This window comes from Burkholderia sp. Bmkn7, assembly GCF_041103175.1.
GTDB classification, from domain to species: domain Bacteria; phylum Pseudomonadota; class Gammaproteobacteria; order Burkholderiales; family Burkholderiaceae; genus Burkholderia; species Burkholderia cepacia.
In genome coordinates, this window is sequence record NZ_JBGCUH010000003.1 from 226,989 (window position 1) to 282,435 (window position 55,447).

Sequence of the window (55,447 nt, forward strand, 5' to 3'; positions counted from 1 at the left end):
CGGCGCAGCGTGAGCACCGTTTCGCCGCAGCGGAATTCGCGCGTGCCGAACGCATAGACGAGATCGCCGCACACGAGCTGCGTCGTGCCGACGCCGGCCTGCCGGCGGATCAGCGCGCGAATCCGCGCGACCAGCTCGCGCGATTCGAACGGCTTCACGACGTAGTCGTCGGCGCCCGCGCCGAAGCAGTCGACCTTGTCGTCGACCGAGCCGTGCGCGGTCAGCATCAGCACCGGCACGTTGTCGTTGCGGCGCCGCAGCCGCGCGAGCACTTCCTTGCCGCTGATGCCGGGCAGGCGCATGTCGAGCAGCACCGCGTCGTAGCGTTCGGTCTTCAGCACCGTGTCGGCGCGCTCGCCGTCGCCGACGGAATCGACCGCGAAGTCCTCGCCGCGCAGCAGGTTCACGATCCAGTGCGCGAGTTCGGCGTTGTCTTCGACCAGCAGGAGTTTCATGACGGCTTTCTCTTCAATCGTAGGCGGGCAGCCGTACGGTCACGACGATACCGCGATTGCCGGCCCCCGGCGCGAGCGACGCGCTGCCGCCGTGCGCCTGCGCGATTTCACGGACGATCGCGAGCCCGAGGCCCGAGCCTTCGGTGTCGGCCGACACGCGGTAGAACCGCTTGAACACGTGCGGGCGCGCTTCGGCCGGGATGCCGGGGCCGTTGTCGATCACGTCGAGCACGATCGCGTCGCCGTCGCGGCGTGCGGCCACCGTCACGCAGCCGCCGGGCTGCGTGTAGCGCACCGCGTTGTCGACGAGGTTCATCACCAGCGCGGTCAGCAGGCTGTCGCTGCCCGCGACGTCGAGCCGCTCGCCGAGATCGGCGCCGAGATCGATATCGCGCCGCTGCGCGAGCACGATCGTTTCCTCGAGCACGCTCGATACCACGGCCGCGAGATCGACGCGCTGGGTCAGCAGCGTCGACGGCGTGGCCTCCGCGTGCGCGAGCAGCAGCAGCTTGTCGGTCACGTCGGCCATCTTGCGACTGCTGCGCTGCATGCTGTCGAGCACCGCCGCGAGCTCCGGATCGTCGTGCCCGCGCCGCTGCGCGTACTGGATCTGCGTGTCGAGCACCGCGATCGGCGTGCGCAACTGGTGCGCGGCATCCGCGATGAAGCGGCGCTGCGTGGCCGTGTGCATGTTCAGGCGCGCGATGCACTGGTTGATCGCATCGACGATCGGCCGCAGCTCGTTCTGCAGCCGCTCGGGGCGGATCGGCTCCAGCTCCATCGGCCCGCGGTCGGCCACGTCGTCCTTCAGCTTCATCAGCGGGCGCATCTCGAAGGTGAGGCCGAGGTACACGAGCCCCATCGCGAGCATCAGCATCAGCGACAGGCGCACGAGCTGCGGCCGCCAGATCGTGGCGACCATCGCGCGATGCGAGCGCGTCGTCTTCGCGACGACCACCGTGACCGTCTCGACCTGCCCTTCGTCGTACAGCTGCCGATCGTAGGTCACCGCGCGCAGCGGCACGCCGTCGAGCGACGTGTCGTACAGCGTCGGCTCGACGCCGTGCCGCGCGGGCACGTCGAGCGCCGGCGTGCCGGCGAGCAGGCGGTCGTGCCCGTCGATCACCTTGTAGAACACCGAATCGCCAGACGGCGACTCGAAGATCTCCAGCGCGGCCGGCGGCACGTCGGCGACCGGCAGCCCGTTGCGCCATTCGACGTCCTCGCCGATCGTGCGTGCGGACGCGACGAGCGCGCTGTCCTGCACGAGCGCGGCCGTGGTCCGCGCGGTGTCGTACGACATCGCGCCCGCGATCAGCACGAACACCGCGAGCGGCAGCAGCAGCCACCACAGCAATCGCCCGCGCAGGCTGTGCGCCATCCTGTTGCGCTCCTTCTCCGGAATGCCGAACCGCGCCGGGAGCGCCGGCGCGGTCGGAAGTGTCATGTCAGGCGTGCGCCGCCGGCGTTCAGAACGCCGCGGGCCGCCACTTCAGCAGCCGCTTCTCGAGCCAGGTCAGCAGGTAGTCGGCGGCCAGCGCGACCACGGCCAGCACGATCATCGCCGCGAACACGCCGCTCGCGTTGAACGCGCCCTGGGCGGTGGAGATTAGCAAACCGATGCCCTGCTTGGAACCCAGGAATTCGCCGACGACCGCGCCGACCAGCGCGAAACCGAAGCTCACGTGCAGGCTCGCGAGAATCCACGAGAGCGCGGACGGGATCACGACCGACGTCGTGATCTGCCGGCGCGACGCGCCGAGGATCTGCGCGTTCGCGATCAGGTAGCGGTCGGCCTCGCGCACGCCCTGGAACGCGTTGCCGAACACGACGAAGAACACCATCACGACGGCCAGCGCGATCTTCGACGCCATCCCGAGGCCGAGCGCGATCACGAAGATCGAGCCGAGCACGACGCGCGGGATCGAGTTCGCGATCTGGATGTACAGGCCGAACACGTCGGCCATCAGCTTGTTGCGGCCGAGCACGATCCCGCAGATCACGCCGGCCACCGAGCCGATCAGGAAGCCGATCGTGGTTTCCTCGAGCGTCACCCACACCTGCGTGAGCAGCGGCCCTTGCGACGTGCCGTTGACGAACCAGTCCTGGATCTGCGCGAAGATCAGCGTCGGCTGCGAGAAGAAGAACGGATCGATCCACTTCAGCCGCGCGGCGAGTTCCCAGCCGCCCAGCACGATGACGAGCACGGCGATCCGCAGGCCGATGATCAGTTGCCGGCGGCGGCGCAGCCGGGTTTGCGCGGCGCGCGACTCGTCGTCGAGCGACTTCGCCGGAATGGCGGTGGGGGGAAGCGTCATGTCGGTCATGCTCCTGTCCTTGCTGTCCTTGCCGTGCGGCGTATGCGTCAGCCGATCTGCACTTCTTCGCGCAGGTCGTGCCAGATGTCCTTGGAAATTTCGATGAAGCGCGTGTCGTAGCGGATCTCCGACGTGACGCGCGGGCGCGGCAGGTCGATCTCGTACACGCGCTTGAGCGTCGCGGGGCGCGCGGTCAGCACGAACACGCGGTCGGCGAGCGCGATCGCCTCCTCGAGATCGTGCGTGACGAACACGACCGAGCCCTTGTTCGCGGACCAGAGCTGCAGCAGCTCGTCCTGCATCAGCGTGCGCGTCTGCATGTCGAGCGCGGAGAACGGCTCGTCCATCAGCAGGATTTCCGGCTGGTTGATGAAGGTCTGCGCGAGCGCGACGCGCTTCCTCATCCCGCCGGAGAGCTGGTGCGGGTAGTGCTTCGTGAACTTGTCGAGGCCGACCTTGCGGATCCATTCCTCGGCCTGCGCATACGCGACGTCCTTCGAGCGGCCGCGAAACAGCGGGCCCGCCGCGACGTTGTCGATCACGTTGCGCCACGGGAACACCGCGTCGGCCTGGAACACGAAGCCGATGCGCGGGTCGATCCCGTCGACCGGGCGGCCCATCACGCGCACTTCGCCCGACGCGGGCTTGAGCAGCCCGGTGATCAGGTTCAGCGTCGTCGACTTGCCGCAGCCGGTCGGCCCGACGATCGCGATGAACTCGCCGCGCGCGACGCTCATGCTGAAGTCGCGCAGCGCGACGGTGGCCTTGCCTTCCGGCGAAATGAAGCGGCACGACACGTTGCGAAACTCGATCGCCGGTGTGCTCGGGGAGACTGCCTGGTTCATCGCATTCGTCCTGCGGGTGAGGAGGGCGTCGCATCGTGACGCAACGCCGGGCCGGTCAAACGGGCCGGAACGGGGAACGCACGGCGGCGGGATCGCCGCCGCCGGCGCCGCTGCTTATTTCGCGTTCACGAAATCGTTCGTGTAGGTACGCGCCAGGTCGATGTGCTTGCCCTTCACCGACGGGTTGAATGCCGACAGCACCTTCAGCACGGTCGCCGGGCCGTCGGCCGGCATCTTCGCGTCGGCGGTGAACATCGGCAGCGACGCCTTCAGCGCGCTCACGTACAGCGCCTTGTCCTTCTGGTAGTCGGCCGGCATCTTCGCGGCGATTTCGTCGGCGCTGTGCGTGTGGATGAACTGCATCGTCTTCGCGAACGCGTGCGCGAGCTTGGTCGCTTCAGCCTTGTGCGAATCGGCCCACGCCGACTGCACGTACAGGCTCGCGGCCGGGTAGGTGCCGCCGAGCGCCGCGCGCGTGCCTTCCAGCGTGCGCAGGTCGACCAGCACCTTCGCGTCGCCCATCTTCTCGAGCGCGGACACCGTCGGTTCAGTCGTCATCCCGGCGTCGATGCGCCCCTGCTTGATCGCGGCGATGAAGCTCGCGTCGGCGCCGACCGGCAGCATCGTGTACTGCGTCGACGGCACGCCGTGCGCGAGCGCGAGGTATTGGGTGAGGAAGCTGGTCGACGAGCCGAGGCCCGTCACGCCGAGCGTCTTGCCTTTCGCGTCGGCCATCGACTTGAACGTCGGCGCGGCCTTGGTCGACACCATCTCGACTTCGCCCGGCACCTGGCCGAACACGGCGATCGCCTTCACGTCCTTGCCCTTGCTCTGCAGGTCGATCGTGTGGTCGTAGAAGCCGACGACGCCCTGCACGGCGCCCGCGAGCAGCTCGTTCTCGGCGTCGACGCCGGCCGGCTGCGACAGCAGCTCGACGTCGAGGCCTTCGGCCTTGAAGTAGCCGAGCTCCTGCGTGAGCCGCGCGGGCAGGTAGATGAGCTTCGCGATCCCGCCGACCATGATCGTGATCTTGCCGCCGTCGTCGGCGAAGGCGGGGTGAGCGGCGAGCGCGCAGCTCAGGCTGGCTGCCACGGCGAGGGTGCGCAGGATGGGTCGCATCGGGTCGTCTCCGTTCGTTGTATTCGTCTGGCGCGATGCTTGCTGCATCGTCACGACGAGTATAGGGAGGCGAAACCTTCCGCTACCTTTCGCGGGCCGGCGATTCCTTTAGGGGTTTTCCAGCAACGGGGGGCCGGAACGGGGGGCGCGGCACGCGACCGCCTCGCGTCTCGCCCGGCCGCGTGCGCTCCACGGCGAACCCGTGCAGTTGCGGACTGGCAATCGATTTATCCAATTTGAATTAGGACGAGTTCGATAAACGCGATAAACATGAGTGGACAGGATCGTTATCGGCTTGTTCAGGTGGTATTCCGTTGCGATATGCGCATAAGATCCTTAATTTCGGAATAATCAATCAATAATAAATGCACTTTCATTAAATAATCACGAGCATTAAAGTCTGGCGTGGCGCACGCTTGGGTTCCGTGAGTGCCTTCCGTGAGTGCCGTTTGATGCAGTCAGGCCGTATCGACAGGCGTCGTCATGTTTATTGAAAAACGCAATGCGAGATATGAAAACAATAACCGTCGCCGTGGCCGACGACCATCCGGTAGTCCTGGAGTCGCTTGATCGACTGTTGCAACGGCATCCGCCTTTTCGCGTCGTGCATACCTGCCGCAGCGGCACGGAACTGATTGCCGCGCTGACGCAGTCTCCTGTCGATATTGCCGTCGTCGATTATTCGATGAGCCGCGGCGAGCGGCCGCTCGACGGCCTCCCGCTGCTGCGCAAGCTGCGCGATATCGCGCCCCGCACGCGCTGCGTGATGTTCACCGCGCATTCGAATCCGAGCGTGCTTGCGGCCGCGCTGAAGCTCGGGGTCGCCGCGATCGTCAGCAAGGACGACCCGCTCGCCGAGATCGTCGGCGCGTGCCGGCGGGTCGGTACGGCCCGCGCGTGTTACCTGTCGCCGACGGCGCGGGCGGCCGTCGAGCGCGGCGAGGCGGGCACGCTCGGCGGGCACCCGGCGCTCACGGCGCGGGAGCTCGAAGTCGTACGGTTATTCGCATCCGGGCATACGCTGCAGGACATCGCGAAGCAGCTCGGCCGCTCGGTCAGCACCGTGTCGACGCAGAAATACACGGCGATGCGCAAGCTGCAGGCCGATTCGAACACCCACCTGATTCGTTACGCGTACGAAAACGGGCTGATCTGACGGCGCGGTCATTTGTACGTGACCGTGAAGGTAGCCGAGCTGTTCGCGATGCCCGGCTTCGCCGTTGCACCGGTCTGGTAGTAGCGGGCCGACAGCGGCACCGAGAAGGTCGCGGACGCCGACGGCGAGTCGCTGACCTTCCACGGCGTGCCGAGCTCGACGGGCGTGTCGTCGCCCTTGAGCAACTGGATGCCGACACCGGAGGCGTCGCTCGACGACGACAGCGCCAGCACGCCTTTCGATGCATCGACTGCCTTGCCGTCCAGCGTCAGGTTGACTTCGAACGCGCCCGCCACGCCGGTATCGCAGCGCAGGCCGATCGCGAAGCCCTTCGATTTCGACGTCGAGCCGGCGCCCGAGCCGATGCCGGACGACGCGTTCAACGCATGGGCCCCGAGGTCGACCGACACCGACGGGGTGGTCGTCGTGCAGGTCGTCGGCTGGAACGAGATGTTGTCGAAGCCGTACATCAGGTAGCGGGTTGCGTCGGCGGTCGAGTTGTCCGGACCGCCAATCAGCGCCGTCAGGACCGACAGCACCGGAAACGGCTTCGCGACCGACGGTGTCGCGCCGCTCTTGACCAGCTCGACGTCCACTTTCGCGGTAACGGCAGTCTTCCCGATCGACTTGATCGTCGTGCCCATCGGCAGCGACGACGTGCCGTGCCCGCGGTTGCCGTCATAGGTCACGTAAAGCGTGAGCCCGTTGGCCGTCAGATCCGGGTCGTCCGCCCATCGATACAGCGTGGCCTCGACGGCCCTGCTTCCGGGTACCTTCATCCAGCAACTCGCGGCGATCTCGATGCCTTCCTTGCTCCACAGCACGGTGCCGATCGGGGCGTCCGCCGCGATCTTGAAGCCGGACGGCAGCTCGCCGAGCTTCGACGACGACGTGTTGATGCAGGTGGCCGTGGACGCGTGCGCATGGCCGACGCCGGCCGCGCCCAGCACCAGCGCGGTGAGCGCCATTCGAAGGCCCGCGCCGCGATTCCCGTCGCGAGCGCACGGGCGCGGGTTCAGGCTTCGATTCATTCTGCGGTGTTCCATCACGATTCTCCTGCCGGGGCGCGCCGGACCTCGGGCGCGTCAGCGGATGGGTTGTCCAGTTTGCAGGGCGCCTCGATGCGCTCGATGCCGATCGGCGCCGCGCGTTGCTCCAGCGGCGGCAGCGCGACCCGGATCGTGCACCGCCACGCGTCGGCGTGCCCCCATTTCACGGTCAGCGTGTCGTTCGGCTCCGATAGCCGGGCGTAGACCTGGCCGCCCTGCGACACGATTCCGACGTTGTTGCCGCGTCCGTCGAACACCGGCGCGCCGAACGGTAGTTCCGTGCCCGCCGGCGCCGCCGCATGGATCAGAAGCGGGCGGCCCGTCACCGTCGGATAACGCAGCATCACGATCGCCCCCTGGCGCGGCGCGACCTGCTGGCTCGTCGTCTGCAGCTCGACGTCGGCCGGCAGGCCGCGCGGATCGATCTCGACCTGGTTCACGCGATACGGGCTCAGGTACGGGACGACCGCGTAGCCGCGCCGGTCGAGACGGATGCCGCTGTAGCCGGCCACGGTTGCGCCGCCGGCGGCCGGCGCCGCGACGACGGCCATTGTGTCGGCGGTATACGGGACCGCCGTCACGCCGCCCGGATGGGCGACGACAGTGCCGCTGACGCCCAGCGACGCCGAGCCGTAGTCGTTGCCCTTGCCGAGCATCCCCTGCAGTGCGGCGACCGGCGTCCGGTACTGACCCGAGACCGTGCCCGCGTAGGTCGCGTCGGCATTGCGTGCCGCGGAAACCGAGTAATTGCCCTCGTACGCCGCGCCGACGGAACCGGTTGCGGTGGCCGTCGACGTGAAGCCGTTCAGGCTGTCGCGCGCGGCATAGACGCTCAGTCGCGGCGATCGCGCGCTCGCGCCGAGCGGGACCGACACGCTCAGCATCGCCTGCGTATCGGCGTTGCCGCCGGACGCGAGCGAGCGGTTCACGGATACCGTGTAGTCGAACTGGCGGTAGCGGTTGCTGTAGCTGATCTGGAATTGCGTGTCGGTGCCGCTGCGTGTCCAGTAGTTCTGCGTGTAGCCGCTCACATACAGCTGGCCCCAGCGCTCGCCGAACGGCTGCGCGGCGGTGACCGACACGCGGTTGCGCGCGCGCCACGCGGGTCGCGCGGCCGCGCCGGTCAGGTTGCGTTTCGCGTTGTCGACGAACGCGAGCGCATTGCCGAAGTCGAGATACCCCGACGACGAGAAGCGATAGGCGGCCACGGACAGGTTGCTGTTCGTCGCGTCGATCGTCTTGCTGTACGTGACGCGCACGCTCGACCCGCGCGTCCGCTGCCCGTATGCCGACGTGAACGCGCCGGACACGTCGAGCGCCAGCGCGCCCAGCGGCGTGTTGAACGCACCTCCGGCGAGCACGTTCCGGTAGTGCTCGTTCGCGAGCACGCCGCCGTACAGCGTCAGCAGGTTGTTCACGCCGCGGCTGTAGGTCGCCTGCACCACGCGTGGCGTGTACGACAGGTCGACGTTGCGCACGGTGCCCGCGACGAAGCCGAACCGGCTGCGCCCCGGCCGCAGCGACTGCGCGACCGCCGCGTACGGCACGCTGAAGGTGCGCTCGCTGCCATCCGCCTCGGTGACGGTGACGACGAGGTTGCCGCCATAACCGGTCGGGAACAGGTCGTCGATCACGAACGGGCCCGGTGGCACCGCCGTGTCGTAGATCACCGCGCCGTTCTGGCGGATCTTCACGCGCGCGCTGGTGTTGGCGATCCCGCGCACGACAGGCGCGTAGCCGCGCTGCGAATCGGGCCACATCCGGTCGTCGGTCGCGAGCTGCACGCCGCGGAACGCGAACGTATCGAACAGCTCCCCGGACGTGTTCGCGTCGCCGATCCGGACGCGCGCCGTCAGTGCCGACAGGTCGCGCTGTACGTAGGTATTCGCTACGCTGTAGTGGCGGCCGCCGTGCTGCTGCCAGTTCAACGCGCCGTCGTGGCGAAAATACCAGCCACCGATGTTGATGCCCGCATTCAGGCCGACGTACGCGGTGGTCGAGCCCTGGCCGTGCGTGACGTTGCGGTACAGGTTCGTGTTGTAGCCGACCCAGCCGGCCGTCACGCCGTCGTCCCACCGTGACGGATCGACGTAGCCGCGCGCCGCGCGCCGAGCGCCGCAGCAGCGCCTGCGGGATCTGCACGTCGAGGCGCGCCGCGCCTGCATCGAACGACGCGGTTGCGCCGGGCAGCAGCGCTTCGAGCGGCTGGCACGCGTCGGCCGCATCGAGCAGCACGAGCGCGTCGGGTGCGAACCGTCGCGGGTCCGCATTGAACTTGTCCAGCAGCGGTCGGCCGATGCATACCTGCGCGACGTCCGGGCGCACCTCGCGCACCGTCACGTCGTCGCGGCCGAGCATGACGCCGTTCAGGTAGATGTCCGAACGATACTGGCCGGGCCAGACCGGATTGCCCCGTTCGTAGCGCGACAGGTCGAGCCCGCCGGGCGGCGATGCGACGAGATCGGGGTTGAAGCGCACGGCGCCGGCCCCCGTCCCGGCCTCGCCGATCCTCGGCGGCCGGTCGTCGGCGGGTTCGGGTTCGTGCTCGCTTGCGGCGGCGCCGAGCGGCAACGCCTAACACGCGAGCAACGCCATTGCGTACGATCGGCGCGGGACGGGCACGGCCAGGCGGGCGCACCACCTCGTTGCACGGTCAGCGCGTTCCATGAAATTCGCTCCAGATACTCGAATTGAACGTGTCGCGCACGGGGCGGCGCCCCGGCGCTGAAGGTGTCGGCTTCGCGGTGCGGACGGCGCAGCTAGCGGGTGTCGTCGAGCACCGCCCGCCACTCGACGCCGGTGCCGAAGTCGTTGATGGTTGCGTAGTCGAACGTCGTGCCGGGCGGCAACGCCGGCAGTGCCGCATCGAGCGGAAAAACATGCGATGCCTGCGGCGCGATCATTGCCCCGTCGCTGAGCGAGAAGGTGCGGCCGCCATGCACGACGCGCGCCGACAGCACGACGACGTTATAAGGCGTCGGATTCGTCGCGCGCAGTGCATGGCCTTTGCCGTCCGGCGCGGGCGCGAGCGACCACTTCAGTTGCCTCGCGGCGGCAATGGCGCCGTTCGCATTCAGTCCGACCGGCCGGAAGAACAGCTTGATCCGCGAACGGAACGCGAGTTGCAGAACGGTGGTCGACTGCGTTTCGTCGACGCCGGGCGGCACGTCCAGTACGTTCAGCCAGAACACCGATTCGCGGTCCTGCGGCAGCGCGTCGCCGGTGTAGACGATCCGCACGGTCTGCCCTCGGCCGGGGTCGATCCGGAACACGGGCGGCATCAGCACGAACGGCACCTTCGTGGTGCCCGGTCGTGCGCGTGGGTCGCCGTCGTCGAGCCACGTCTGCACGAGCGCGGGTTGCGCGCCGTTGTTGTCGAGCTTGACGGTCACTTCACGGTCGCCTGCCGGGTAGATCACGCGGGTGCCGGACACGATGACGCTCGCCGCGGCCTGCTGCGCGAAGCACACGAGCGCGGCGCAGATGCACAGCGAGAACGGGCGCAAAAGGGACGGGAGAATCGGAATCATCATATGTAGCGCGATGGGCAGGGAACGCCGGCGGCCGGCGCACCCGTGCGGCACGGTCATGCCGGCGACACCCGCGGTGCCGCCGGCCGATATCGCCGCGACGGGCGCGCACGCCACGCGTGCTGCCCGTCGCGGCAGCCTGGGGATCAGAGGTAGTCGATCGAGTAGGTGACCGACGTGTTCACGTCACCGGCAGTCGCCGCGCCCTGCGCGTAGTACTGCGCGCCGTAGACCATCGTGGCGCCGTTGTTGACGATCGGCACCGAGGTCTTGCTCGGGTTGCGCTGGCTGGCGTCACCCGCCTTCAGCGCATAGCCGTCGATGTCGAGCAACTGCACGGAAACGTTGGTGGCCGCGTTGCTGACCGCCCGGTTGGTCAGTGTGCCGTCCGCGGTGTTCACGTTCGGGCCGGCTTCGAAGAAGGTGCGCACCGACTTGCCGGTCGCGTTCGTGCAATTGCTGAGCGCGATCGTGAAATTGGTCGCGCCGGTGGTTGCGCCCTTCGACGACAGCGTGCTCGCGCTCACGCCCGGCAGCCCGACCGTGCCGTTGTTGCTGCCGTTGTTGATCTTGACGTCGCAGGTCGCGCCGCTCAGCGTGCCCGTGATGGTCACGGTGCCGTCGTACGCATGCGCGGTGAGCGGCGCGAGCGCCATCGCGGCAGTGATCGCCGACGCCAGGGTAAGTTGCTTGATCATGTTCTGCTTCCTCTGTGATTTGCTCGAAAAAACTCCGCCGGCCGTTCCACGATCCGGGCGGATAAATTTAGCTTTCCAGTAAAGGGCGCCACAATCGCAAACGATCCAGAAATGCCGCGTTTTCCATTGAATCAGCATTCCTGAATATTGAGACAGCGTGGCGCCCGCTCTGGCAGCGCGCTGGCTATCGCACTGCGCGCCCCAGTACCGCCAGCGAGACGGCGATTGCCGTCACGCCCACCGCGACGGCAATCTTGCCGAGCGTCCCGACCGCCTCCGTCCCGCTGTTGTCCGACGGGAACGGATTGACCCACGGCTCGCGCGGCTCGCGTGGCGCGAACAGGTTGTTGAGCCAGCCGACAAGATCGCTGGACGACAGACCGCCGGATACGGCCGCACATTCCGCATGGTGCATTTCACGCATGATGTTTGCCCTCTGGAAAAAACTGGAATGGATAAACGGGCCCGCCGCGCCTCACTTCGGTGCCGGCAGGTTCGGGTCGAACAGGCCTTCCATCACGCGATTGAAGATCCTGAGCGTCTGCGCCACGCCATTGACGAGGCCGTATGCGTTGCCGCCGATCACGCCGAGCGCCGCGCCCGCGATCAGGCCGACACCCGCGCTGAGGATGCCGAAGCCCAGGATCCCGCCCTGGCTGCCGCCCGTCGCCGCACCCTTGAAGCCGCCGGCGACCAGGCCGGCCGTGGCGCCGAGCAGCGCTGCACCGACGGTGCCGAAAAAGCCGCCGCCGCTCACTTCGTGGCATTCCATCGTGGTCAACTCACGCATTTGCGTTTCTCCTTGTTACTGCAGGGTGCCGATCGCGCAAGGCCGGATCGGCATCGGCCGTTTCGCCGCCCGTCGGGCGGCCGAATGCTTCGCGACGCCGCGGCGCTACGCCGGCTCGGGCGCGACGCGCGCGCCGACGGGTAGCTCATGGGCTGCGCCGCCCGCGATCTCGATCACGCGATCCGCGCTGCGGATCGTTTCCGGACGGTGCGCGATGATGATCCGCGTGACGTTCATCGCCCGCACCGCATCGTTGATCAGGCGTTCACGCGCGAGATCGAGATGGCTCGTCGCTTCGTCGAGCACCAGGATCGCCGGCTGGCGGTAGAACGCGCGGGCGAGCAGCACGCGCTGGCATTGCCCGCCCGACAGCGACGACCCCATGTCGCCGACGAGGCTCCGATAGCCCATCGGCATCGCGACGATGTCGTCGTGGATCTGCGCGAGTCGTGCGGCATGCTCGACGCGCGCGTCGTCGGGCTGCGGGTCGAAGAAGCCGATGTTGTCGGCGATCGAGCCCGCGAACAGGATGTCGTCCTGCATCACGCAGCCGATCCTGTCGCGATACGGATGCAGGCCGAGCTTGCGGATGTCGATGCCGTCGACCTGCACGCTGCCGTGCTCCGGCGCGAGCAGGCCGAGCAGCAGCTTCGCCATCGTCGTCTTGCCCTGGCCCGACGGGCCAACCAGCGCGACCGATTCGCCGGGCGCGATCGAGAACGAGCAGCCGTCGAGCACCCACGGCTCGGTTTCCGCGTAGCGGAAGCGCACGTCGCGCACGTCGATCGCGGGTGGCGTTGCATGGCCCGCCTGCGGCGGCCGCACGACCTTCGCCTCCATGTCGGCTTCGACGTCGGTCAGCACGATGTCGGCGAGACGCTCGCCATGCAGGCGCAGCATCCGGAAATCGATCAGCGTGCCGATCAGCCCGGCGCCGCGCGCCATGAACTGGTCGGCAAAGCTGACGAACGCGACCAGCATCCCGGCCGAGAACTGCCCGTCGAGAACCTGCTTCGCCGCCAGCCACACGAGCACCACGCGGCCCGCACCCGAAATCACGCCCTGCAGCGTCGAGAAGCCGATCGACAGCCGCTCGATCGCGACGTGCTTGTTGGTGGTTTCGACGACTGCGTTCGCATAGGTGGCGACACGCGCTTCCTGCTTGTTCGCGAGCTTGATCGCCTGCACGCCGCGGATCGATTCGAGCAGGTTCGACTGCGCGCGCGCCGCGTAGACGATCTGTTCCTCGTTCGCCTGCCGGAACGGCCGGTACGCGATCCAGCGGATCGCGCCGTACGCGGCGAACAGGCCGAGTACGAGCCACGTGAGCGAAGGGCTGTAGACGAACAGCATCGCGAGCGTCGCGACCGCCATCACGCCGTCGAGCAGCGCGCCGATGAACTGCGTGGTCAGCGTGGCCTGGATCGTATTGATCGCGCCGAACCGCGACACCACATCGCCGATGTGGCGCTGCTCGAAATACGCCATCGGCAGCCTGAGCAGGTGCGCGCAGACGTTGGCGGTCCACTGCACGCCGAGCAGGCTCGAGAACCACGTCACCACCCACGAGCGCAGGGCCGATACCGCGTTCTGGAACAGCACGACGAGCAGGAAGCCGATGCCGAGCAGCGTCAGCAGGTCCGCGTCGGCCGATACCAGCACCTGGTCCATCACCCACTGCATGTAGAACGGCGTGGCGATACCGAACACTTCCAGCGCCGCCGACAGCAGCAGCACCTGCGCGAACGTCGTTCGGAGGCCCGTGACGCCGCCGACGAGCTTCGTCATCGAGATCGCCTCGCGTGCCTGCGTGCGTTCGAACGACGGCGACGGCATCAGCTCCAGCGCGACGCCGGTGAAGTGCTCGGACACTTCGGCGAGCGGCACGTCGCGACGCCCGCGCGCCGGATCGTGGATCGTGATCCGGCCGCGCGACACCGACTTCAGTACGACGAAGTGGTTCATGTCCCAGTGCAGGATGCACGGGCGGCGCAGCTTGCCCAGTTCGTCGAGTTCGAGCCGCAGCGCACGCGACGCGAGGCCGAGCCGGTACGCGATCAGCATCACGTCGTTGAGGGTGGCCCCCTTCAGCGACGGGCTGAAGCGCCGGCGCAGGCTGACGAGGTCGAGGTCGTGGCCATAGTGGCTCGCGACCATCCCGACGCACGCGAGCCCGCATTCGGCCGCCTGCGTCTGCAGGATCACCGGCAGGCGGCGGCGCCAGCCGAATTGCAGCGCATCGATCCATTTCATGGTTGAACGGGCTCCGTGACGAATGCGTTGGGGGCGCGCATCAGGCCGACACGCGGCGGCCGAGTGCATACAGAGGCTCGAGCACCCACTCGACCAGCCGGCGCCGGTCGATCAGCACGTCGGCCTCGAGCGCCATCCCGGGCCGCAGCGCCTCGTGCTTGCCGTACGCGACGATGTCCTGGCGATCGAGCGCGACGACGACGCGGTAGAGCTGCTCCGGCACGTTGGCGCGCCCGGTCAGGTTCGCGACTTCCTGCGGCGACAGCGCGGTACGCGACACCTCGGTCACGTGCCCGAACTGCTGGCCGAATTTCTGGAACGGGTACGCCTCGTAGCGCAGCACGACGCGCGCGCCGGTGCGCACGAAGCCGATCGCGCGGCTCGGCACCATCAGTTGCGCTTCGAGCGGCGCGCCTTGCGGCAACAGCGACACGGCCGACTGGCCCGCGTTGACGATCTGCCCGGGCTTCGCGAGCAGCGCGGCCACGACGCTCGCCTGCGGTGCGCGCAGGATGACCGTGCGACGCGCTTCGTTCTCGGCGATCGACTGCTCGACGTCCGCGAGCTTGCGCTCGATGTCGTTCTGCTGGTTGCGGGTGGTGAGCGGCAGCTCGCGCAGCTGCTGGCGGGTCTGGTCGAGTTGCTGGCCGACTTCGAGCCGCTGGCGGGCGAGTTCCTGCAGCCGCGCCTGCGCGTCGAGCAGCACGCCTTCCTGCTGCTCGACCTGGCTGTTCGACGCATAACCCTGCGCGCGCATCGACTGCAGCTTGTCGAGCTGGTGTTGCGCGAGCTCGGCCTGGCGCAGCCGCTGCGCGTGCTGCCGCGCGATCTGCGTGAGCTGGTCGTCCAGCGCCGCCTCGCGCGTGCGCAGGCCGCGCTGCGCTTCTCTGCTCAGTTGCGATTGGCTGGTCAGATCGGTCTCCAGGCGCGAACGCTGGAACTTCAGTTGCCGCGCCACCGTCTCGCGCGTGCCGCCGAGCTCGGTCGCCACTTCGGCCGAGATCGCCAGCAATTCCGCCCCGGCCGCGACCGTCTGGCCTTCGCGCACGCGCAGGCCGGTCACCGTGCCGGTCAGCGGCGGCGCCACCGTCAGCAGCCCTTGCGCCGGTAACAGCTGGCCGGCCACGCGCTCACGCTTCGTGTAGCTGCCGAACACGAAGAACGCAACGACCACCAGCGTCAGCGCGGTCGCGACGCCGATCGTCAGCCAGCGCCAGGGCGGCGAATACAGGCTGACGGTACCCATCAGCTTGTGCCGGGTCGCGTCGAGCGCTTCCTGGCGGAACAGGGAATCGGTCATGAGCGGACTCTCCCGGCCGGCGCCGGGCCGTCAGCGCGGCAGCCGATTGCGGCCACGTCGTCGTCGCCGAGCGTGCCGAGCGCGGCGGACAGTTGCAGCCGCGCACGCAGGTAGCGATAGCGGGCGTCGGCGAGATCGCGGATCGCTTCGAAATAGCGCTGCTGCGCATTCAGTTCGTCGATCTGTGTGCGCAGCCCGACTTCGCGCCCGAGGCGGGTCGACTTCACCTTGCTGTCGGCCGACGCGAGCGCGCGCTCCTGCGCGCGGATCAGCGCGATGCCGTTGGTGATGCCGAGATACGCGGCACGGGCGTGTTCGCGGGCCTTGCGGCGCGCATCCTCGAGCGCATCGCGCGCCTGGTCGCGCCGGCGGTACGCTTCGCGGCTCGCCGACAGCGGGCCGCCGCCGGCGAACAGCGGGATCGTGACGGTCACGCCGATCATCGACGAGCGGGTTTTCGACGTTGTGCCAAACACGGCGTCGAGCCCGTTCTCGTTGGCGCCGCGGCTCCAGTTCGTGCCGTAGCTCGCCTGCAGGTTCACGACCGGCAGGTGCGCGCCCGTCGCGGCGACGATGTCGGCCTGCGACTGGTCGAGCAGCTTGCCGGCGATCAGTACGTCGACGTTGTCGCGGGCCGCGTCTTCCATCGCGGTCGCGAGATCGACCGGCGCGGCCTGCGGCGCGCATTGCCACGAGATCGGCGCCAGCTCGGTCGCCGTCAGCCCGGTGATTCTCTGCAGCGTGCCGTTCGCGATCGCCAGATCCGTTTGCGCGCTCACCCTACGCGCCAGCGCTTCGTCGAGATTCGCGCGCGCCTCGTCGACGTCGGTCCGCGTGCCGTCGCCGATCCGCAGCGCGGCCTGCGCCTGATCGAGTTGCTTGTGAAATGCCTGCTGCGCGGCTTCGGCGGCCTGCAGCACTTCGCGTCCGAACAGGACGTCGAAATAGGCGCCGGCGACATCGGTGATCAGGGTTTGCGACGCTTTCTCGTACTCGATGTCGGCTTGGTCGGCGAGCGTGCCGCCGCGCTTGAAATCGGCGACGCGGGACACGTCGAACAGCGGCTGCGTGACGGTTGCGGACACGCTGTGACGGCGGACCGCCGCTGCGTACGCGGCGGTGGGCTGGTCCTGCTTCGTGTAGCTGCCGTTGAGCTCCGCACGCGGCAGCAGCCCCGCAAGACCTTGCCAGCGTTTCTCGCGGCCGGCGAGCTGCGCGTTGCGTGCCGCGCCGATGCCCGCATCGAAGCGCCGCGCCGCGTTCACCGCGTCGAGCAGGTCGGCCGCGGGCGCCGGCCATGCGGCGCCGAGCCAGCCGAGAACGGCCACCAGCCGGAAGGATCGTGTCGAAATCATCTGCCTGTACGCGCCGCTGCCTGACGGTCGCGAGAACCGCGGCGATGTCGCGCCGCAAAGCGGAGATTATTCAGTGGCGGGGAGCGGCACGATATCGTCGTTCGTCCAATTTCGGACAGGTGCAGGCAGGCTTGCGGACAGTGCGACGCGGCGGAGCGCCGAGCGGAAATAGTGGCAGGCCGTGCAAGGCACCGGCGTGCGCGTTGCTGCACAGGAGCGCACCGAGGACGTCCGGCCGGCACGAAACACAACCACCAGCAAACACATCGACAGTCTGACAAGGCCGCACAGTTGCAACCGCGGCACCAGCGCTCCGCCGTTGGCGGCGATCAACGCTTGGCCATGCTGCTCGCAACACGCTGGCGAGTATCGTCATCCGTCGATCGAGTCCTTTCCGGATCGATCGGCAGAATCGCCGCCATTGGCCGGGCGAATGCGCGCTGAATCGATACGAGATCGCGATGAATTGGCCGAGGCGGCACCCCGATCTCGTGACGAATCACCGACGCATCACCGCCAGCCGATCAGCACCCGCCCCATCGCGTCGACCCCCATGTCGAACAGGTGCGACACGAACGGCACGAGGTTCGGCACCATCAGCTGCACGAGCAACAGCCCGACGAGCATCGTGACGGGAAAGCCGATCTGGAACACGCCGATCTGCGGCGCCGCGCGGTTCAGGATGCCGAGCGCGAGATTCGTGATCAGCAGCGCCGCGACCACCGGCAGCGAGAGCAGCAGCCCCATCCCGAACACCGTCGTGCCGAACGCGGCGAGCGTGCGCCAGCCGGGCGCGTGCAGCAGGTCGGCCGACACCGGCAGCGACTGGAACGACGCGGTGAGCGCGGCGAACACCTGCAGGTGGCCGTCCACCGCGAGGAACGCGAGCATCGCGACCGCGTTCAGGAAGCGGCCCATCACGGGCGTCGCGCCGCTCGTGTGCGGATCGAAGAAGGTGGCGAAGCCGAGCCCCATCGACAACCCGATGAAGTCGCCGGCCGCCTCGACGGCCGCGAACACGATCTGCATCGTGAAGCCCATCGCGGCGCCGATCAGGAACTGCGTGACGAGGATCCAGATGCCCTGCGCGGAAAACACGGTGACGTCCGGCATCGCGCCGAGCGTCGGCGCGACGACCAGCGCCATGAACGCGGCCAGGCCGATCTTCACGCGCGCGGGCACCGATGCGTGGCCCACGACGGGCGCGGTCGCGACGAGCGCGAGCATCCGCACGAACGGCCACAGGAACGCCGTGAGCCAGCCGTTGAGCTGCGCGTAGGTAACCGAGAACATCGCCGCCGGATCGTGCGCGCGCGGCTCAGCCGACGCCGAGCGTCGCGACGTGCAGCAGCGTCTGCCGCAGGTAGTCGAGCATCGTCGTCATCATCCACGGGCCGGCGATCACGAGCGTCGCGGCCACCGCGAGCAGCTTCGGGATGAACGACAGCGTCGCTTCGTTGATCTGCGTCGCGGCCTGGAACAGGCTCACGACGAGGCCGACCGCGAGCGCGACCAGCAGCAGCGGGGCGGAGAGCAGCAGGCCGACCATCATGGCCTGGTGCGCGAGGGTCATCACCTGTTCGGGCGTCATCGTGCGTTTCCTCCGCGGCTTACGTGAAGCTCTGCGCGAGCGAGCCGATCAGCAGCTGCCAGCCGTCGACCAGCACGAACAGCATCAGCTTGAACGGCAGCGACACGGTGGACGGCGACACCATCATCATCCCCATCGACATCAGCACGCTCGCGACGACCATGTCGATGATCAGGAACGGGATGAAGACCGTGAAGCCGATCTGGAAGCCGGTCTTCAGCTCGCTCGTGACGAACGCCGGCACCAGCAGCGACAGCGGCACGTCCTCGGGGCCCTGCATCGGCGCGGCCTTCGAGATCTTCGCGAACAGCGCGAGATCGGTCTCGCGGGTCTGCTTCAGCATGAAGGTCTTGAACGGCGCGACGCCGCGCTGCACGGCCTGCTCCATCGGCATCGAGCCGTCGGAAAACGGCTTGTAGCCGTCGTTGTAGGCCCGGTCGAGCACCGGCGACATCACGAAGAAGGTGAGGAACATCGCGAGGCCGACGAGCACCTGGTTCGGCGGCGTCGTCGCGGTGCCGAGCGCCTGGCGCAGCAGCGACAGCACGATGATGATGCGCGTGAAGCTCGTCATCATCAGCAGCATCGCCGGCAGGAACGACAGCATCGTGAGCAGCAGCATCGTCTGCACGCTCAGCGAATAGGTGGTGCCGCCGTGCGGGCCCGGGCTCGCGTTGAACGCGGGCAGGCCGTTCGCCTGCGCGCAGGCGAGCGCGGGGGCGAGGCAGAGGATCAGCACGGGCGCGAAGCGCGCCGCGCGATGCAGGAATGCGTGTTTCATCGAAATGCGGAGTCGGAAAGAGGGCGCGGCGCCATGTCAGCGGTCCTTGCCGCGACCGAGGCGCTTCGCGGCTTCGCCCGCGAGCGCGTCGCGAAACCGCGAGCCGAACGTGCCGGGCAGGCCGCCTTCGGACGGTGCGGCGCCGGAAGGTGCGCCGGTCGAGGCGGTCGTCGCGCCGGCCGCCGCCGAACCGGCCGGCAGCGCATGCAGCAGCCGCACGTTGCCCGGCGCGACGCCGAGCACGAGCCAGGTGTCGCCGATCTCGACGATCGTCGCGCTTTCCTTGGCGCCCACCGCGACGCTCGACACGACCTTCAGCGGGCCGCCGCGGCGCACGTGCTGGAAGCCGAAGCGACGCGCGAGCCACGCGCACGCGAACACGAGACCGATCACGACCGCGAGCCCGACGAGGGTCTGCAGCACCGCGCCGATGCCCAGCGACGGCGCGGCCGAACCGACGGTCACGCTCGACGCGATCGCCCCGGCGTGGTTCACCGCGTTCATGTCGGCGGCACCGGCCGGTGCGCACGCGAGCGACGCCGCGATGGCCGCGACAGCCGCCACCGCGCTCGCGACGCGCGCACGGCGGCCGGGCTTCGCCACGTTCATCGATTCAGCTTCCGGATGCGTTCGGCCGGCGTGATGATGTCGGTCAGGCGGATGCCGAACTTGTCGTTGACGACCACCACCTCGCCCTGCGCGATCAGGCAGCCGTTCACGAGCACGTCCATCGGCTCGCCGGCCATGCCGTCCAGCTCGACGACCGAACCCTGCGCGAGCTGCAGCAGGTTGCGGATCGCGATCTTCGTGCGGCCGAGCTCCACGGTCATCTTGACCGGGATGTCGAGGATCATCTCGATGTCGTTGTGCGTCGAGCTGGCCGCGGCCTTCGACAGCGGCTGGAACACGCCGGCGCCCGTCGCGCCCGGCTGCACCGGCTGCTGGTTCTGCTCGGCGAGCGCGGCGGCCCAGTCGTCCATGCCCGGATCTTCCTCCGCTGCGGCCGGTGCCGCCTGCGCGGCGGCGGCCGAGGCCGCGAGGGCCGCGTCGGCCATCGCTTGCGCGTCGTCCTCGGGCGTCTGGTTCAGCTCACTCATATCCACCTTCCTTCATCGCGTCGCCCGCGCTGATCATCTTCTGCACGCGCAACGCATATTGACCATTGAAAATTCCGTAGCCGCATTCCATCACCGGCACGCCGTCGACCTTCGCGGTGATCGTGTCCTCGATCTCCAGCGGCAGCACGTCGCCCGCGCGCAGGTTCAGGATCTTCTCGAAGGTCGACGAGATCTCGGCGAGATTCGCCGTCAGCTCGACCTCGGCGGCCTGCACCTGCTGCGACAGCACGCGCACCCAGCGGCGGTCGACTTCGAGCGCCTCGCCCTGGATCGGCGACGCGAGCACGTCGCGGATCGGCTCGACCATCGAGTACGGCATGCAGATGTGCAGCGTGCCGCCCGTCGGCCCGAACTCGATCGAGAACTGCGTGACGATCACGATCTCGTTCGGCGTCGCGACGTTCGCGAACTGCGTGTGCATCTCCGAGCGCACGAATTCGAACTGCAGCGGCCGCACGCTCTTCCACGCGGTCGTGTAGTGCTCGAACACGAGGTTCAGCAGCTTGCCGATGATCCGCTGCTCGGTGGCCGTGAAATCGCGGCCCTCGACGCGCGTGTGGAAGCGCCCGTCGCCGCCGAACAGGTTGTCGACGACGAAGAACACGAGGTTCGGGTCGAACACGAACAGCGACGTGCCGCGCAGCGGCTTCACGTGCACGAGGTTCAGGTTCGTCGGGATCGGCAGGTTGCGGGTGAACTCGCTGTACTTCTGCACCTTCACCTGGCTGACGGAGATTTCCGCCGTGCGCCGCATGAAGTTGAAGATGCCGATCCGCAACAGGCGCGCGAAGCGGTCGTTGATGATCTCGAGGCCGGGCATCCGGCCGCGGACGATCCGCTCCTGCGTCGCGATGTTGTAGGGGCGGACGCCCGACGTGTCGCGCTGCTCGTCGACCGAATCGGTTTCGCCCGTGACGCCCTTGAGGAGGGCATCGACCTCCTCCTGGGACATGAACTCCTGGTGGCCCATACGCGCTCCTTTCGCGGCCGCGTTACTGGACGACGAATTCGGTGAACAGCACGTCGTCGACCTTCGCGCGCTGGTTGCCCGGCTGCGTCGGCTGTTCGATCAGTTCCCGCAGTTCCTTCGCGAGCGAACGTTTGCCGTCCGGCGTCGCCAGATCCTCGGGATGCTTGTTCGACAGCGCGAGCAGGATCCGGCTGCGGATCTCCGGCATCCGCGCGGTCAGTTGCTCCTGCGCCTTCGGGTCGGTGAGCTTCAGCGACAGGCCGACACGCAGGTAGTGCTGCGCGCCGTCGTCGGACTGCAGGTTCACGGTCAGCGGGTCGAGCGGGAAGAACACCGGCGCGGCCAGCGGCGCCGGCTCGGCGGGCGCGCTCGCATGGCCGACGCCTTCCTTGCTCAGGAACACGTACATGCCGCCGGCTGCGGCGGCCGCCGCGCCCAGCGCGATGACGGCGATGAGCGCGATGCGCTTGAACTTGCCGGACGAAGCCGGCTTGTCGGCGGTCGGGTTTGCGGTCGTGGAGGCCATGTGGATGCGTGCGTGATGTCTCGTAGCATGCATTGTTCGGCATCCGGGCCGAGCCTGATGGGCGGAAAAGAGGGGGGATTTGCGGCTATCTCAGCCGATTGTCGGCCGGCGCGGCTCGATGCAGGGCAGGAACGGCGGGCGAAACCGGCCGCGGCGGCGGGCCGGCGCTCCGGCAGGCGGGAAAGGCGAGGAACGGTGGGAAGGCGAGCCGTGGCGCCCGCCCGAACGACGTCAGATCGGCAACAGCGACAGCAGCGGCGCGATCAGCACCATCGCGACGCCCGCGATCATCATCGTAAGGCTCGACACGACGCCTTCCTCGCTGCCGATCTCGCGCGCCTTCGCGGTGCCCACGCCGTGGGCGGCCGCGCCGAACAGCGCACCGCGCGCGAGCCGCGTGCGCATCGGCACCAGCGCGAGCACGATCTCGCCGAGCAGCATCCCGCAGATGCCGGTCGCGATCACGAACAGGGCGGTGAGGTCCTTCGGCGCATGGATCTTGTCGGAGACGGCGAGCGCGAACGGGGTCGAGACCGAGCGCGTCATCAGCGAGCGCTGCAGCTCGGGCGACAGGTGCAGCAGCTTCGCGAGCAGCAGCGAGCCGCACACGCCCGCGCCGATCCCGACCGCGACGCCGACCGACAGCGACAGCCAGTGGCGGCGGATCAGGTCGCGATAGTCGTAGATCGGCACCGCGAACGCGATCGTCGCCGGGCCGAGCAGCCACATCAGCCAGCGCGTGTCGCGGAAGTAGACCGAATACGGGATGCCGGTCAGCAGCACGAGCAGCACCAGCACGCCCGGCACGAACACGAGCGGCGAGAACAGCAGCGTCTTCCTGTACGCGTAGAGCCGCTTCGACGCGAAATACAGCGCGACCGTCAGCACGAAGCAGCCGACCGAGATCGCGGTATTCACCTGGTCGGCGGACAGGCTCGACAGCAGCGGCAACATGGCAGGCTCCGGCTCAGTGGGCGGACACGGTGGCGAGGCGCGCGCGGCGGCGTTCGGCGAACACGCGCTGCGCGGCGAGCCGGCGCTCGAGCTTCGCGGCGAGGTCGACCGCGACGGCCACCGCGACCATCACGAACGCGGTGCCGGCGAGCATCACCAGCGCGATGCGCCAGCCGTCCTCGCGGAACAACCCGCCGTATTGCACGGCCGCGACGGCGGCCGGCACGAAGAACAGCAGCATGTCGGACAGCAGCCAGTTCGCGCCGTCCTTCACCCACGCAGGTGCGACGCGGCCCGAGAACAGCAGCACGAGGAGTACCGCGAGGCCGATCACGCCGGACGGAATCGGCAGCCCGATCCTGCGCACGGCCCAGTCGACCGCCATCCACAGCACGCCGAGCGCGGCGGCCTGCAGCACGATCCGGCCCGTGTGCGCAATGCTGCCCGAAGCGGCGGGGCGGGCGGCGGCAGTAGCGGTCGGCTTGGTCATGGCAGGCTCCATACAGATATTGCGTTGATGGGAGGAGTATAGGGTTTCCCCTAACCATAAATAAAATGACTTGTCTCTATCCTTATCATTCCAATTCGGAATTCTGATTGTGTTCGTTGCACCAATCTGGGGAGTGATCGATGGAATTGCGCGCACTGCGGTACTTCGTCGAGGTGGTTCGCCAGCAGAGCTTCACGGCGGCCGCCGACAGGCTGTTCGTGACCCAGCCGACCATCAGCAAGATGGTGAAGGCGCTGGAGGACGAGATCGGTTCGCCGCTGCTGCTGCGGGACGGTCGGCAGATGGTGCTGACCGACGCGGGGCGGATCGTGTTCCAGCGCGGCCAGGACGTGCTCGCCGCGCAGGCGCAGCTGCAGTCGGAGCTGAACGATCTCGGCACGCTCGGGCGCGGCGAGCTGACGATCGGCATCCCGCCGCTCGGCGGCTCGCTGTTCACGCCGATCATCGCCGCGTACAAGCAGCGCTACCCGAACATCGAGCTGAAGCTGTTCGAGCAGGGCGCGCGGATGATCGAGGCCGCGCTGACGTCGGGTGAACTGGAGCTCGGCGGGCTGCTGGAGCCGGTGGATCCCGGCATCTTCGAGCGGCTGCCGATGGTGCGTGCGCCGTTGTGGCTCGTCGCGCCGCGCGAGTCGCGCTGGGAGGATCACGCGGCCGTGCCGCTCGCGGATCTCGCGCGCGAGTCGTTCGTGTTCTACGCGGAAAGCCTCGCGCTGCACGACGCGGTACTGGACGCGTGCCGGCAGGCCGGCTTCACGCCGTCGATCGTGAGCCGCAGCGGCCACTGGGATTTCATGGCCGCGCTCGTGCATGCGGGGGTCGGCATCGCGCTGCTGCCCGAGCCGTATTGCCGGCGGCTCGACGCGGGCCAGTTCACGTGCCGGCCGATCGTCGAGCCGGAAATCACGTGGGCGATCGCGCTCGGCTGGCTGAAGAAGGGGTATCTGTCGCACGCGGCGCGCGCGTGGCTCGACGTCGCGCGGGCGACGCTGCCCATCGCGCCCGGCGACGATCTGGCGTTCGGCGGGTTGCGGGCGAGGGCGTGACGGCCGGGCGATGCCCGGCGCACTCAGACGTGCCTGATCGGGCCCGGATAGCGGGCGATGGTAGGGTCGTGCGTAAGCAGCGTAATGCCTTCCGAGATCGCCTGCGCGACCAGGAGACGGTCAAACGGATCTCGATGGATCGACGGCAGTTGTTCGACTGCAAGTGCGTGTGCGCTCGTGATCGGCAATTCCATGTAGCCGACATCGAGGAGATTGCGACGGAGCACGTTTGGGTCCACCTGGAAATCGTCGCGATCCAGACCACGCTTGATGACGATCTCCCAGAGGCTCGCGACGCTGAAAAGCGGTGTACAGGCGGGATCCTCGATGAGCGCACCGGCGCGGGCGGGCAGTTCGGCCGCACCGGCTGCCGCCCAAAGAAGCAGGGGTGTATCGAGCAGCAACTTCATGCGTCACCCTCGAACCGCTTGCCGATTTCAATGCCCCATCGCCGGCCCCGCCCCCTTCCTCGGCTTCGTGATCCACACGAGCGCCGCGAGCGCGCCGAACATGAAGGCCGACAACAGGAAGAAGTCGTTGGTCGCCATCATGAAGCCCTGCTGCGTGACGAGCTGGTTGAGCTGCGCGTTGGCCGTCTGGCCGACGATGCCGAGCTGCGACAGCGCGCCCTGGTAGTCGGTCGTGCTCTGCGCATACACGCTCACCGATTCCGACAGCCGCGCGTGGTGGTAGATCGCGTCGTTCTCCCAGAACGTCGAGCTGGCCGCGGTGCCGATCGCGCCCGACAGCGTGCGCAGGAAGTTCGACAGCCCCGACGCGCTCGCGAGCCGCTCGTCGGAGATGCTCGACAGCGTGATCGTCGTCATCGGCACGAAGAAGCACGCGACGCCGATCCCCTGCACGAGACGCGGCAGGATCACATGGTTGAACGGCACGTCGAGCGTAAACGTCGAGTTCCAGATCGACACGCCGGCGAACACGATGAACGCGAAGCTCGCGACCATCCGCAGGTCGAGCCGGTGCATGTTGCGGCCGATCAGCGGCGACAGCACGAGCGCGAGCAGCCCGACCGGCGCGGTCGCGAGGCCGGCCTTGCCCGCCGTGTAGCCCATCACCGTCTGCAGCCACAGCGGGAAGATCACGACCGAGCCGAAGAACGCCATGAAGCCGAACGAGATGATCATCGCGCCGAGCGCGAAGTTGCGGTCCTTGAAGAGCGACAGGTCGACCACCGGTTCCTTCTCTGTCGCCTCCCACACGAGCATGAACGCGAGCGACACGACCGCGATCAGCGCGAGCGCGACGATGAACGTCGAGTTGAACCAGTCGCGGTCCTTGCCGAGGTCGAGCATCATCTGCAGGCACGACACGCCGATCACGAGCAGCGCGAGGCCGATCGCGTCGATCCGCTGCTTCGTCGTCTTCGTCTCGCGGCCGCGCAGCAGGAAATACGCGCAGGTCGCCGAGAAGATGCCGATCGGCAGGTTGATGTAGAAGATCCACGGCCACGTGTAGTTGTCGCTGATCCAGCCGCCCAGCAGCGGGCCGAAGATCGGCGCGACGATCACCGTCATCGCCCATAACCCGAGTGCGAGCCCGCGCTTCGCGGGCGGGTAGCTGCGCATCAGGATCGTCTGCGACAGCGGCACCATCGGCCCCGACACGAGGCCCTGCAGCAGCCGGAACGCGATCAGCGTCTCGAAGTTGGTCGCCAGGCCGCACAGCGCCGACGCGATCGTGAACGCGAGCACCGACAGCGTGAACAGGCGCACCTCGCCGACGCGCCGCGCGAGCCAGCCGGTAAGCGGCACCGCGATCGCGGACGCGACCGAGTACGACGAGATCACCCAGGTGCCCTCGCTCGTCGCGACGCCGAGGCTGCCCGAGATGGTCGGCACCGCGACGTTCGCGATCGACGTGTCGAGCACTTCCATGAAGGTGCCGAGCGCCAGCCCGACGGTGAGCAGCGCGAGGGCGCCGCCGGACAGCGGCGCGGGTTCGGCGGCGGGGGAGGCGGCGGATGCCGTGGTGGCGGACATCGAAATCTCCTAGACGCGGCGCGCGCGACGCGCCGGCACAACGCACGGGTGTGCGCCGCAGCGCAGCCCGGCCGGGTGGAACGGATAAAGGGAAAAGGGGAGCGCGTGCCCTGTCATCTTCTGCCCAGACAGATAAATAAGCGAACGCTTAACCTAGACATGGGGGCCTCCGCGCACATCAGCAGTCCGCTTCGTCGTCGGGTTTCGGGCAACCGGCGGTGCCGGGCCCGTTGGCGATGAAGCGTTGCAGCAGGCCGGTGAGCGTCGCAAGCTCGTCGGCCGAGAAACCGTCGAGCTGCGCGTTGAGCGCGGTCGCGATCAGCGACGGCAGCGCACGGGCAGCGTCGGCGCCGCGTTCGGTCAGCGTCAGCTCGATCATCCGGCGGTCCTGCTCGCTGCGCGAGCGGGCAATCAGCCCCTTGCGTTCGAGCCGGTCGAGCATTCGGGTCATCGAGCCGCTGTCGTACGACATCTTGCGGGACAGCTCGAACGGTGTACGCGCATAACCGCGCGCCAGCAGCAGGATCACGCCGATCTGCTGCGCGGTGAGGTCGAGCGGCTCGAGCGCGCGATCCATCCGCTCGACGAGCGCCTGCTTCGCCTTCGACAGGTAATAGCCGAGGCTCGTTTCCAGCGTGATGTTCTCGGGATCGTAGAGGCCGCCGGTCATGCGATTGCGCGCGCAGCAATAGTGCGTTTCGGATTTGAACGCGCCCAGTATCTTGAAAATTGATTGCTTAGTCAATATTATTCGAGACTACCAGTTACGACGTGCATGTTGCACTGCCGGAGACTATGTTCTGACCGATTCGCCCGCGCTGCCGGGCACCCGAGGATGTTCGCGATGCTGTTCCTGAAAAATGCCGCCGGCGCGCTGCGCCGCAACCTGACCGATACCGCTCACCATGTGTTTTCCGGGCCGCACCGCGGCTGGAAGATCGCGCTGTACGTGACGATGCTGGTGGTGCCGGGCGGCTCGCTCGCGGCGCTCGGGGTGGCATGGTTCGATCATCGCCGGCAGCGCAACGCGAAAGACGGTGCGCGCCGCACGGGCCAGCCGGCCGCGACGGAGCCGTCGACATGGCGGCCCGCCGCCGAACCGCTCCCGCTGCCCGCGCGCTGCCACTGACGGCGCGCGCCTTCCGCCTGCCTTCCCGACTGTTTCGTCCGGGTTCCGTCCCGAACCCCGGCGGCGCCCCGCACGGCCGGCACCGCCCGCCCGTCTTCCGGCCAGCGAGCCGTAATGGCCGGTAAACCGGCCGCTCGCGCCGGTAACACATTCCTGTCGCCGCGCACCGTACCCTTTGGGCTGCGCAGCTATCCCGCCGTCAGTTACCATTTGTCCGCCAGCGGCACGACGACCGCATCGCGCGACGCCGCTCGCCGGACGTCGCGCCCAGACAGGAAAATCACCATGCCGTACGCCTCCCTCCCGCGCGCCCTTCGCCCGCTGAGCGCCGCCGTCGCCGTCGCGACGGCCGTGCTGCTCGCCGGCTGCGCCGTCGGGCCCGACTATCACCGGCCCGACACGTCGATCCCCGCCGCATACAAGGAAGCGCCGGCCGGCTGGAAGGTCGCGCAACCCGCCGACCGCACCGACCGCGGCCCGTGGTGGACGGTCTACAACGATCCGCAGCTCGATGCGCTGATCGGCAAGCTCAATGCATCGAACCAGACCATCGCGCAATCGGCGGCCGCTTACCGGCAGGCGCGCGCGCTCGTCACCGAGGCGCGTGCCGCGTACTTCCCGACCGTCGGGCTGACCGCGTCGGGCTCGCGCGCCCGCACGCCGCGCACGTCGGTCTCGTCGGGTTCGTCGTCGGGTTTCGGCAGCGGCTCGTCCGGTTCGATCAACAACAGCTACAGCGTCGGTCTCGACGCGAGCTGGGAACCCGACCTGTGGGGCAAGGTGAGCCGTACCGTCAGCGCGCAACGCGCCGGCGAAGCGGCGGCCGCGGCCGATCTCGCGAACGCGCGGCTGTCGCAGCAGGCGCTGCTCGCGCAAACCTATTACCAGCTGCGCACATCCGATGCGCTGCAGAAGCTGCTCGACGACACCGTGAAGTCGTACCAGCGGTCACTGACGCTCACGCAGAACCAGTACGCGCAGGGCGTCGCCGCGCGCGCGGACGTGATCCAGGCGCAGACGCAACTGCAAAGCGCGCAGGCGGCGTCGATCGACAATGGCGTCGCACGCGCGCAGTACGAGCATGCGATCGCGACGCTGATCGGCGAACCGGCGTCGACCTTCTCGCTGCCGCCGAATCCGCTCGCGGCCGAGCCGCCGATCACGCCGGTCGACGTGCCGTCCGCGATCCTCGAACGCCGGCCCGACATCGCGGCGGCCGAGCGCCGTGCGGCGGCTGCGAACGAGCAGATCGGCGTCGCGATCTCGGCGTTCTTCCCGACCCTGACGCTGTCGGCCACCGGCGGCTTCCAGAGCTCGGTGTGGTCGCAGCTGTTCACGCTGCCGGCGCGTTTCTGGACGGTCGGCCCGCAGCTCGCGGCCACGCTGTTCGACGCAGGGCTGCGCGCCGCGCAGACCGACGCCGCGCGTGCGACCTACGACCAGGACGTCGCCGCGTACCGCCTCGCGGTGCTCACCGCATTCCAGGACGTCGAGGACAACCTCGCGTCGCAACGCATCCTCGCGCAGGAAATCGACGTGCAGCGGCAGGCCGTCGACAGCGCCGAGCACGCGCTCGCGATCGTCACGAACCAGTACAAGGCCGGCACGGTCGCCTACCTGAACGTGCTGACCGCGCAGACCACCGCGTTCACCGCGCAGCAGAAGCTCGCGACGATCGCCGGCCAGCGGATGGTGTCGTCGGTCGGGCTCGTGAAGGCGCTCGGCGGCGGGTGGAACGTCGCGGAGATGGCGCGCGAGAACGGCGACATGGCGGCGCCCGCACCCGTGCCGGCGTCCGGTGCGGCCGCGCCGGCGGCCACCGCACCGTCGGTCGCCGCGCCGCTCGCGCAGAAGTAGGAAGGAAAGGGCGACGCGCGCGTCAGCGCTGCGCGTCGCCGAAGATCAGCGAAACCTCGTTGTTCCCGATCGGGTGGCCGAGCAGGTTCAGGAGCCCGGCGAGGTTCGCCTGCTGCTCGGGCGCCGAATGCGCGGTGCCGCGGAACGATCCCTGGCCGGGGCCGAAGTTGCCGTGGCCGTCGAGAAACAGCGGGCCCTGCGTCGTCGACAGGTCGAGATCGGCGCCGGTCCCCTTCGCCTGCAGCACCGCGCGGTACGAACCGAGCGGCTTCACGCGCGAGATGCGCGAACTCATCGAGTCGATCGTCACCGTCAGCTGGCCGAACGCGTTGTTGCCGATCATGCGCCAGTCGCTCCAGCCGAGCCGCACGTCGCCTTGCAGGTCGAGCGTGTTGAACGGCGTGCCGAGCCCCGCGAGCAGCGACGCCGGCACGGCCATCGTGCCCGCCGACAACACCGCGCCGCGCCACGTCGCATCGAGCGTGACCGCATCCGGCATCGCGTCGGTCTGCCGCATGCGCATCTGCACGCGCCCGGTCAGAAGCGGCCAGAAGCCCGTGGTCCATTCGACCCGGCCCGGCAGCAGCGTCGCCGCGCTCTGGTCGGCCCCCGGCGCGAGCATCAGCGTGCCCGAACCATGCCACAGCGACCCGTCCGGATCGACGAGATTCACGTGCCCGCCGGTCGCGCGCGCGAACTGCGGCGCGATCCACGCGGCCGGCGCGAGCGCGACGAGCGTCACCGCCGTCGCCAGTCCGCCCGCCAGTACCCACGGCAATGCGGTGGCGAGCCGCCTGATCCCCGGCCTCATCGGCCGACCGCCACTTGCGTCATCCACTGCGTCATTTCTGCGTAGACGGTTGCATCACGGCCGTCAGGTCGACCTGGCCGTCGTCCTTCAGCGCAGTGGCATGCGCCTCGCCGACCTGCACCTTGAACTGCCGGCGCGCATCGTCGAGCCACTGCGTCCACGCCGGGAACGACACGTTCTTCATCTGGATCTGCACGCCGTTGCCGACGATCTGTACCTGCGCACCCTGCATCCCGTGATCGGACAGCGACGCGGTCAGCGCGTCCTTCAGCGCGAGGCCGGTCGGTGCCACGCCTTGCGCGGCGGCCGCCAGCGACTTCGCCTCGTTCGCCTGCGCGGTCATCTGCGCGAGCTCGCGGCGCATCGTCGGCAGCTCGCGCTGGATCCGCGCGCGGCCTTCCTGCGCGGGCGACCACAGCACCGAATACGCGATCGCGACCGCCAGCACGGCGCCGCCCCAGCCGAGCAGCATTTTTTCGCGCGGGGAGCGCTCGCCCCAGAACTGGGCCAGCGTCTGGTTCAGTTGTTCCGTCTTCATGAGCGGCTCCGGATCGTCCATTTGCCCGTATTGCTGTCGACTTCGCCGGACAGTCCGTTACGCGCGAGGCGCTGCGTGAAATCGGGATCGACCTTGACCTCCGGCTTGAAGCCGACGTCGAGCCGGCGGTCGTGATAGTCGAGCGACGCGATGCCGTTCAGCGGCAGCGCACCCATCGATCGCGACAGCCCGCTCGACAGCGCGAGGAAATCGTTCGGCGACAGCTCGCCGGCCGCCACGCGCAACTGGTCGAGCTGGCGCTGCATCTGGGCGGGCGGATCGAGCACCGTCGTCGTCTTCGGGAATGCGGACAGCAGTGTCTCGGTGATCTGCGCCGACAGCGCATCGCGCTCGCGCGACAGCTTCCACCAGTGCAGGTTCATCCCGATCACCGCCACGCCGAGCGTCGCCGCGGCGAGTGCGAGCGGCACGCGCAAGCGCTTCACCGTCGCGCGGTCGAAGCGCCACGGCTGCGATTCGAATTCGAACTGGCACAGGTCGAACTTCTCGGTCAGCGCGCGCCGCGCGAACGCGTCGAACGACAACGGCGCGGCACCCGGCAGCAGCGGGCCGTCGGCGCGGCCGACCGACGCGAGCCGCGGCTCCGCGCCCGGCTCGCCGAGTTCGTACAGTTCGACGTCGCCGCCGCCCGCGAGCGCGGCCAGCGTGCCGGCCGCGCGCGACGCGGGCGCCGCGAAGCCTTCGCCGAGCGCACCGCGCGCGACCGCGAGTTCGAGGCGCGGCGCACCGGCCGCGGCCGGCAGCGCACCGGCCTCCACGAGCACCGGTTCGACCGCCGTCGCGAGGCCGAGCACCGCGGCTACCGTCGCCGGGCGGGCCGGCGGCATGTCGACGGCGTCCGCGGCAACCGCCGCGACATCGACCTCGCCGTCGGCCGGCGCCGCGGGTGCGTGCGGCGCCGGCAGGCAGCGTGTCGCGGGCACCGCGCTCAGGTGCCGGTGGCCGGCCGCCGTGAACGCTTCGCAGATCGTGCGGAACCACGCGCGATCGACGACGGCCAGCACGCGGCGCCCGTCGGGCAGCGCGTCCGGATCGAGCGCGATGTGACAGCCGAGCGGATCCTGGATCAGCTGATCCTCGACGATGTTGGGCAGCGCCTGGCGCAGCTTCGGGCCCTTGAGCGGCGGCACGGTCGCGGCCAGCAGCAGCACGTCGCGCGCGGCGACGATCAGCACCGTCGCATTCGCGCGCGGCAGCAGCGCCAGCGCGGCGCGGCCGGCGCGCTGCACGTGGCCGGCCTTGTCGACGAGCGTGAACGGCAGCTCGGGCCACTGCCATTCCTGCAACGGCACGGCAGGCTCGCGCGGCGGCAAAGAAACAATCAACGTGCTCACAAGAGCTCCTCTCCCGAATGGCGTCGTTATAGCTGGTCGCGAATGCGCACGACCCGTGTCGAGTGCGTGGTCGGATCACGATACACGAGCGAGGTGCGATCGACCTCCGCGCGTTCGTGCTGGATCCGGCCATGCACGATGAAATAGCTCGAATTGACGTCGACGAGGCTCGAGTCGAGCGTCACGTTCGGCGGCGCACCGGCGCCGCGCAGCGCGAGCTGCACATCGGCGACGTTGCGGAAAAACACGGTCTCGCGGCGCGACACGAGTGCCTGCGCGGACGACACGCTCATCCCCGGAATCAGCGCCGCGATCACCTCGGCCGGCGCGGTGTTCATGTTCACGGGCGTCGTGGTCGGCAGCACGGTGACGAACGGGCGCAGCCGCGCGACCATCTCGGGCGTCACGCCGTCGACGTCGAGCAGGCTGTCGACACCCGTCATCATCAGCGGCGCGGGCCCGCGGTCGCCGCCCGTCATGCCGGGATCGTCGGTGAAGCCGCCGCCGCCCTGCTGATCGGTCGTCACCGGCGCGGTGACCGGCGGCGCCGTGCCGCCGCCCGGCAGCGTGGGCATCTGGAAACGCGTCGCCGAATGCAGCAGGCCCGCGCGCACCTGCAGCGCGACGCGTTTCGCGAACGCGCCGTCGTAGCCGAGTGTCGTCAGCAGGCGCTGGAACGCCTGGACCTGCGTGACGTTCAACTGCAGCACGCCGGGCGCCGGCGACGCCACGAGGTTGCGCAGGTTGAACTTCGCCTGGGCGTCCTCGATCGAGCCGGAGATATAGGTGTCTTCGCCGCCGGTGTCGTTGGGGGCGCCGATCCGCCCGAGGAAGTCCGACAGTTTCGTCTTCGCGATCGGCACGCCCCAGATGCCGCCGAGGTACGTGATGCCGGGCGCCGTATCGCCTTCGGAGCGCAGGATCATCCGCGTCCAGTCGAGCGCGCCGCGCGCGACCCACTGCGCCTGCGCGATCTCGCGCTGGTTCTCGATGCGGCGGATCTGCACCTGCTGGCGCCACAGCATCCCCGAGACGAGGATCGCCGACAGCGCGACGACGAGCAGCGCGGTGATGATCGCCGCGCCGCGCTGGCGGCCGCGTGCCCGTGCGTGGCTGGCAGCACGGGCGGCAGGCAATGAACGGGGAGGGCGCGCGCGCATCGTCATTCCCCGACGAGGAAGATGCGCGTGACCGGCACGCGCAGCGACGTCGCACCGATGCTGACCTGCAGCCCCGTCACCGCGCGCGTCGGCGGCGCGTTGCCGAGCTGCGGCACCTTGAGCGCGTCGTTGTTCTGCGCGAGCGCGTCGTCGGCCGTCTGCAGGTTGGTGGTCCAGCCCACGCGCGGCACGTACAGCTTCGCGTCGATCGCGCCGACGCCGCCCATCAGCGCGACCCAGCTCCAGCCTTCGACGCTGCTGTCCTTCAGCATGCCGCGCAGCCGGTTCGCGTCGTCGATCGGCGGCGACGCGTAACGCACGACCCGTCCGCCGGCGATCCGGTAGCGGACCACCTGCAGCCGCGGCGCGACGCCCGGCACGTCGAGTTCGCGGACGATCTGCAGCGTGTTGCCGGCGACGCCGATCGCCGGCTGGCCGGCTTCGTCGTCGGTTGCGGCGAGCCGCGCGTCGATGCGCATCTGGTCGAACATCTGCGCGAACACGCGTTCGTCTTCCATCGCGGCCGCGACCTTGTCGCGACCGCGCATGATCTGGTCGAGCCCGCGCCACGCGAGGATCGCGACCACCGCGAGGATCGCGATCGCGATCATCAGCTCGATCAGCGTGAAGCCGCGGGCGGGGCGGGCGAACGGGCGTCGCATCGGCGCGTCAGAGCGGACGGCTGGTTTCATTCGCGACCACCGTCACCATCTGCGCGAGCACGCCGGCATGCCCGGGCGAGCTCACCGAAATCCGGACGCGCCGGAACACCGGGTTGGGCGTGGTGCTCACGCGCTGCGTGCAGACGAGCTGCACGTTGCCTTGCGAGCAGTCGAAACTCTGCTCGCCGATCTCCGGCCACGCATGCGTGAGCCGCATCTGCGCGAGCGCGTTGTCGGCGCTCCAGCCGGCGAGCAGCCGGCGATGAAGATCGGAGGCGTTGGTCGCCATCGTCCCGACCGCGCGGATCGACGCGGCGAGCGCGACCGCGATGATCGCGAGCGCGACCAGCACCTCGATCATCGTGAAACCGCGCCGCGCATGAAGTCCCGTCGGGGCATGGCGGTGCGATGAAGCAACGGGGAAGGGCAGGCGACGACGCATCGTCATTGCACCTCGTAGCGGCCGTTGCCGGTGCCGACGATCGTCGCGCTGCCGGCGGCCGAATGCAGCGTCACGCGCACCGGCGTGTCGATGCTCTCGGTGCCGAACACGACGCGGCTCGCGCGCGTGTCGGACCCCGGATAGTCGATGTCGGCGCCCGTGACGCCGCCGTCCCAGTCACGCGGGCGCAGCAGGTCGTCGCGCAGCGTGCGCCAGCCGTCGGGCGAGCTCACGTCGAAACGGAAGCCGTGTTCGGTCGGCTGCCATGCGATCGGCCGGGCACGCACCTGCGCCTCGTCGCCGGCGGTCTCGAACAGCAGCGCGATGCGCTGCGCTTCCTCGCGCAGGTCGGTACGCGGATTGCGCGTGAGCGACAGCGACGCGAGCGACACGAGCAGGCCCGCGATCACGAGCACGACCAGCATTTCGAGCAGCGTGAAGCCGCGCGTGCGCCGCCGCCGCGCACCGTGCTTCGTCGGCCCGCCGTCGGCATGCGCCGGCACGGACGAAGCCGCGCCGCGACGCGCACGGCGGTCGCGACCGCAGCGGGAGGTCGTGCGAATGGCGAGCATGAAGAACGGGAACGAAGCGTCGGGCCGGTCAGTGAGCGCTTATTGCCACGAACCGATGTCGGTATCGTTGCCTTCGCCGCCTTCCTTGCCGTCGGCGCCGTAGCTGAACACGTCGATCTCGCCGTGCACGCCCGGGTTCAGGTACTTGTACCCGTTGCCCCACGGATCGTTCGGCAGGCGCTCGAGATAACCGCCGTCCTTCCAGTTGTTCGGGATCGGATCGGTGGACGGCTTCTGGATCAGTGCGTTCAGGCCCTGATCCTGGGTCGGGTAGCGGCCGTTGTCGAGACGGTACAGCTTGAGCGCCTGCATGATCGTGCCGATGTCCTGTTTCGCGGCGATGCGGCGCGCCTCGTCCGGGCGGCTCATGATCTTCGGCACGATCAGCGCCGCCAGGATCCCGAGGATCGCGACCACCACCATGATCTCGATCAGCGTGAAACCGCGCTGACGACGCACGGCCGCGTTGCGGCGAGTGATCCACGTTTGCATGACTGACTACCTCTTTCCAAAAAATGTCGTTGGTTGGGTGACGCGCCCGGTGCACCGGACGATTGCCTGACGGCAACCTTCCGGACCCGCGGTCGCGGAGCACGCATTGTAAGGCGCGCATTGCCGAGGGCTTTCACCCAACGCAAATTTCACATAGATCCGTACAATAGCGCGCATGAACGCGCTCTCGATCCGGATCCTCTCCCTAGCCCTCTTCGCGGGTTTGTGCGCGACGGCCACTTACTGGGTCGTCACGCTGTCAGCCCGTGAAGCGCCGCTGCCCGCCGCCGCCGCGCGGCTGCCGATCCGTACCGAGGACGCCGCGGCGCTCTTCGGCGGTCAGCTCGACAAGAATCCCGTGCAGGACATCCACCTGTTCGGCATCCTCTCGCTCGATCGCGGTGCCGCCGCGATCGTCGGCGTCGGCGGCGAACCGCCGCGCGCCGTGTCGCTCGGCGCGGAGGTCACGCCCGGCGCGAAGCTCGCCGAAGTCCGCCCCCGCTCGATCGTCGTCGACCGCAACGGCGCCCGCGCCGAAATCCAGCTGCCGGCGAACACGCCGTCCCCCGCGATCTACATGCGCTGAACGGTAGCGGCCTGATCGACTGTCGGGCCGTTACTGCACCATGTTGTTCAGCTCGATGATCGGCAGCATCACGGCCAGCACGATCACGAGCACGATCCCGCCCATCGCCAGGATCAGGAGCGGCTCGAGCAGGCTCGTCAGGAACATCGTGCGGCGCTCGAGCTCGCGCGCTTCGCCTTCGGCCGCGCGATCCAGCATCGTCGTCACGTCGCCCGTCGCTTCGCCCGAACGGATCAGGTGCACGAGCACCGGCGGAAACGTCTTCACGTTGTTCAGCGCACGCGACAGCGCGGAGCCTTCGCGCACGCGCACGATCGCATCGTCGATGTTCGCGCGCATCGCGCGGTTCGACAGCGTCTCGCCGGCCGCCTGCAACGCGCGCAGGATCGGCACGCCCGCCGCGGTGAGAATGCCGAGCGTGCTCGCGAACCGCACCGTGTTGTAGCCGCGCACGAGCTTGCCCGCGAGCGGCGCGGTCAGCACCCAGCGGTCGAAGCGCAGCCGCGGGCCGTCACGCGACAGCGTCGCCTTCACGAACCACACGACGAGCACGACCGCGATCAGGATCGCCCACCACCAGTGCCGCACGAAATCCGACAGCGCCATCATCACGATCGTCAGCACGGGCAGCTGCTGCTTCGTGCTCGCGAACACGTTGACGACCTGGGGCACGACATAGCTCAGCAGGAACGTGACGATGCCGAATGCGATCAGCGTGACGATTCCCGGGTACGTGAACGCGAGCAGGATCTTCTGCTTCAGCGCGTTGCTTTGCTCGATGTAGTCGGCGAGGCGCGACAGCACGATGCCGAGCTTGCCGGTGTGCTCGCCGGCCGCGACGAGCGCGCGATAGATTTCGGGGAAGTCGCGCGGATGCTGGCCCAGCGCGTTCGCGAGCGAATGGCCGCCGAGCACTTCCGCACGGATCGCGGCCATCAGTTCGCGGATGTAGTCGCGCTCGGCCTGCTCGGTCAGCACGCCGAGCGCCTCGTCGAGCGGCAGCCCCGCGATCAGCAGGCTCGCGAGCTGGCGCGTGAGGATCGCCTGTTCGCGCTGCGACAGCTTGCGGCCGAACGCGAGCCGCTGCGACCGCGCCCCGCGCGTCGCGCTGGCAGCCGGCTCGACGACGAGCGGCGTCAGCCCCTGCGTACGCAGCTGGCCGCGCGCGGCACGCGCGCTGTCGGCGTCGATGACGCCCTTCTGCGCGCGTCCCGCCGAATCGATTGCTTCGAAACGGAATGCCGGCATCGCGCTATGCGCCTCCCGTCACGCGCAACACTTCCTCGAGCGACGTCGCGCCGGACGCGAGCCAGCGCTCGGCGTCGTCGCGCAGCGTGCGCATCCCTTCCGCACGACCGGCGGCGAGAATCTCCGCGTCGGCCGCGTTGCGGTGGATCAGCGAGCGGATCGACTCGTCGACCAGCAGCAGTTCGTATACCCCGCGCCGGCCCGCGTAGCCCGAATGCCCGCACTTGTCGCAGCCGACCGGATGCCACACGGTGCGGCCTTCTTCCTGGCGTTCTTCCTTGCAGACGGGGCAGAGCTGGCGCACGAGCCGCTGCGCGAGCACGCCGAGCAGCGACGACGCGAGCAGGTAGGGTTCGACGCCCATGTCGGTCAGCCGCGTGACGGCCGATGCCGCATCGTTCGTGTGCAGCGTCGCGAGCACGAGGTGGCCCGTCAGCGACGCCTGCACCGCGATCTGCGCGGTTTCGAGGTCGCGGATCTCGCCGATCATGATCACGTCCGGATCCTGGCGCAGGATCGAACGCAGCGCCCGGGCGAAGGTCATCCCGATCCGCTCGTTCACCTGCGTCTGGCCGATGCCGCCGAGGTCGTATTCGATCGGGTCCTCGACGGTCATGATGTTGGTCGTCGCGGTTTCGAGCCGCGACATCGACGCATACAGCGTGGTCGTCTTGCCCGAACCGGTCGGGCCGGTGACGAGCACGATGCCGTGCGGGCGCGCGATCAGCTTGTCGAACTGGACGAGCGTGTCCCGGCCCATCCCGAGCGCTTCGAGGTTCAGCCGCTGCGCATCCTTTTCCAGCAGACGCAGCACCGCACGCTCGCCGTGGCCCGTCGGCAGCGTCGACACGCGCACGTCCACCGGCCGCCCGCCGACACGCAGCGTGATGCGGCCGTCCTGCGGCAGGCGCTTCTCCGCGATGTCGAGCTGCGCCATGATCTTGATCCGCGAGATCAGCGCACCGTGCAGCGCCTTCTTCGGCCGCACGACGTCACGCAGCGTGCCGTCGACGCGAAAGCGCACGACCGACGCATTCTCGAACGGCTCGATGTGGATGTCCGACGCCTGTTCGCGCGCCGCTTGCGTGAGCAGCGCGTTGATCATCCGGATGATCGGCGCATCGTCTTCCGATTCGAGCAGATCCTCGACCTCGGGGATATCCTGCATCAGCCGCGACAGGTCGACTTCGCCTTCGACCTCGCCGACCACCTGCGCGGCGCTGCCGTCCTGGCGTGCGTACGCGTGGTTGATCGCCTGCGCGAGCTCGTCGGCCGGCACGCGATGCACGGAGATCGAGCCGAAGTTGCGCGCGATCTCCGCGAGCGCGGCATCGCTCGTGCGTTCGCTGATCCACACCTCGAGCGTATCGTCGAGCTGGTGCGCGATCAGCACCTGGCCGCTCTTCGCGAAGCCGTACGGCAGCAGCCGCGCGGCGAGCGGCGACGGCGGCTGGCGGTCGCCCGGCGCGCCGTCGTGGGTGGAAGACGCGTGCACGTCGCTCACTGCGACGCTCCCGGCGTGGCCGTCAGCGGCTGTTGCGGCACCGCCTGCTGCGGCACGCTCTGCGGCTGGGCGGGCGTCGCCTCCGGCAACGGCTGGGCCGGCACCGGCGCGACCTGGCGCTGCAGTTGCTGGCGCCGCATCTTGTCGAGATCGAACAGGTTGCCCGCGGCCGTACCACCCTGGCTCGGGCCGATCGGCATCGGCGGGACGACCGGATCGTCCTTGTCGCGCATCACGTTGTTGTCCGACTTGTATGCGCCCGTCACGCCCTGGATGTAGTCGTAGCGATTGGCCGTCACTTCCTGCGCGGTACTGCGATCGGAGATGATCACCGGGCGCAGGAATACCATCAGGTTGGTTTTCGAGCGAAGCTTCGTTTCGGAGCGGAACAACTGGCCGATCCACGGGATGTCGCCGAGCAGCGGCACCTTGCTGTTCGACACCTGGTAGTTGTCCTGCATCAAGCCGCCGAGCACGATGATCTCGCCGTTGTCGGCCAGGATCGTCGACTGGATCGAGCGTTTCGTGAAGGTCGGGCCGGTCTGCGCGCTGGTCGTGCCGGCGACCACCGCCGAATCCTCGGTATAGAGCTGCAGCTTGAGGATCCCGCCGTCGGTGATCTGCGGCTTCACGTGCAGCGTCAGGCCGACGTCGCGACGGTCGTAGGTATTGAACGCGTTGTTCGTGTTGCCGCTCGTCAGGTTCGAATACGAACCCGTCGCGATCGGCACGTTCTGGCCGACGACGATCTTCGCTTCCTCGTTGTCGAGCGTGATCAGGTTCGGTGTCGACAGCACGTTCGCGTCGCTCACGCCCGCGAAATACTGCAGCAGTGCGCCGAGCCCCTGCACGCCGAACATGTTGTGCAGCCAGCCGATGTTGAGCCCCTGGCTCAGCGCCCCGAGATTGTTGACCAGCCCGCCGCCGGTGATGCCGCCGGCGGCGTTGGCCACGCCGCCCGCCGTCAGGTTGACGATGCTGTTGCCCAGACCGCCAGTGGGGTTCAGGTTCGTGCCGCCGAGAAACTGGCCGCTCGCGACCTGCCACTGGATACCGAGGTTGCCGGACGTATTCGAGTTCAGCTCGACGATCAGCGCTTCGATATAGACCTGCGCGCGCCGCGCGTCGAGCTGGTCGATCACCGAGCGCAGGTTCCGGTACACCGGATCCGACGCGGTGATGATCAGCGAGTTGGTCGCCGCGTCGGCCTGGATCATGCCGCCCGGCTGGTTGTCGTCGCCTTTGTCCTTGTCGCCGCCGAGCAGGCCGGCGCTGCCGAGACCGCCGCCGCTGCCCGACGAACCGCCGTACCCCGACGAGGACGACGAACCGCCGAGGCCGCCCGACGGCAGCGGCGGGGTGCCCGACGTGCCGGTCGAGAAGTTGCCGCTCGACGACGAGCCGCCGTTCTGGTTGAAGCTGTTCGCATCGTTGGACGATGCCGACGAGCCGCTGTCGCTGCCGCTCCCCTTGCCGAGCATGCCGCGCAGCGTCTTCGCCAGCTTCACCGCATCGGCATTGCGCAGCGGCACGACATGCATGTTGCCGGGCACCCCGCTCGGCGCGTCGAGCTGCTGTACGAGCCGCTTCGCGGCCGCGAGGCGCGACGCGCTCGACGCGCGCAGCAGCAGCGAGTTGGTGCGCGGGTCGGCCGTGACCGACACCTTCAGCGTCGCATCGCTGTTGCCGATCGCGCCCGGGTCGAGCATTTTCTGCAGCTGCGCGGCGAGGTCGATCGCGTTCGCGTTGCGCAGCGGAACGACCTGCACCTGCGCGCCCGCGGCGCTGTCGACGCCCGCGATGATCTGCGCGATGCGCCGCACGTTGTCCGCGTAGTCGGTGACGACGATCGTGTTGTTCGCCGGGTAGGCCGTCACCGTGTTGTTCGGCGAGATCAGCGGCCGCAGCACGGGCAGCAGGTTGTTCGCCGATTCGTTGTGGAGCTCGAACACCTGCGTGATCACCTGGTCGCCGCGCGCCTGCGGCGCGTTGCCGACGTAGGTCGGCACGCCCTGCAGCTTCGCGTCGGCCTCGGGCACGACCTTCAGCACGCCGTGATCCTGCACGAGCGCGAAGCCCTGCATCCGCAGCGCAGACTGCAATGTCTTCAGCGCCTGGTCTTCCGGCACCGGCCGTTCGGCCACGAGGTTGAGCTGCCCCTTCACGCGGGGGTCGACGATGATGGTCTTGCCGGTTGCGGCGCCGATCGCCTTGGCGACCTGGTCGATATCCGCATTCACGAAGTTGAGCGTGACCTGAGCGTAGGCGGCCTGCGAAACGATGAGGCCGGCGACGATCAGGGTCGTGGCGACACGCCGCATAACGAAGCGATTTCTTGTCATGGATGAATGGGTCGATGCCGGCTCAGGCCACTTCCGGCGGTAGTGCTGGGATCCAAGTCCTAAAGAGGCGACATTAGCAGTTTTTCATGTCCGAAATATCACATTGACCCGAGGACTGTCTCACATACGACATGTATTCTGCGAGCCGTATGCAATATGTAATGTTCGGCGCTATGCTCTGCATCCCGGCCATCGCCCCCGTTTCACGATGAACCGACACGGAAATGCGGTATAACCGGGCTGCCGTATTCCTGTATGTCGCAAGCTGACGGACTGTCGGTATGATACGGGCGGCGCGTTTCTCATCGCACGAATAACAGGCACGGGTTTTCCCGACCTTCGCGCAATTTATTATCGATTCCGCACCATGAACAGACGGTTCGCCTCGATTGCGTTGATCGCCGCCGGCGCGTGTTTCGCCAGCGCGAACGCTCGCGCGGACTGTTTCGACGAGGCGGCAAGATATCAGCAGGTCAATCCGCTGATCCTGCGCGCGATCGCGTGGCAGGAGTCGCGCAACCGGCCCGGCGCGCTGAACAAGAACACGAACGGCTCGGTCGACTACGGCCTGATGCAGATCAATTCGATCCACCTGCCGACGCTGTCGCGCTACGGGATCGGCCGCGACACGCTGATGGAGCCGTGCAAGAACGTCTACATCGCCGCGTGGCATCTCAAGCAGAAGATGAACCGCTACGGCAACACGTGGCAGGCGGTCGGTGCCTATCATTCGGAAACACCGTCGCTGCGCGACAAGTACGCGCGGCAGATCGCCGCCATCCTGACGCAGTGGAAGCTGTTGCCGCCCGTGCAATGACGCTGCGGCCCGGCGCGGCCTGACGCCGTACCGGCCGGCCGGCGCGCGTTTGATGCACAATGCGGATCTCACGCCGCAGTTTCGCCCGTCCGCGGGACGATCGCGCCCCGGAAGGGCGCCGCGGCCGCTTTTTCAATTTTTCCGTTGGTGCGTATCGCTATGAATCCGGCTATGAACCAGCCGTTGCCCGTCACCGTGCTGTCCGGTTTCCTCGGCGCCGGCAAGACCACGCTGCTCAACCATGTCCTCGCGAACCGCGCGGGCCTGAAAGTCGCCGTGATCGTCAACGATCTCGCAGCGGTCAACATCGACGCATCGCTCGTGCGCGACGCGCAGGCGCTGTCGCACGTCGAGGAACGCCTCGTCGAGATGTCGAACGGCTGCATCTGCTGCACGCTGCGCGACGACCTCCTCGTCGAGATCCGCAACCTCGCATCCGAAGGCCGCTTCGATGCGATCATGATCGAATCGACCGGTATCGCGGAGCCGATGCCGATCGCCGAAACCTTCACGTTCGTCGACGACGACGGCACGTCGCTGTCCGCGATCGCGCGGCTCGACACGCTCGTCACCGTGGTCGACGCGTACAACTTCCTCCGCGACTACGGCTCGGACGACGCGCTCGCAACCCGCGGCATCGCCGCCTCGGAAGAGGACGACCGCACGCTCGTCGAGCTGCTGATCGAGCAGATCGAATTCTGCGACGTGCTGGTGATCAACAAGGCCGACCTCGTCGGCGCCGACGAACTCGCACGCCTGCAGCACATCCTCGCGCGCCTCAACCCGCGCGCGCACCAGGTCGTGTCGACGTTCGGCAACGTGCCGCTCGACGAAGTGCTGAACACGGGCCGTTTCGATTTCGACGAGGCCGCGAACGCGCCGGGCTGGCTCGCATCGCTCGATCACGATCACACGCATTGCGACGACCCGGACTGCCATGACGAACATCATGCGCACGTGCACGGCGAAGCCGACGAATTCGGCATCGGCAATTTTGTTTACCGCGCGCGCCGGCCGTTTCATCCGGCACGGCTCTGGGCGCTGCTGCACCAGGAGTGGCCGGGCGTGCTGCGCAGCAAGGGCTTCTTCTGGCTCGCGACGCGCAACGACATCGCGGGCTCGCTGTCGCAGGCGGGCGGCGTATGCCGGCATGGCCCGGCGGGTCTGTGGTGGGCTGCGCAGGATCGCGCGGAATGGCCGGACGACGACGAACTGCTCGCGGAAATCCGCGCCGAATGGCACGGCGATCTCGACGATCGCGCGGTGGGCGATCGCCGGCAGGAACTCGTGCTGATCGGCATCGCGCTCGACGCGGATGCATGGCGCGAGAAACTCGATGCGTGCCTGCTGACCGATGCGGAATTCGCGCTCGGCGCAGCAGGATGGCACGCGTTCGACGATCCGTTCCCGGCGTGGGACATCGATTCGCACGACGACGACGATCACGGCGACACGCAGATCGTGCACGTGTAACGCGTTGTAAAAACAACCGTTAAATCTTGCAAGAGGGGCGCGGACTGTGGCGAAAATGCCGCGCGCGCCCAACAAAAAACCCGCCGAAAGGCGGGTTTTTCTTGGAACAGGCGCTGGATTAACGCTTGTTGACGGCGTCCTTGAACGCCTTGCCAGCCGTGAACTTGACCGTCTTGGCTGCCGGGATCTTGATGGTTTCGCCCGTCTTCGGGTTGCGGCCCGTACGTGCTGCGCGCTTGCCCGAACCGAAGCTGCCGAAGCCGATCAGCTGAACCGCATCACCCTTCGACACGGCCTTCTTGATGACTTCGAGCAGCGTGTCCAGCGTTTCGCCGGTTTGAGCCTTGCTGGCGCCCGTTTGGGCGGCGACGGCGTCGATCAGTTCCTGTTTGTTCATTAAGGTTCCTTTATCAGGTTAGGTTGACACGAACAGCGCGAACGCGCCGATTATACGTGCGCGAACCGTGCCGTCGAGAGTCAGACTCCGACGACACAGCGCCGAATCCTGGCCCGCGCGACGCGCCCTCCGGTATGCCGGCGGCCACCCCGCGGTACGGCGTTGCTATGATAGCGCAGCGCAAACCCAATAACGACAAGGGTTTCAAAGATTTTCATCGGTATTTCGCCGAATGAATCACGGACTGCCCATTTTTTGACCAGCGCCAACCGGACAGGATACGCAGCGCGGTCCGCCCGTGCGCCGCCCCGTTGGCTTTTTCCAACGGCCGGACGGACGGCCCCGCGCAATCCCTTGCCAGGCTTGGCTGCCACGTTTTTTGTTTCGCATGACCGACCGACTTGTTCCCGCCACGCTCGCCATCCGCGACGACGGCACGCTCGTGTCGCCCGAGTTCGGCGACATCTATCACAACGTCGCGGGCGCGCTCGCGCAGGCGAACTACGTATCCGTCGCGGGCAACCGGCTGCCGGCGCGCTGGCAAGGCCGCCGCACGTTCACGATCGTCGAGACGGGGTTCGGCACGGGCGCCAACTTCCTCGCGACCTGGGCCGCGTGGCGCGAGGACCCCGCACGCTGCGAGCGGCTGCATTTCGTGTCGGTCGAGAAGCACCCGTTCTCGCGCGACGACTTGCGCAAGGCGCTTTCCCATATCGTTGCGAACACAACGATATCGGCCGAAGCCGCGATGCTTGCCGATGCGTGGCCGACGCTCGTGCCGGGTTTGCACCGGCTCGAATTCGACGACGGGCGGGTCGTGCTCACGCTTGCATTCGGCGACGCGCGCGAGATGCTGCCGAAACTCGTCGCACGTGCCGATGCGTTTTATCTGGACGGTTTTGCGCCGGCGAAAAACCCGGACATGTGGTCGGCCGACGTGTTCCGCGCACTCGGGCGTCTCGCTGCCGAAGGCGCGACCTTCTCGACGTATTCGAGTTCGGGCGTCGTGAAACAGGCGCTCACCGACGCGGGTTTCACGTATCGCAAGGTCGACGGGTTTGCCGGCAAGTTCGTGATGCTCGTCGGCGAATACGTGCCGCGCTGGCGCGCGCGCCGGCACGAGCCGCCGCTCGCATTGCCCGTTGCGGCACGCCGCGCGATCGTGATCGGTGCGGGCCTGGCGGGCTGCGCGGTCGTCGAACGTCTCGCCGCGCGCGGCTGGGAGGTCACGCTGATCGAACGGCACGACCGGATCGCGAGCGAGGCGTCGGGCAATCCGGCCGGCGTGTTCCATCCGCTGATGACGCGCGACGACAACGTCGCGAGCCGGCTCACGCGCGGCGGCTTCCTGCACGCGATCGCACGCTGGCGCGCACTCGAACGCGCGGGCCATGCATTCGCGCGCAGCACGCACGGAATGATTCATCTTGCCGAATCGGCCGACGACTTCGCGCGGATGCGTGATGCTTTCGATGCGTTCGGCGCACCGTCCGACTACGTATCGCTGCTCGACGCCGATGCCGCGCGCGCCCATCTGAACCTGCCGGTCGCGCACGGCGGCCTGCTGTTTCCGCACGGCGGCGCCGTCTGGCCGGCCGGCCTTTGCGCGGCGCAGTGCGACGCGGCCGGCGAGCGCGTGCGCTTGCTCGCGTCCACCGCTGTGGCCCGACTCGAACGGCGGGGCGATACATGGCATGCGCTCGACGATGCGGGCGGCACACTGGCCGAAGCGCCCGTCGTCGTGCTCGCGAATGCCGGCGATGCCGCGCGCCTCGCCGGGCTGCAGCATGTCGCGCTGCAACCGGTGCGTGGCCAGCTCACGCTGCTGCCCCCCGCCAGCACGGCACCGCTGCCGTGCCCGGCGATCGGCGACGGTTACGCGGTACCGCTCGACGACGGCACGCTGCTGATCGGCGCGACGTTCGAGCCCGACGACGTCGATCCCGCGATGCGCGCGGCCGGTCACGCGGAAAACCTCGAGCGCGTGCGCCATCTGCTGCCGGGCCTGATTGGCGACGTGCCGGACCCGGGCACGCTGCGCGGCCGCGTTGCGTTTCGCTGGGTCGTCGGCGATCGTCTGCCGCTCATCGGCCCGCTCGCGGACGAAGCAGGAACCGTCGCCAAGGCACGCGCGCTGAGCGGTGCGCAGGCGCGCGACCTGCCGCGCATGCCCGGACTCTACGGCGCATTCGGTTTCGGTTCGCGCGGCCTCGTATGGGCCGCACTCGGCGCCGAACTGATCGCATCGCAACTCGAAGGCGAGCCGTGGCCGCTCGAACGCGAACTCGCCGATGCCGTCGATCCCGCACGCTTCCTGATCCGCGCATTGCGCGCGCGCCGCGTCAGCCAGGCCGGCTGACCAGCCACCTCGGCCGATCACAGTTTCCCGATTTTTTCGCGCAAGGTTATCCACTCGACGCTGTGGATAACCGCGCGGAATCCGCGCGCACTTCGTGTGCAATCACAGTGGACGTAAACTGGGCAACTCGACACAGCTGTGAAGCGGCCCGAAAGTTGCTCAATCGAAACTTCTGTGCACGAACAGCCTGTGCAACGGGTTATGGGCTCTCCAAGGCCTTGATCCGTCGACGTAAACCGAAGTTATCCACAGAACTGTGCGCGCCTTGTTAACTTCTACTACGTATATATACAAGTAAACCTTTGAAACCAAAGACCTGAGGTGCCGCACAGCGCCGCGAGTCGAGTCAATGGGTTCCAGACCGAAAAAGCTGTGGCACAATCGGTTTCCTTCGCGTTCATCCGGCCAGGCGCCGGACATGCTTCAATGGAACGGTCGGCACGATTTCGAATCTGAATCTTCGAGACTGCGCAGTCCGTTCACACACCAGGCCGACAATCCAGATCGGCAACCTGAGCGACTTTCCGCCCTGTGGCGGAACAGGCGGATCCCATGTCCCGCCGTCGTCGACACAACAATCACATTCGGGGCGATACCCAGCCGGCGCGCATCCATTTCTGACGCTTGATCCTGTGTCGCTGGCGGTCGCTTCCAAAGGAGAAGTCACCACGATGAAGTCGGCGTTCTCATTCCTGCCCAACTGGCCGCTTACGCCGGATGCCGTGTTCTGGGCCGGGCTCGCGCTGTTCGCGGCCGGCCTATGCGGCGAGCTGTGCTATCGCGCATGGCGGCTGCCGCGCATCACCGGTTATGCGGTGATCGGTCTTATCGCCGGATCGTTCGGATTCGGCGTGATCGATGCAAGCACCGACGAAACCTCGCGGCTGCTGATCGACGTCGCGCTCGGCCTGTTGCTGTTCGAGCTCGGCAGCCGTCTCGACCTGCGCTGGATCCGGCGCAATCCGTGGCTCGTCGCGTCCAGCCTCGCCGAAGCCACGCTCACGTTCGTGCTGGTGCTGTTCGTGATGCTGGCGCTCGGCGTATCGGGGATGGTCGCGCTCGTGCTGTCGGCGATCGCGATCGCGACATCGCCATCGATGGTGATCCAGCTGAAGACCGAACTGCGCGCGGAAGGGCAGGTGTCGCAACGCCTCATCACGCTCACCGCGCTCAACAGCGTCTATGCGATCGTGCTGACCAAGCTCGTGACGAGCTGGCTCCACCAGGAAGCGTACGGCAACGTTTTCGCGACGATCCTGCAGCCGCTCTACCTGCTCGCCGGTTCGTTCATCGTCGCGTATCTCGTCGCGCGTTCGTGCAATTTCCTGTTCCGCCACATGACGTCGACGATGCGTGACGAGCATTCGTTCGTCGCGCTGTTCGGGCTCGTGATGCTCGCGATCGCGGTGGCCCAGGCACTGAAGCTGTCGACGCTGCTCACGCTGCTGCTCGCCGGCATCATCGTGAAGAACCTCGAGGCGCGCCCGCAGCTGTGGCCCGAGCATTTCGGCACGGCCGGCTGGCTGTTGACGGTGGTCCTGTTCGTGCTCACGCTCACGTCGTTCACGTGGGGCGACATCGCGCTCGGCGGGTTGCTCGCGATCGTGCTGATCGTCACGCGGCTCGTCGCGAAGCTGGCCGGTGTCGTCGCGTTCGCGAAACCGAGCGGCATCGGGATGAAGCAGGGCATCGCGCTCGGCATCGCGCTCACGCCGATGTCCGCGCTGTCGTACCTGCTCGTCGACGACACCTACCAGCTCTATCCGAATTTCGACCCGCACCTGCGCGCGATCGTGATGTGCACGATCGTGATCCTGCAGCTCGTCAGCCCGTTCATCGTCTACCGCTGCCTGTCGGCGGTCGGTGAGCGCAGCGACAGCAACTGATTCCGGAACCTGCCATGGCACTCGAAACCTTCGTCAATTCCGAGCCGTTCACGTTCGGCGTCGAACTGGAGATCCAGGTCGTCAACACGCACAACTACGACCTGACCAAAGCGGCATCCGACCTGATGCGCCTGATCCAGGGCGAGACCTTTCCGGGCAACATCACGCCGGAAATCACCGAGAGCATGATCGAGCTGTCGACCGGCATCTGCCATTCGCACGAGCAGGCGGTGAGCGAGCTGCACGCGATCCGCGACGTGCTCGTGAAGGCGGCCGACCAGCTCAACGTCGGGCTGGCCGGCGGCGGCACGCATGCGTTCCAGCAATGGAGCGACCGGCAGATCTACGATGCGCCGCGCTTCCAGTACATCTCCGAACTGTACGGTTACCTGGCCAAACAGTTCACCGTGTTCGGCCAGCACGTGCACATCGGCTGCCCCGATCCCGACAGTGCGCTGTTCCTGCTGCACTCGATGTCGCGCTTCATTCCGCACTTCATCGCGCTGTCCGCGTCGTCGCCGTTCGTGCAGAACGTCGACACCGGCTTCCATTCGGCACGCCTGAATTCGGTGTTCGCGTTCCCGCTGTCGGGCCGCGCGCCGTTCGTGCTGACCTGGGACAGCTTCGAGGAGTACTTCACGAAGATGGTGAACACGGGTGTCGTCAACTCGATGAAGGACTTCTACTGGGACATCCGCCCGAAACCCGGCTACGGGACGATCGAAGTGCGCGTGATGGACACGCCGCTGTCGGTCGACCGCGCGGCGGCGATCGCCTGCTACATCCAGACGCTCGCGCGCTACCTGCTGACCGACCGGCCGCTGAAGCTGTCGGAGGACGACTACCTCGTCTACACGTTCAACCGTTTCGAGGCGTGCCGCTTCGGGCTCGAGGGCACCTGCGTGAATCCTCAGACGGGTGAGCGCCGTACCATCGCCGAAGACATCCTCGACACGCTCGACCGGATCGCGCCGCATGCGGCCGCGCTCGGTTCGCGCGCGGCCCTCGACGAGATCGGCGCACTGGCCCAGGCGCGCGTGAACGACGCCTCGTGGTTGAGAACCGTTTTCAAACAGGAAAAATCGCTCAACGAGACGGTCCGCCAGCAGTGCTTACGTTGGCGCGAGTGAAAAAATGTTTTGCAGATTACGGGGTCGACCGAGTCGCGATTCACTGAATGGCTGGCGGCCTCGATTGACGCCGAAATCGTTGCCGGTTGTCCTGAAAATCTGTGGATAACCCGATATTCCGCTGCAAAGTCAACGATCTGTAGACGGGATAACCCGGTGGATCATAGCGGTCGGCCCGATGGCCGATCCGAACAGGAAAATGTCCCGACACCCCGCCGCGCGGGCGTTCGGCATTGCAGGCACAACGAAAAATTTTGGTTATCCAGTGATTTTCCACAGAATGAAGGGGATAACTTAGCTGTGCGATTTTCCGCTCTCGCTTAGAATGTCGGCTTTGCGGACACCGGAACGATGCGTGTCTTACCGGTCGCCGCGAACGCGACCGCCGCGTGTGCCCTCGCGACGGCCGTGCTGACGCACTCGCAAGAGCGTGTCTGTTTTGAGATAGACATTCGATCTCCACACTACGGCCGCTCGGCAAACCGGGCGGCGGCAAAGCGAAAAGACTATGAGCGAAGGCGTTTACGGGAATCAGGCTTCGGGACGTGTGACCCACAGCCTGCTGCGGTTGAGTACGGCCATGCGAAGCCAGGCATGGGATTGGGCGGAAGGCGCTGGCCTCACGCCGACGCAGGGCGAGATTCTCGTGCTGCTGCTGCAACGCAAGGGCCCGATGCGGCTCGGCGAGATCGCGCGCGAGACGCAGCTGACCGCGGCGACCACGAGCGATGCGGTCAGCACGCTCGAGACGAAGGGTCTCGTCGAGAAGCGCCGCGCGCTGGACGACGGCCGTGCACTGGCCGTGCGCCTGTCGGCCCGTGGCCGCACGGCCGCGAAGAAGGCGCTGCAATGGCCTGAATTCCTGACGAAAGCCGTCGGCAAGCTTGGCGCGGACGAGCAGGGCGCACTGTATCGCGCGCTGCTGAAGACGCTGCGCGAACTGCAGGTGGCCGGTGCGACCCCGCCGCAGCGCATGTGCCTGACGTGCGCCCACTTCCAGCCGGGCAAGCTGTCGAAGAAGACCGTGCATCACTGCGCGGCGCTCGACATCTCGATGTCCGACAGCGATCTGCGTCTCGACTGCTCGGTGCAGGAAGAAGCCGACGCGGCAACGCAGAAGAAGACCTGGAAGATTTTCGCCGGCTGACGTCCGTCGATCGACCGGGAGGCCGATGATGAACGCTGAAGTCGTGGCGATCCGCCACGTGCACTTCGAGGATCTCGGGAGCTTCGAGCAGGTGCTCGGCGAACGGGGGCGGCGGGTGCGCTACGTCGACGTCGGGTCATCGCGCTTCGAGGTGCTCGACGTACTCGAACCGTCGCTCCTCGTCGTGCTCGGCGGGCCGCTCAGCGTGTACGACGACGCGCAGTATCCGACGATCGCGCCGCTCGCGGCGCTCGTACGCACGCGCATCGACGCCGGGCTGCCGATCCTCGGCATCTGCCTGGGCGCGCAGTTCATCGCCCGGGCGCTCGGCGCGCGCGTCTACCCGGCCGCTCAGCACGAACTCGGCTGGGCGCCGCTGACGCTCACCGATGCCGGCCGTGCATCGCCGCTGCGCCATCTCGATGGCGCGGCGACGTCGATGCTGCACTGGCATGGCGACACGTTCGACCTGCCGGGCGGTGCGATTCATCTCGCGTCGACACCGGCCTGCCGCCACCAGGCATTCGCGTGGGGCCAGCACGTGCTGGCGCTGCAATGCCATCCGGAAATCCGTACCGACCGCTTCGAACCGTGGCTGATCGCCAACGCCGGCGAAATCGCGGCCACGCCCGGCATCGACGCGCGCCAGTTGCGCGCCGATACCGCGCAGCACGGCCCCGCGCTCGAGGCGGCCGCGCGACGGATGTTCGCGGAGTGGCTCGACGGCGTCGGGCTCTGACGCGGCAAGCGGCGCCGCCGTTTGCCGCGAAGCGGTTGCCCGGCCCGCGTCCGTTGCAGGCCGGCGCATCGCCGCATGCGCGCGGTTTGCCGCGTCGCCGGCAACCCGCCACGGGCCGTACCTGACCATCCGCTTACTGCCGCGTGCACCGTCAGCACGCTTGCGGCCTGCGTGCTACGCTCGTTCGCTCTTTCCTTTCCTGGCGAGCGGCCTCCATGACTGCGCTGTTTTCCCCGTTCACGCTGCGCGGCGTGACTCTTCCGAACCGGATCGTGATTTCCCCGATGTGCCAGTATTCGGCCGAGCGCGGTGAAGCGACCGACTGGCACATGATTCACCTCGGCCATCTCGCGCTGTCGGGCGCGGGGTTGCTCTGCATCGAGGCGACCGCGGTGGAACCGGACGGGCGCATCACGCATGGCGACCTCGGCCTCTGGGACGACGTGACCGAAGCCGCGCTGAAGCCCGTGCTGGCCGCGATCCGCAAGCATTCGCCGATCCGCGTCGCGATGCAGTTGTCGCACGCGGGGCGCAAGGCGTCGAGCAACGTGCCGTGGCAGGGCGGTCAGCTCGTGCCGGTCGCCGACGGCGGCTGGTTGCCGCACGCGCCGTCGGCGGTGCCGCACAAGGACGGCGAGACGCCGCCCCTCGCCCTCGATGCCGCCGGCCTGAACCGGATCCGTGAAGCGTTCGCGGCCTCGGCGAAGCGTGCCGCACGGCTCGGCATCGACGCGATCGAGGTGCATGCGGCACATGGCTACCTGCTGCACCAGTTCCTGTCGCCGCTCGCGAACCAGCGCACCGACGAATACGGCGGCTCGCTCGAAAACCGGATGCGCTTTCCGCTCGAGATCTTCGAGATCGTGCGCGCGGCGTTTCCGGAAGACCGGCCGGTCGGCGTGCGCGTGTCGGCCACCGACTGGGTCGAAGGCGGCTGGGAGCTCGACGATACGATCGCGTTCGCGCACGAACTGAAGCGCCGCGGCTGCGACTGGATCGACGTGTCGTCCGGCGGCGTGTCGCCGTTGCAGAAAATTCCGCTGTCGCCCGGTTACCAGGTGCCGTTCGCGGAGGCGGTGAAGCGCGCGGTCGGCATGCCGACGGTTGCCGTCGGGCTGATCAACGAGCCCGCGCATGCGAACCGGCTGATCGAGGCCGGCGATGCCGATTTCGTCGCGATGGCGCGTGCGATGCTGTACGACCCGCGCTGGCCGTGGCATGCGGCGGCCGAGCTCGGTGCCCAGGTGACGGCGCCGCCGCAGTACTGGCGTTCGCAGCCGCGCGAGCACAAGGCGTTGTTCGGCGACGTCGCTTTCGGCCAGCGTTGAGCATCGCACGCGCAATATTGCGTGTGATGTTGAACGAAGCAATCGTGAACGTGTAGGATGCGGGTGATTCGCCGCATGCCCCGACGCGGCACCGACCGGTGCCGCGTTTTCGTTTTGCGCGGCGCGAGGCCGCGATCGCGGCCGCCCCCATTCAAGTCGTTTTCACAAGGATTCGGTCGATGAGTTCACGCAGGATCGCGGTGCGCCGCTCGGGAGTACACGGCAAGGGCGTGTTCGCCGTGGCGCCGATCAAGGCCGGCGAGCGCGTAGTGGAATACAAGGGCGAACGAATTTCGTGGAAGGAAGCGCTGCGTCGCCATCCGCACGACCCGAGCGAACCGAACCATACGTTCTACTTCGCACTGGACGAGGGCGGGGTGATCGACGGCAAGATCGACGGCAACAGCGCGCGCTGGATCAACCATTCGTGCGCACCGAACTGCGAAGCCGAGGAAGTCAAAGGCCGCGTGTACATTCACGCGCTGCGCGACATCGGGCCGGAAGAGGAGCTGTTCTACGACTACGGCCTCGTGATCGACGCGAAGCTGACGAAGTCGCTCAAGCGTGAATACGCGTGCCATTGCGGCGCAACGTCGTGCCGCGGCACGCTGCTCGCGACGCCCGACGACGGCGGCAAGAAGAAAAAGAAGAAGGACAAGAAGGACGGCAAGTCCGAGTCCCGTTCGAAGGACAAGAAAAACAGGAAGTGACGCAGGCGGCGGCGCATCGTGCGCTGCCGTTGCCGTTTCAGCGCCCGGCTGCCGCATCATGCGGCTTGCTGCCGGGTTTTCCGCCTTCGTCATCCGGCGCGCGGCCCGGCCAGGGGCTGCCCGCCGCGAATCGCTCAGTGCGTCGACTCGGCGGCCGGGGTTTCGCTGGCCGGCTTGTCCGTGCGTGCAGCCAGCGGCACCCTCACCACGAAGCGCGAGCCGCCTTCCGACGCATCCTCGTACGATACGGTGCCGCCGTGCATCGCGATGATGTCGTGCACGATCGCGAGGCCGAGCCCGGCGCCCGTCTCGACGCCGTTGCCGTTTTGCGCGTCGCCGCGGAAGAAGCGCTTGAACAGGTCGGCCTGCTGGTTGGCGGGCACGCCGGGGCCGTTGTCCTCGACGACGATCTCGGCGGCCGGCTGGCCGCCCTCGAGCGCGCCGCGCGCGACGTTCACCGTGATCCGCGCACCGTCCGGCCGCGCGAGCGGCACGTACTTCAGCGCATTGTCGAGCAGGTTCGCGATCACCTCGCGCAACAGCACGGGGTTGCCGCGCACGACCAGCTTCTCGTCGTCACCCGGATCGTCGGTACGCTGGAAGCCGAGGTCGACGTGCGACGCGAGTGCGCGCGGCACCCATTCGGCGCCCGTCTCGAATGCCATCGCGGCGAGGTCGACGTCGACGAACCGCGCGGCCTGCTCGCCCGGTTCCGCGCGAGCGAGCGACAGCAACTGGTTCGACAGTCGTACCGCGCGGTCGGCGGCCGCGCGCAGCTCGCGCACCGCGGCGAAGGTCTGGTGCGGGTCGCGTGCAACGGCCGCTTGCTCCGCGTGCAGCTTCACGGCCGTCAGCGGCGTGCGCAACTGGTGCGCGGCGTCGGCGATGAACTTGCGCTGCGCGTCGAGCGCGGTTTTCAGGCGGCCGAGCAGGGCGTTCATCGCGCTCGTCAGCGGCCGGATTTCCAGCGGCACCTCGGTTTCGTCGACCGGTTCCAGCGACGTGTGGGTCTGCCGGTTCAGCGAATCGGCCAGATGCGTGAGCGGGCCGAGCTGCTGGTTGACGACGCGCCACACGATGCCCCAGCCCGCGAGCAGCAGCAGCAGCAGCGGCATCATGATCGCGACGAGGAATTCGGCCGCGATCCGGTAGCGGTGCCGCACCGGCTGCGCGACCTCGACGACCATCGGCTTGCCGCCCTCGACGTTGTCGACGCGCACCTGCGCGACCCGTACCGCGCGGTTGTCGTATTCGGCCTCGAACACGTATGCGTGATGCATGCGGCGCACGTTGATGCCCCGCAGCGGCAGCTTCGGATCGCCGGCGAGTTCCTGTTCGCCGTCGCTGATCCGGTAGATCAGCGCTTCGGCGGGATCGGAGAACATCGCCTGCGCGAGCGGCGGCACCGTGAACGGCGCGTCGGGGCCGGCGATCTGGATCTGTTTGGAAATGGCGGTCGCGAGATCGGCGAGCGAGCGGTCGATCACGTGCTGCGTGTATTGCCACGCGAGCCAGTAGGCGATCAGGCCGCTCATCAGTGCGAGCATCGACAACGGGGCGGCGAGGCGCCGAAGCAGCGAGCGGCGCAGGCTGGTGGTCACAGCCGGATCAGGTGACATTTCGACGGGCAAATGGATAAGCGCCGCTCACGGGGAGCGGCGCGGTCGTACGCCGGGCGGCGATGCGGGCAGGGTGGGCGCGCCGGCGGGCCAGGCCGGCCGGTGCGCCGCACCGCCGTTCAGACGCTCGCCGTCTGGCGGATTTCCTGCAGCAGGTAGCCGAAGCCGCGCACCGTGACGATTTCGACGCGGCACTGCTCGAGTTTCTTGCGCACGCGGTGCACGTAGACTTCGATCGCGGTGTCGCCGAGATCGCCGCCGAAGTGCGTGAGGTGATCCTGCAGCTGGGCCTTGCTGACGACGCGGCCGTGACGCAGCAGCAGCATCTCGAGCACCGCGAATTCACGCGGCGACAGTTCGAGCGGCTTGTCGTCGTTGAAGATGCGGCGATCGACGCCCGACAGGCGGACGCCGCCGAGCGACACTTCCGGGCGCGGCATGTCGCTGTGCGGGCCGCTGCGGCGCATCACCGCGCGGATGCGCGCTTCGAGCTCGGCCGGCTCGAACGGCTTGAGCATGTAGTCGTCGGCGCCGGAGTTCAGGCCCTGGATCCGGTCGTTCAGCTCGTCGCGTGCGGTCAGCACGATGACGGGCGTGTGGCGGTTGGTCTGGCGGAAGCGCGTGAGCAGCGTCATCCCGTCGATGCCCGGCAGGCCGAGGTCGAGGATCACGAGTTCGTGGCGATTCTGTGCCAGCGCCTGTTCGGCAAAGATGCCGTCATGCACCATGTCGACGGTGAAGCCAGCCTGCTCGAGGCTGCTCTGGATACCGCGTGCGAT

Annotated in this window: 54 protein-coding genes and 1 pseudogene (2 of these 55 only partly in view); 14 read left to right on the plus strand and 41 right to left on the minus strand. The window is 68.0% G+C overall.

Annotation, left to right across the window (positions count from 1 at the left end; genetic code table 11):
* The 5 genes from AB3K92_RS22460 to AB3K92_RS22480 all read right to left on the minus strand — a co-directional run.
* Positions 1–455: the 5' portion of a response regulator gene (locus AB3K92_RS22460; protein ID WP_021162256.1), read on the minus strand. 223 nt of this gene lie to the left of the window's left edge; 455 of the gene's 678 nt are visible here — the first part of the coding sequence; its start codon is at positions 453–455; its stop codon lies off the left edge, out of view.
* A gap of 13 nt (positions 456–468) precedes the next feature.
* A complete protein-coding gene (locus tag AB3K92_RS22465) occupies positions 469–1,836 on the minus strand; it encodes a sensor histidine kinase (protein ID WP_369466850.1) in 1,368 nt (455 codons plus the stop codon).
* A gap of 88 nt (positions 1,837–1,924) precedes the next feature.
* The gene (locus AB3K92_RS22470; RefSeq protein WP_104767571.1) at positions 1,925–2,782 is read right to left on the minus strand and encodes an ABC transporter permease; all 858 of its coding nucleotides are present in this window, start codon (positions 2,780–2,782) and stop codon (positions 1,925–1,927) included.
* A gap of 38 nt (positions 2,783–2,820) precedes the next feature.
* Positions 2,821–3,618 carry an ABC transporter ATP-binding protein gene (locus AB3K92_RS22475; protein ID WP_027788757.1) on the minus strand — a complete coding sequence of 266 codons (798 nt, stop codon included), beginning with the start codon at positions 3,616–3,618 and terminating at the stop codon, positions 2,821–2,823.
* Between the two features lie 114 nt (positions 3,619–3,732).
* A complete protein-coding gene (locus AB3K92_RS22480; RefSeq protein ID WP_021162252.1) occupies positions 3,733–4,737 on the minus strand; it encodes an ABC transporter substrate-binding protein in 1,005 nt (334 codons plus the stop codon).
* A 442-nt stretch (positions 4,738–5,179) separates the two neighbouring features.
* Between AB3K92_RS22480 and AB3K92_RS22485 the strand changes: the two genes are divergently transcribed.
* Entirely contained in the window at positions 5,180–5,893 is a 714-nt protein-coding gene (locus tag AB3K92_RS22485; protein ID WP_306674679.1) for a response regulator transcription factor, read from the plus strand.
* Positions 5,894–5,901: 8 nt separating this feature from the next.
* On the opposite strand, the gene AB3K92_RS22490 is transcribed toward AB3K92_RS22485, so the two are convergent.
* The 19 genes and pseudogenes from AB3K92_RS22490 to AB3K92_RS22580 all read right to left on the minus strand — a co-directional run bounded on the left by AB3K92_RS22490 (position 5,902) and on the right by AB3K92_RS22580 (position 23,298).
* On the minus strand, positions 5,902–6,924 hold the full coding sequence (locus tag AB3K92_RS22490) for a fimbrial protein (protein WP_369465858.1): 1,023 nt from the start codon (positions 6,922–6,924) through the stop codon (positions 5,902–5,904).
* Positions 6,925–6,938: 14 nt separating this feature from the next.
* Positions 6,939–9,005, minus strand: coding sequence for a fimbria/pilus outer membrane usher protein (locus AB3K92_RS22495; protein ID WP_369465859.1), 2,067 nt, complete (start codon positions 9,003–9,005; stop codon positions 6,939–6,941).
* A gap of 94 nt (positions 9,006–9,099) precedes the next feature.
* Positions 9,100–9,420 (minus strand): annotated as a pseudogene (locus tag AB3K92_RS22500) (FimD/PapC N-terminal domain-containing protein); the annotation flags it as partial.
* A gap of 281 nt (positions 9,421–9,701) precedes the next feature.
* Positions 9,702–10,475, minus strand: coding sequence for a fimbria/pilus periplasmic chaperone (locus AB3K92_RS22505; RefSeq protein ID WP_060219712.1), 774 nt, complete (start codon positions 10,473–10,475; stop codon positions 9,702–9,704).
* Between the two features lie 143 nt (positions 10,476–10,618).
* Positions 10,619–11,170 carry a fimbrial protein gene (locus AB3K92_RS22510; RefSeq protein WP_369465860.1) on the minus strand — a complete coding sequence of 184 codons (552 nt, stop codon included), beginning with the start codon at positions 11,168–11,170 and terminating at the stop codon, positions 10,619–10,621.
* Positions 11,171–11,354: 184 nt separating this feature from the next.
* Complete coding sequence (locus tag AB3K92_RS22515) at positions 11,355–11,594, minus strand: hypothetical protein (RefSeq protein WP_059676000.1); 240 nt, start codon at positions 11,592–11,594, stop codon at positions 11,355–11,357.
* A 51-nt stretch (positions 11,595–11,645) separates the two neighbouring features.
* A complete protein-coding gene (locus AB3K92_RS22520) occupies positions 11,646–11,960 on the minus strand; it encodes a hypothetical protein (protein ID WP_059490343.1) in 315 nt (104 codons plus the stop codon).
* A gap of 105 nt (positions 11,961–12,065) precedes the next feature.
* A complete protein-coding gene (locus tag AB3K92_RS22525; RefSeq protein ID WP_069253101.1) occupies positions 12,066–14,213 on the minus strand; it encodes a peptidase domain-containing ABC transporter in 2,148 nt (715 codons plus the stop codon).
* A 40-nt stretch (positions 14,214–14,253) separates the two neighbouring features.
* Positions 14,254–15,513 carry an HlyD family secretion protein gene (locus AB3K92_RS22530; RefSeq protein WP_369465861.1) on the minus strand — a complete coding sequence of 420 codons (1,260 nt, stop codon included), beginning with the start codon at positions 15,511–15,513 and terminating at the stop codon, positions 14,254–14,256.
* Complete coding sequence (locus AB3K92_RS22535; protein ID WP_230944243.1) at positions 15,510–16,868, minus strand: TolC family outer membrane protein; 1,359 nt, start codon at positions 16,866–16,868, stop codon at positions 15,510–15,512. Before AB3K92_RS22535 ends, AB3K92_RS22530 begins: the two co-directional genes overlap by 4 nt.
* A gap of 510 nt (positions 16,869–17,378) precedes the next feature.
* A complete protein-coding gene (gene fliR / locus AB3K92_RS22540; protein WP_048024008.1) occupies positions 17,379–18,161 on the minus strand; it encodes a flagellar biosynthetic protein FliR in 783 nt (260 codons plus the stop codon).
* Positions 18,162–18,186: 25 nt separating this feature from the next.
* The gene (fliQ, locus tag AB3K92_RS22545) at positions 18,187–18,459 is read right to left on the minus strand and encodes a flagellar biosynthesis protein FliQ (protein ID WP_021162238.1); all 273 of its coding nucleotides are present in this window, start codon (positions 18,457–18,459) and stop codon (positions 18,187–18,189) included.
* Positions 18,460–18,478: 19 nt separating this feature from the next.
* Positions 18,479–19,240: a flagellar type III secretion system pore protein FliP gene (gene fliP / locus AB3K92_RS22550; protein WP_027788754.1), complete on the minus strand. Its 762-nt coding sequence runs from the start codon at positions 19,238–19,240 to the stop codon at positions 18,479–18,481.
* 36 nt (positions 19,241–19,276) lie between these two features.
* Positions 19,277–19,849: a flagellar biosynthetic protein FliO gene (gene fliO, locus AB3K92_RS22555; RefSeq protein WP_048024007.1), complete on the minus strand. Its 573-nt coding sequence runs from the start codon at positions 19,847–19,849 to the stop codon at positions 19,277–19,279.
* Positions 19,846–20,337 (minus strand): flagellar motor switch protein FliN, encoded by a 492-nt coding sequence (gene fliN, locus AB3K92_RS22560; protein ID WP_021162235.1) that lies wholly within the window; start codon positions 20,335–20,337, stop codon positions 19,846–19,848. Before fliN ends, fliO begins: the two co-directional genes overlap by 4 nt.
* Entirely contained in the window at positions 20,330–21,328 is a 999-nt protein-coding gene (gene fliM, locus AB3K92_RS22565; protein ID WP_021162234.1) for a flagellar motor switch protein FliM, read from the minus strand. Before fliM ends, fliN begins: the two co-directional genes overlap by 8 nt.
* A 22-nt stretch (positions 21,329–21,350) precedes the next feature.
* Positions 21,351–21,887, minus strand: a complete 537-nt coding sequence (fliL, locus tag AB3K92_RS22570) for a flagellar basal body-associated protein FliL (protein ID WP_049097223.1) — start codon at positions 21,885–21,887, stop codon at positions 21,351–21,353.
* A 198-nt stretch (positions 21,888–22,085) separates the two neighbouring features.
* Positions 22,086–22,808 (minus strand): LrgB family protein, encoded by a 723-nt coding sequence (locus AB3K92_RS22575; RefSeq protein ID WP_048024005.1) that lies wholly within the window; start codon positions 22,806–22,808, stop codon positions 22,086–22,088.
* A 13-nt stretch (positions 22,809–22,821) separates the two neighbouring features.
* On the minus strand, positions 22,822–23,298 hold the full coding sequence (locus AB3K92_RS22580; protein WP_021162231.1) for a CidA/LrgA family protein: 477 nt from the start codon (positions 23,296–23,298) through the stop codon (positions 22,822–22,824).
* Between the two features lie 140 nt (positions 23,299–23,438).
* Between AB3K92_RS22580 and AB3K92_RS22585 the strand changes: the two genes are divergently transcribed.
* Positions 23,439–24,365 (plus strand): LysR family transcriptional regulator, encoded by a 927-nt coding sequence (locus tag AB3K92_RS22585; protein WP_021162230.1) that lies wholly within the window; start codon positions 23,439–23,441, stop codon positions 24,363–24,365.
* A gap of 23 nt (positions 24,366–24,388) precedes the next feature.
* Here the strand turns inward: AB3K92_RS22585 and AB3K92_RS22590 are convergent, their stop codons facing one another.
* The 3 genes from AB3K92_RS22590 to AB3K92_RS22600 all read right to left on the minus strand — a co-directional run bounded on the left by AB3K92_RS22590 (position 24,389) and on the right by AB3K92_RS22600 (position 27,035).
* Positions 24,389–24,775: a type II toxin-antitoxin system VapC family toxin gene (locus AB3K92_RS22590; RefSeq protein WP_369465862.1), complete on the minus strand. Its 387-nt coding sequence runs from the start codon at positions 24,773–24,775 to the stop codon at positions 24,389–24,391.
* A 27-nt stretch (positions 24,776–24,802) separates the two neighbouring features.
* Positions 24,803–26,365 (minus strand): DHA2 family efflux MFS transporter permease subunit, encoded by a 1,563-nt coding sequence (locus tag AB3K92_RS22595; RefSeq protein WP_021162228.1) that lies wholly within the window; start codon positions 26,363–26,365, stop codon positions 24,803–24,805.
* Positions 26,366–26,543: 178 nt separating this feature from the next.
* Positions 26,544–27,035 carry a MarR family winged helix-turn-helix transcriptional regulator gene (locus AB3K92_RS22600; protein ID WP_042976873.1) on the minus strand — a complete coding sequence of 164 codons (492 nt, stop codon included), beginning with the start codon at positions 27,033–27,035 and terminating at the stop codon, positions 26,544–26,546.
* Between the two features lie 174 nt (positions 27,036–27,209).
* Here AB3K92_RS22600 and AB3K92_RS22605 point away from each other — a divergent pair, with 174 nt between their 5' ends.
* Complete coding sequence (locus AB3K92_RS22605) at positions 27,210–27,494, plus strand: hypothetical protein (protein ID WP_048023998.1); 285 nt, start codon at positions 27,210–27,212, stop codon at positions 27,492–27,494.
* Positions 27,495–27,779: 285 nt separating this feature from the next.
* Entirely contained in the window at positions 27,780–29,351 is a 1,572-nt protein-coding gene (locus AB3K92_RS22610; RefSeq protein WP_048023997.1) for an efflux transporter outer membrane subunit, read from the plus strand.
* 22 nt (positions 29,352–29,373) lie between these two features.
* Here the strand turns inward: AB3K92_RS22610 and AB3K92_RS22615 are convergent, their stop codons facing one another.
* Genes AB3K92_RS22615 through gspG form a run of 8 tightly spaced genes read right to left on the minus strand, consistent with a single transcriptional unit; the run spans position 29,374 to position 35,383 of the window.
* Positions 29,374–30,162, minus strand: coding sequence for a type II secretion system protein N (locus tag AB3K92_RS22615; protein WP_369465863.1), 789 nt, complete (start codon positions 30,160–30,162; stop codon positions 29,374–29,376).
* Between the two features lie 31 nt (positions 30,163–30,193).
* Complete coding sequence (gene gspM, locus AB3K92_RS22620) at positions 30,194–30,700, minus strand: type II secretion system protein GspM (RefSeq protein WP_021162223.1); 507 nt, start codon at positions 30,698–30,700, stop codon at positions 30,194–30,196.
* Positions 30,697–32,055, minus strand: a complete 1,359-nt coding sequence (gspL, locus tag AB3K92_RS22625; RefSeq protein ID WP_048023995.1) for a type II secretion system protein GspL — start codon at positions 32,053–32,055, stop codon at positions 30,697–30,699. The genes gspM and gspL overlap by 4 nt, the downstream gene beginning before the upstream one ends.
* Before the next feature lie 26 nt (positions 32,056–32,081).
* Positions 32,082–33,215: a type II secretion system minor pseudopilin GspK gene (gspK, locus tag AB3K92_RS22630; protein WP_021160401.1), complete on the minus strand. Its 1,134-nt coding sequence runs from the start codon at positions 33,213–33,215 to the stop codon at positions 32,082–32,084.
* Between the two features lie 2 nt (positions 33,216–33,217).
* Positions 33,218–33,907: a type II secretion system protein J gene (locus tag AB3K92_RS22635; RefSeq protein WP_081057200.1), complete on the minus strand. Its 690-nt coding sequence runs from the start codon at positions 33,905–33,907 to the stop codon at positions 33,218–33,220.
* Entirely contained in the window at positions 33,885–34,319 is a 435-nt protein-coding gene (gspI, locus tag AB3K92_RS22640; protein ID WP_042975635.1) for a type II secretion system minor pseudopilin GspI, read from the minus strand. Before gspI ends, AB3K92_RS22635 begins: the two co-directional genes overlap by 23 nt.
* A 2-nt stretch (positions 34,320–34,321) precedes the next feature.
* Positions 34,322–34,891: a GspH/FimT family pseudopilin gene (locus AB3K92_RS22645; RefSeq protein WP_021160404.1), complete on the minus strand. Its 570-nt coding sequence runs from the start codon at positions 34,889–34,891 to the stop codon at positions 34,322–34,324.
* A gap of 39 nt (positions 34,892–34,930) precedes the next feature.
* The gene (gspG, locus tag AB3K92_RS22650; RefSeq protein ID WP_011350483.1) at positions 34,931–35,383 is read right to left on the minus strand and encodes a type II secretion system major pseudopilin GspG; all 453 of its coding nucleotides are present in this window, start codon (positions 35,381–35,383) and stop codon (positions 34,931–34,933) included.
* 175 nt (positions 35,384–35,558) lie between these two features.
* Between gspG and AB3K92_RS22655 the strand changes: the two genes are divergently transcribed.
* The gene (locus AB3K92_RS22655) at positions 35,559–35,969 is read left to right on the plus strand and encodes a type II secretion system protein N (protein ID WP_027788737.1); all 411 of its coding nucleotides are present in this window, start codon (positions 35,559–35,561) and stop codon (positions 35,967–35,969) included.
* A 30-nt stretch (positions 35,970–35,999) separates the two neighbouring features.
* Here AB3K92_RS22655 and gspF read toward each other — a convergent pair whose 3' ends face one another.
* Genes gspF through gspD form a run of 3 tightly spaced genes read right to left on the minus strand, consistent with a single transcriptional unit; the run spans position 36,000 to position 41,063 of the window.
* Entirely contained in the window at positions 36,000–37,217 is a 1,218-nt protein-coding gene (gene gspF, locus AB3K92_RS22660; protein ID WP_021160406.1) for a type II secretion system inner membrane protein GspF, read from the minus strand.
* Positions 37,218–37,221: 4 nt separating this feature from the next.
* The gene (gspE, locus tag AB3K92_RS22665; protein WP_059490328.1) at positions 37,222–38,721 is read right to left on the minus strand and encodes a type II secretion system ATPase GspE; all 1,500 of its coding nucleotides are present in this window, start codon (positions 38,719–38,721) and stop codon (positions 37,222–37,224) included.
* Positions 38,718–41,063: a type II secretion system secretin GspD gene (gene gspD, locus AB3K92_RS22670; protein WP_042975622.1), complete on the minus strand. Its 2,346-nt coding sequence runs from the start codon at positions 41,061–41,063 to the stop codon at positions 38,718–38,720. The genes gspE and gspD overlap by 4 nt, the downstream gene beginning before the upstream one ends.
* A gap of 367 nt (positions 41,064–41,430) precedes the next feature.
* Here gspD and AB3K92_RS22675 point away from each other — a divergent pair, with 367 nt between their 5' ends.
* Both AB3K92_RS22675 and AB3K92_RS22680 read left to right on the plus strand, forming a co-directional pair.
* Positions 41,431–41,880, plus strand: coding sequence for a lytic transglycosylase domain-containing protein (locus AB3K92_RS22675; RefSeq protein ID WP_021160409.1), 450 nt, complete (start codon positions 41,431–41,433; stop codon positions 41,878–41,880).
* Between the two features lie 159 nt (positions 41,881–42,039).
* Complete coding sequence (locus AB3K92_RS22680; protein ID WP_042975625.1) at positions 42,040–43,353, plus strand: GTP-binding protein; 1,314 nt, start codon at positions 42,040–42,042, stop codon at positions 43,351–43,353.
* Between the two features lie 118 nt (positions 43,354–43,471).
* Here the strand turns inward: AB3K92_RS22680 and AB3K92_RS22685 are convergent, their stop codons facing one another.
* Positions 43,472–43,750: an HU family DNA-binding protein gene (locus AB3K92_RS22685; protein WP_006401505.1), complete on the minus strand. Its 279-nt coding sequence runs from the start codon at positions 43,748–43,750 to the stop codon at positions 43,472–43,474.
* A 388-nt stretch (positions 43,751–44,138) separates the two neighbouring features.
* On the opposite strand from AB3K92_RS22685, the gene mnmC reads away from it, so the two are divergent.
* From mnmC to AB3K92_RS22720, 7 genes are all read left to right on the plus strand, one after another.
* The gene (gene mnmC, locus AB3K92_RS22690; RefSeq protein ID WP_369465864.1) at positions 44,139–46,109 is read left to right on the plus strand and encodes a bifunctional tRNA (5-methylaminomethyl-2-thiouridine)(34)-methyltransferase MnmD/FAD-dependent 5-carboxymethylaminomethyl-2-thiouridine(34) oxidoreductase MnmC; all 1,971 of its coding nucleotides are present in this window, start codon (positions 44,139–44,141) and stop codon (positions 46,107–46,109) included.
* A 671-nt stretch (positions 46,110–46,780) separates the two neighbouring features.
* Positions 46,781–47,995, plus strand: coding sequence for a cation:proton antiporter (locus AB3K92_RS22695; protein ID WP_021160412.1), 1,215 nt, complete (start codon positions 46,781–46,783; stop codon positions 47,993–47,995).
* A 14-nt stretch (positions 47,996–48,009) separates the two neighbouring features.
* On the plus strand, positions 48,010–49,125 hold the full coding sequence (locus AB3K92_RS22700; RefSeq protein ID WP_021160413.1) for a YbdK family carboxylate-amine ligase: 1,116 nt from the start codon (positions 48,010–48,012) through the stop codon (positions 49,123–49,125).
* 508 nt (positions 49,126–49,633) lie between these two features.
* Positions 49,634–50,272, plus strand: coding sequence for a MarR family winged helix-turn-helix transcriptional regulator (locus AB3K92_RS22705; protein WP_027788730.1), 639 nt, complete (start codon positions 49,634–49,636; stop codon positions 50,270–50,272).
* Between the two features lie 28 nt (positions 50,273–50,300).
* Entirely contained in the window at positions 50,301–51,011 is a 711-nt protein-coding gene (locus AB3K92_RS22710) for a glutamine amidotransferase (RefSeq protein ID WP_042975637.1), read from the plus strand.
* A gap of 215 nt (positions 51,012–51,226) precedes the next feature.
* Positions 51,227–52,339 carry an NADH:flavin oxidoreductase/NADH oxidase gene (locus AB3K92_RS22715; RefSeq protein ID WP_369465865.1) on the plus strand — a complete coding sequence of 371 codons (1,113 nt, stop codon included), beginning with the start codon at positions 51,227–51,229 and terminating at the stop codon, positions 52,337–52,339.
* A 179-nt stretch (positions 52,340–52,518) separates the two neighbouring features.
* Complete coding sequence (locus AB3K92_RS22720; RefSeq protein WP_042975626.1) at positions 52,519–53,049, plus strand: SET domain-containing protein; 531 nt, start codon at positions 52,519–52,521, stop codon at positions 53,047–53,049.
* A gap of 134 nt (positions 53,050–53,183) precedes the next feature.
* Here the strand turns inward: AB3K92_RS22720 and AB3K92_RS22725 are convergent, their stop codons facing one another.
* The gene (locus AB3K92_RS22725) at positions 53,184–54,668 is read right to left on the minus strand and encodes a sensor histidine kinase (RefSeq protein ID WP_048023988.1); all 1,485 of its coding nucleotides are present in this window, start codon (positions 54,666–54,668) and stop codon (positions 53,184–53,186) included.
* Between the two features lie 119 nt (positions 54,669–54,787).
* A protein-coding gene (locus AB3K92_RS22730; protein ID WP_006401494.1) for a response regulator transcription factor crosses the window boundary here: on the minus strand, positions 54,788–55,447 show its 3' portion. It continues 33 nt past the right edge of the window; 660 of the gene's 693 nt are visible here — the last part of the coding sequence; its start codon lies off the right edge, out of view; the stop codon is at positions 54,788–54,790.

Bases quoted from the DNA above. Each gene is read 5' to 3' on its own strand.
- fliN (WP_021162235.1), bottom strand. From the start codon at position 20,337: ATGAGTGAGCTGAACCAGACGCCCGAGGACGACGCGCAAGCGATGGCC.
- AB3K92_RS22505 (WP_060219712.1), bottom strand. From the start codon at position 10,475: ATGATGATTCCGATTCTCCCGTCCCTTTTGCGCCCGTTCTCGCTGTGC.
- fliP (WP_027788754.1), bottom strand. From the start codon at position 19,240: ATGAAACACGCATTCCTGCATCGCGCGGCGCGCTTCGCGCCCGTGCTG.
- AB3K92_RS22720 (WP_042975626.1), top strand. From the start codon at position 52,519: ATGAGTTCACGCAGGATCGCGGTGCGCCGCTCGGGAGTACACGGCAAG.
- AB3K92_RS22705 (WP_027788730.1), top strand. From the start codon at position 49,634: ATGAGCGAAGGCGTTTACGGGAATCAGGCTTCGGGACGTGTGACCCAC.
- AB3K92_RS22695 (WP_021160412.1), top strand. From the start codon at position 46,781: ATGAAGTCGGCGTTCTCATTCCTGCCCAACTGGCCGCTTACGCCGGAT.
- fliL (WP_049097223.1), bottom strand. From the start codon at position 21,887: ATGCATGCTACGAGACATCACGCACGCATCCACATGGCCTCCACGACC.
- AB3K92_RS22525 (WP_069253101.1), bottom strand. From the start codon at position 14,213: ATGAAATGGATCGATGCGCTGCAATTCGGCTGGCGCCGCCGCCTGCCG.
- AB3K92_RS22645 (WP_021160404.1), bottom strand. From the start codon at position 34,891: ATGCTCGCCATTCGCACGACCTCCCGCTGCGGTCGCGACCGCCGTGCG.
- AB3K92_RS22700 (WP_021160413.1), top strand. From the start codon at position 48,010: ATGGCACTCGAAACCTTCGTCAATTCCGAGCCGTTCACGTTCGGCGTC.
- AB3K92_RS22480 (WP_021162252.1), bottom strand. From the start codon at position 4,737: ATGCGACCCATCCTGCGCACCCTCGCCGTGGCAGCCAGCCTGAGCTGC.
- AB3K92_RS22535 (WP_230944243.1), bottom strand. From the start codon at position 16,868: ATGATTTCGACACGATCCTTCCGGCTGGTGGCCGTTCTCGGCTGGCTC.
- AB3K92_RS22515 (WP_059676000.1), bottom strand. From the start codon at position 11,594: ATGCGTGAAATGCACCATGCGGAATGTGCGGCCGTATCCGGCGGTCTG.
- AB3K92_RS22465 (WP_369466850.1), bottom strand. From the start codon at position 1,836: ATGGCGCACAGCCTGCGCGGGCGATTGCTGTGGTGGCTGCTGCTGCCG.
- fliO (WP_048024007.1), bottom strand. From the start codon at position 19,849: ATGAACGTGGCGAAGCCCGGCCGCCGTGCGCGCGTCGCGAGCGCGGTG.
- AB3K92_RS22475 (WP_027788757.1), bottom strand. From the start codon at position 3,618: ATGAACCAGGCAGTCTCCCCGAGCACACCGGCGATCGAGTTTCGCAAC.
- AB3K92_RS22530 (WP_369465861.1), bottom strand. From the start codon at position 15,513: ATGACCGATTCCCTGTTCCGCCAGGAAGCGCTCGACGCGACCCGGCAC.
- AB3K92_RS22615 (WP_369465863.1), bottom strand. From the start codon at position 30,162: ATGAGGCCGGGGATCAGGCGGCTCGCCACCGCATTGCCGTGGGTACTG.
- AB3K92_RS22685 (WP_006401505.1), bottom strand. From the start codon at position 43,750: ATGAACAAACAGGAACTGATCGACGCCGTCGCCGCCCAAACGGGCGCC.
- AB3K92_RS22575 (WP_048024005.1), bottom strand. From the start codon at position 22,808: ATGTTGCCGCTGCTGTCGAGCCTGTCCGCCGACCAGGTGAATACCGCG.
- AB3K92_RS22590 (WP_369465862.1), bottom strand. From the start codon at position 24,775: ATGAAGTTGCTGCTCGATACACCCCTGCTTCTTTGGGCGGCAGCCGGT.
- gspG (WP_011350483.1), bottom strand. From the start codon at position 35,383: ATGCAAACGTGGATCACTCGCCGCAACGCGGCCGTGCGTCGTCAGCGC.
- AB3K92_RS22635 (WP_081057200.1), bottom strand. From the start codon at position 33,907: ATGAAACCAGCCGTCCGCTCTGACGCGCCGATGCGACGCCCGTTCGCC.
- AB3K92_RS22595 (WP_021162228.1), bottom strand. From the start codon at position 26,365: ATGTCCGCCACCACGGCATCCGCCGCCTCCCCCGCCGCCGAACCCGCG.
- AB3K92_RS22600 (WP_042976873.1), bottom strand. From the start codon at position 27,035: ATGACCGGCGGCCTCTACGATCCCGAGAACATCACGCTGGAAACGAGC.
- AB3K92_RS22610 (WP_048023997.1), top strand. From the start codon at position 27,780: ATGCCGTACGCCTCCCTCCCGCGCGCCCTTCGCCCGCTGAGCGCCGCC.
- AB3K92_RS22510 (WP_369465860.1), bottom strand. From the start codon at position 11,170: ATGATCAAGCAACTTACCCTGGCGTCGGCGATCACTGCCGCGATGGCG.
- fliR (WP_048024008.1), bottom strand. From the start codon at position 18,161: ATGTTCTCGGTTACCTACGCGCAGCTCAACGGCTGGCTCACGGCGTTC.
- AB3K92_RS22680 (WP_042975625.1), top strand. From the start codon at position 42,040: ATGAATCCGGCTATGAACCAGCCGTTGCCCGTCACCGTGCTGTCCGGT.
- AB3K92_RS22490 (WP_369465858.1), bottom strand. From the start codon at position 6,924: ATGAATCGAAGCCTGAACCCGCGCCCGTGCGCTCGCGACGGGAATCGC.
- fliM (WP_021162234.1), bottom strand. From the start codon at position 21,328: ATGGGCCACCAGGAGTTCATGTCCCAGGAGGAGGTCGATGCCCTCCTC.
- AB3K92_RS22655 (WP_027788737.1), top strand. From the start codon at position 35,559: ATGAACGCGCTCTCGATCCGGATCCTCTCCCTAGCCCTCTTCGCGGGT.
- AB3K92_RS22675 (WP_021160409.1), top strand. From the start codon at position 41,431: ATGAACAGACGGTTCGCCTCGATTGCGTTGATCGCCGCCGGCGCGTGT.
- AB3K92_RS22605 (WP_048023998.1), top strand. From the start codon at position 27,210: ATGCTGTTCCTGAAAAATGCCGCCGGCGCGCTGCGCCGCAACCTGACC.
- AB3K92_RS22470 (WP_104767571.1), bottom strand. From the start codon at position 2,782: ATGACCGACATGACGCTTCCCCCCACCGCCATTCCGGCGAAGTCGCTC.
- AB3K92_RS22710 (WP_042975637.1), top strand. From the start codon at position 50,301: ATGAACGCTGAAGTCGTGGCGATCCGCCACGTGCACTTCGAGGATCTC.
- AB3K92_RS22580 (WP_021162231.1), bottom strand. From the start codon at position 23,298: ATGACCAAGCCGACCGCTACTGCCGCCGCCCGCCCCGCCGCTTCGGGC.
- gspI (WP_042975635.1), bottom strand. From the start codon at position 34,319: ATGCGTCGTCGCCTGCCCTTCCCCGTTGCTTCATCGCACCGCCATGCC.
- AB3K92_RS22520 (WP_059490343.1), bottom strand. From the start codon at position 11,960: ATGCGTGAGTTGACCACGATGGAATGCCACGAAGTGAGCGGCGGCGGC.
- AB3K92_RS22715 (WP_369465865.1), top strand. From the start codon at position 51,227: ATGACTGCGCTGTTTTCCCCGTTCACGCTGCGCGGCGTGACTCTTCCG.
- AB3K92_RS22585 (WP_021162230.1), top strand. From the start codon at position 23,439: ATGGAATTGCGCGCACTGCGGTACTTCGTCGAGGTGGTTCGCCAGCAG.
- AB3K92_RS22725 (WP_048023988.1), bottom strand. From the start codon at position 54,668: ATGTCACCTGATCCGGCTGTGACCACCAGCCTGCGCCGCTCGCTGCTT.
- gspD (WP_042975622.1), bottom strand. From the start codon at position 41,063: ATGACAAGAAATCGCTTCGTTATGCGGCGTGTCGCCACGACCCTGATC.
- mnmC (WP_369465864.1), top strand. From the start codon at position 44,139: ATGACCGACCGACTTGTTCCCGCCACGCTCGCCATCCGCGACGACGGC.
- gspK (WP_021160401.1), bottom strand. From the start codon at position 33,215: ATGCGCGCGCGCCCTCCCCGTTCATTGCCTGCCGCCCGTGCTGCCAGC.
- gspF (WP_021160406.1), bottom strand. From the start codon at position 37,217: ATGCCGGCATTCCGTTTCGAAGCAATCGATTCGGCGGGACGCGCGCAG.
- gspM (WP_021162223.1), bottom strand. From the start codon at position 30,700: ATGAAGACGGAACAACTGAACCAGACGCTGGCCCAGTTCTGGGGCGAG.
- fliQ (WP_021162238.1), bottom strand. From the start codon at position 18,459: ATGACGCCCGAACAGGTGATGACCCTCGCGCACCAGGCCATGATGGTC.